This window comes from Streptomyces sp. NPDC057253 (genome assembly GCF_042669125.1).
In the GTDB taxonomy this organism is placed as follows: Bacteria; Actinomycetota; Actinomycetes; order Streptomycetales; family Streptomycetaceae; genus Streptomyces.
The window spans coordinates 1-52,754 of sequence record NZ_JBHUXV010000070.1; the positions used below are offsets into that span (position 1 = coordinate 1).

The following is a 52,754-nucleotide window of genomic DNA, read 5'->3' on the forward strand; positions in this document are numbered from 1 at the left end:
CGTCAGCGCATGGGGCGGGAGGCGGCGACGGTGTGTGCCGTCAACGACACCCCGACGCGGGTCAGCCCCACCACGGCTGCCCTGAAGTCCTTGATGTGCGGGGTGGTGAAGTGCTCGTCGAGGGCCTGTTGCGAGATCCAGTGCTCGTACACCCGGATCCGCCGTTCGTCGTCGGGGTCGGCGGTCATGGCGTAGTCCAGGCAGCCGGGCTCGGCCGCACGGGTCTGCCGGCCCAGCTCGGCGAGGGCCTTGAGCATCGTGTCGCGGTCGCCGGGCTCGTAGTCCATCCAGCCGGCGACGACTAGCGTCTCAGCCATGTCAGTCACACGTTTCCTCTCGCGGTCATGACCGCGGACCCGCCACCGATGGGGAGACGATGACGGGCCCGCGGCGTACTCAACTGCCGAGCGGTACCGGGACGCTGTCCACGGTGACCGTGCCCCGCTCGCCGTCGACCGTGATCACCATGCCGTCCCGCAGCCGCCGCGTCCCGCCCTCGACGGAGATCACCGCCGGGATGCCCAGTTCACGGCAGACCACCACGGCGTGGCTGTTGAGCGCGCCCACGTCCACGACGGCCGCCCCGGCGACCAGGAACAGCGGGGTCCAGGCCGCGTCGGTGATCGGTGCGACCAGCACCTCGCCCGGCTCCAGCGCCTCGCAGGAGGCCGGGTCGGTGACCACCCGCACGGTGCCGGTGTAGGTGCCATGGCTGCCGGCCACCCCGGAGAGCACATCGCCCTCGACGGCGGCCGGGGTGCGCTCCTCGGCGCGTCGCGGCCAGCCGTCGATCTCGGTCTGCGCGTCGGCGGCCACGAAGAACGGCGGCTCCAACTCGTGCAGGCCCGCGTACTCCGCCAGCCGCTGGGCGATCACCGGCCCGAAGGACTCCGGGGCGGCGACATAGTCGTCGAGCTCGGTGTCCAGCAGCATCATCACGTCCTCGGGCCGGGCGAACAGCCCCGCCCCCACGCCGCGACGGCCCAGTTCCCGTACCGCCATGCGGATCTCGTTGACGACGGTGACGCAGTTCGCCTTGGTGCGCTCGCGGGCCGGGATCCACACCTGGGCGGCGTGCAGGCCCGCGTCGAACAGGGGCTGGGTCTCCTCGGGCAGCAGGGCCCGGATCTCCCGCGCTGTCCGCTCGCGCCCCTCGGTCAGGCGGGTGCGGCGGGCGGCGGGGGAGTCGTCGGCGGGGCTGTGCCGGATCCGGTCGACCAGGGCCAGCGCCTGGACGGGTGCCGCCTCCCAGGACAGCGCGTGGATGTCCCACTCGTTGGGGCCGCGGTCGCCGGACTCGGCGAGGAACTCCTCGAAGGAGTCCCGGAACGCCTTCACATCGCCGGTCGCGGTGGCGAGCGCCTCCTCCACCGCGGCCGGACCCTGCTCGAAGAGCGCGCTGAGCTCGGCCGAGGCCGCCACCTGACGGGACAGCGTCCACAGCCCGGTCGACGGCGAGGCGGAGTCGACGTCGCCCAGACCGCCGATCAGGTCCAGCATGGCGCCGGGCCGCTCCACGCTCGCGCACAGCGGGCCGAGGATCGCCGGTCCGACGGACGCGGGCAGGGAGGACTCGACGTGCCGCTGGAACGTCGTCTCCACCTCGTCCAGCAACGACCGTGCGTGCGCCACGAGTTCGGCGTCGGACAGGGTGCTCAGGTCGGGGCGGGAGCGGCGCAGGGCGCGCAGCCGTTCGCGGTCGGCGTCGGCCTCCGGGAAGCCGGTCTGGCCGAGCATCCGCTGGAGGGTCGCGCCCGCCTTGGCGGTCAGCTCCTCGTCCTGGTCGTCCGGGTGCGCCACGTACACCGGTGTGTCGGAGCGCTGGCCGACGAAGGCCGCGTCGATCTGGTCCGCGGTCTGGCCCATGCGGATGCCGAACAACCGCATGTGGGACAGGTTCAGATAGAAGTGCCCGCCGAACATCCCGACGAACGGCGGCCGGGGACCGGCCACTTCCTCCTCGCGGTAGATGCCGAAGCCGACGAAGCCCTTGCGCCAGCCTTGCAGGCCCCGCCCCCAGACCAGGGTCCAGCCCAGCGGGCTGGCCGGGTCCGGGAGGGTCTCGCCCGCGTTGGCCCGGGTGTAGTGCGGCAGCCGCTCACTGCGCTGCCAGTCCGTGATCCAGCTCTTCATGACGGAGTTCTCCCGCTGTCCGTACCCGCCCGTGCCCGTCCCGCGCCTACCACTGTGCCGTTCCGCCGTCGACGCTGATCAGCGTGCCCGTGATACCCGCCCCCGCGTCGCTCGCGAGCAGGGAGGCGACCGCCGCGATCTGCTCCACGGTGGTGATCTGCTTGGTGGCGGCGTGCTCGGCGAACCGGCCCAGCCACTCCTCGTACGAGATGCCCTCGGCCTCCGCCGCGGCGGGACCCGCGGCCCGCATGAGGTCGGTGTCGACGGCGCCGGGGCAGATGGCGTTGCAGGTGATGCCCTGGGTGCCGTACTCGAAGGCGGTCGCCTTGGTCAGTCCGTGGATGGCGTGCTTGTTGGTGATGTAGTGGCTGATCGCGGGCTTGTTGGCCTGCTTGCCCTCCACCGAGGAGATGTTGATGATGCGTCCCCAGCCGCCGTCCAGCATCTTCGGCAGCGCCCGGCGGGTGCCGTAGAAGTAGTTGTTTATGTTCAGGTCGAGGGCCGCGTGCCAGGCCTCGTCGCTGAGCTGGTGGATCGGTGCGAAGCCGGAGCTGCCGCCGGCGTTGTTGACCCAGATGTCGAGCCGGCCGAAGCGCTCGGCGGCGAAGTCGGCGAGGGCCTCGATGTCCTCCTGCCGGCTCGCGTCGCAGGGCTGGAAGACGGCCCGGTCCCCGGCGTCCATCTCCTCCAGGGCCTGCTTGCCCTTGACCTCGCTGCGGCCGCTGACGACGACCGTGGCGCCGTCGGCCAGGAAGGCCTCGGCGATGGCGCGGCCGATGCTGCGTGTGCTGCCCGTGATCACCGCGACACGTCCGTCGAGGCTGCCCGTAGCCACCATGGTGTTCTCCGAGTGTGGTTGGTAGGTCACCTGGCGGCTCTGGGGGCTGTGTCCAGGTGCTGGTGAATGGTGCGGTGGAAGTGCTGGAGTCCGGGCTCGTTGCGTCCGAAGACGAAGTCGGTGCCGTCGAGGGCCTCAAGGCCCTGCTGGACTCCGTAGGTGGTCGCGTAGTCCTCGTCGCGGACCACCTCGTGGAACCACTCGCCGAACCGGTCGGCGGCCTGGCGCTCCTCGTCGGTGACCGCCGGTTCGCGCAGCAGGATGATCTGCTGGGTCACCGACTCGGTCGCCGTGCGGGGCAGTACCAGGGAGACCGCGATCTTCTGGCGCCAGCCGCCGGCGATCGCGAGGCCCGGGAAGAGCCAGTAGATGGGCCCCACGCAGTCCCCGGGATCGCGCTGCTCCGGCGGCAGGTCGACCGCCCGCGCGATGGGGCGCAGCGCCGGTGCGATGCGCTGGTGGGGGCCCCAGGTGTCGTGGGCCATCATGTTCGACAGGTTCGTCTCGAACACCGTCTTGGGGTGCAGCGAGGCGAAGTGGTAGGTCTCCAGGTACCCGTCGAGGGTGACCTTCCAGTTGGGGCTGGTCAGTTCGCTGGTGGAGTAGTGGTGGCACTCCGCGAGGCGCATCCCCTCCAGGAGGGGCGCCAGGTCCCCGAGCCAGGCGTCCAGGTCGGGTTCGGCGGCCGGGTCGAGGGAGACGAAGACGATTCCGGCGCGCTCCCCGGCCGGGAGGGTGACGAGGCTGCGGCCCTCGCGGGGCACCTCGCCGAAGGTCTTCTCGGCGTACACCCCGCGCAACTGCCCGGCCAGGTCGTACGACCAGGAGTGGTACGGGCAGGTGAGCCGCTTCTGCACGCCGCAGCCGGGTTCGAGGAGCTTGGCCCCGCGGTGCCGGCACGCGTTGATCATCGCGTGTATCGCGCCCTGCCGGTCACGGGTGATCAGCACCGGGATGCCGAGCACGTCGATCGCCTTGTAGGTGTTCGGGCCGGGAAGCTCGCTGGACATGGCGAGCGGCAGCGGGACGCTGCGGTGGACCGCGTCCGTCTCGCGCCGCCAGCGGTCGGCGTCGAGGTAGTGGGCGACGGGTTCCGTCCACTGTCCCTCGGCCTCGTGCGTGGTGTTGTCGCGGTAGTGCGCCATCACCCGCTCGACGAGTTCGGCCGCCTCCCGCCGCATCGTCACGGCCGCCGGGTCGGTGGACCGGTCCTGGCTGATCCACGACGAGTAGTCGGGCGTCGGGGGAGCCGGCGGGGCCGAGGCCGGTGAGCCGCGCCCGGCGGTGGTGTCCCGGATCTCCGGCGAACTGGTCTGGACCACGATGTCCTCACAATCCTCCCAGCCGCGAGCCGGTGACCGGCTTCGTGACGCAACAGCTGGGCTGTGTCCGAAACTGCAACAGGACTTAGTGTGGTCTGTCAATAGAAAGTGTCGAAGTTGCCGCTCGGCGTCCCGTGGGGGTGGGTGCGATGGTCATGACCCTGCCGTTCGAGGTGGGAGTGGTGGTGCGCGACCTGGCGCTGATGGAGCGCTTCTACTGCGAGGTGATCGGCTGCCGCGTCGAGCACCGCTCCCGTGTGCCGGAGTCCGTGGGCGGCCCCGCGGGGCTCGGCGGCGAGCTGGAGGTGGTCTGGCTCGGGGTGCCCTCCGGAGGGTGCGTCAAGTTGATCCTGCCCCGGTCGGCGCCGGTGCCGGTACCTGCGGCGCCCTGGTCGGCCGGGCGTCCGGGGCTGTCGTATCTCACCTTCCACGTCGACGACATGGACCCGGTGGTGGCGGAGCTGGCGGCCGCGGGCGCCCGGCCCCTGTCGGACCCCGTCGTGGTCCCCGCGCACGGCCGCCGGATCAGCTTCTGGACCGATCCGGAGGGCAACGTCGTCGAGCTGGTCGACGGGCGGGGCCACCGACCGTGACCGGGCCATAGTAATTAGAGACGCTCTTCAGTAAGGTGCCCCCAGCCGGTTACTGTAGACCGGCACAAGTAACTCCGCTTGCTTGGCAACCTCCCTCGGACGAAGGGGCGGACGATGGCTCAACGAGCGTCGACGGCATCGAAGAAATCCGCGCAGGTCAGCACACAGGTCGTCAAGGACCTGCACGAACGCATGGTGCGCATCCGGCTGTTCGAGACCGAGGCGGGAAAGCTCATGGAGGCGGGCAAGCTGCCCGGCTTCCTGCACCTGTACGTCGGCCAGGAAGCCGTCGCCGCCGGCGTGATGGCCGCCCTGCGCGACGACGACCAGATCACCTCCACCCACCGGGGCCACGGACACGCCGTGGCCAAGGGCGTCGGCTTCCGCGAGATGTACGCCGAGCTGTACGGCAGGGTCACCGGCGCCTGCCTCGGCCGCGGCGGCAGCATGCACATCAACGACCTCAGCCGCGGGATGCTCGGCGCCAACGGCATCGTCGGGGCCGGGGTCCCGATCGCCGTGGGCGCCGCCTTCGCCGCCCGTTACAAGGGCGAGGACAGCGTCGCCGTCACCTTCTTCGGCGACGGCGCCACCAACATCGGCGCCTTCCACGAGGGCGCCAACATGGCCGCGATCCTCGGCCTGCCGGTCGTCTTCGTCTGCGAGAACAACGGCTACGCCGAGTTCACCCCGCAGTCCGCGCACATGCTGCTCACCGACGTCGCCGACCGGGCCGCCGCCTACGGCATGCCCAGCGTGATCGTCGACGGCATGGACGCGGTCGCCGTCCACCGCGCCGCCGCCGAGGCCGTCGCCCGGGCCCGCGCCGGCGCGGGCCCCATGATGATCGAGGCCAAGACCTACCGCTTCTTCGACCACCAGGGCGTCAAGGGCCTGCGCCACCCCTACCGCTCGGACGAGGAGGTCGCCGAGTGGAAGTCCCGCGACCCCATCGACCTCATCGAGGCCCGGGCCCTCGCCGACGGCACCGCGACCCGCGCCGACCTGGACGACGTATGGCAGCGCACCCGCGAGGAGATCGCCGACGCCATCGCCCACGCCGAGGCGAGCCCGCTCCCCGACCCCGCCGACCTGCTGCTGAACGTCTACTCGGGATGAGCGCCATGACCACCACCACCGAAGCGGCCCTCGCCACCCGCAAGCTCACCTACGTCAAGGCCTTCAACGAAGGACTCGCCCAGGCCATGCGCGAGGACGAGAACGTCTTCGTCGCCGGCGAGGACGTGGCCGGGTACGGCGGCGTGTTCCGCATGTTCGACAACCTCCTCGACGAGTTCGGGCCCCGCCGCATGATCGACACCCCGATCTCCGAGGCCGCCCTGGTCGGCCTCGGCGTGGGAGCCGCAGCCCAGGGACTGCGCCCGGTCGTCGACCTGATGTTCATGGACTTCATCGGCGTCTGCCTCGACCAGATCGTCAACCAGGCCGCGAAGATGAAGTACATGTTCGGCGGCGCGCTGTCGGTGCCGCTCACCATCACCACCGCCTCAGGCGCGGGCCTCGGCGCCGCCGCCCAGCACAGCCAGAGCCTGGAGGCCTGGCTCGCCCACGTGCCCGGCCTCAAGGTGGTGATGCCGTGTGACGCCTACACCGCCAAGGGCCTGACCGTCTCGGCCATCCGGGACGACAACCCGGTCGTCGTCATGCTCAACAAGGTCCTGCTCGGCAGCACCGGCGAGGTGCCCGAGGAGATCTACGGCATCCCCCTGGGCCAGGCGCACACCGCCCGCCAAGGCTCCGACGTCACCGTGATCGCCCTGGGCCGCATGGTGGGCGAGGCCCTCGCGGCGGCCGACGAACTCGCCGCCGAGGGCGTGGAGATCGAGGTCATCGACCCGCGCACCGTCCAGCCGCTGGACACCGAGACCATGTTCGCCTCCGTCCGCCGCACCAACCGGGTCCTCGTGGTGCACGAGGCCGTCACCTTCGGCGGGCTCGGGGCCGAGATCGCCGCCCAGATCCAGGACGTGGTCTTCGACTACCTGGACGCCCCGGTCCTGCGCATCGGCGCCCCCTTCTCACCCGTGCCCTTCTCACCGGTCCTGGAGAAGGCGTACGTGCCCGATCGCGCCCGCATCGCCCAGGGCTGCCGGCGCCTGCTCGAAAGGTCGTGACCGACGTGGCGGTCGAGGTTCTGCTGCCGAAGATCGGCCTGACCATGCAGGAAGGCACGATCGACGAATGGCTCGTGCCCACCGGCGCACCCGTCGCGGAGGGCGAGGCGCTGCTGCGGCTGGCCACCGACAAGGTGGACGTGGACGTCGAGGCGGAGGCCGGGGGACTCTTCCACCCGGTGGTCCCGGCGGGCACCACCGTGCCTGCGGGGGCGCTCATCGGGTGGCTGCTGGCGGAGGGGGAGCAGCCACCGGGGGACGCGGGCGCGCCCGCGCAGGCTACGGCAGCCGTGACCGGCACGAGCGCCGCTGTCCCCTCCGTCGAGCGCCTGCGGTCCTCCCCGAACGCCCGGCGGGTCGCCGCGGCAGCCGACGTCGACCTCACCGTCGTACGCGGCACCGGGCCCGGCGGCCGGATCGTCTCCGAGGACGTGGAAGAGCACCTGGCGGCGCTCGCCGTGCCCCTGCCTCCGGGCGGCAGCGCCTCCTCGCCACTGGTGCGCAAGCTGGCCAAGGAGCGGGGCATCGACCTCTCCGGGGTGAACGGCACCGGGCCGGGCGGCCGTATCCGCAGGGCGGACCTGGAGGCGGTCGCCCCGGTGTCCGAACCCGCCTCCGCCCCTGCGCGCTCCGGCCAGGTCATCCCGCTCACCGGGATGCGCGGCACCATCGCCCGCCGGATGCACGCCAGCCTCCAGGAGATGGCCCAGCTGACGCACGGCTACGAGGTGCGGATGGATGCCGTGGTCTCGCTGCGGGACCGGCTCAAGGAGGAGTGGGCCGACAGCGACCTGCCGGTGCCCAGCATCAACGACTTCCTCCTGAAGGCCGCCGCCCTGGCCCTGCGCGAGCACCCACTGCTCAACGCGACGGTCCGGGAGGACGGCATCCATCTGCTCGACGAAATCCACCTGGGTTTCGCGGTGGCCGTACCGGGTGGCCTGATGGTCCCCGTGATCGAGGACGCGGCGGAGCTGCCGCTGACCGGGATCGCCGGCCGGACGAGGGCTTTGGCCGAGGCCGCGCGGGCCGGGCGGATCTCTCCGGCGCAGCTGGAGGGAGCCACGTTCACGGTGACCTCACTCGGCGGGTACGGCGTCGACTTCTTCACCCCCGTGATCAACCCCGGCAATGTCGCGATCCTCGGGGTGGGCAGGCTCAGGGACGGCGTCGAGTGGGCGGACGACCGACCGCTGCGGACGAGGGTGCTCACCCTGAGCCTCACCTTCGACCACCGCGCGGTCGACGGGGCCCCGGCCGCCGAATACCTGCGCACGCTGGGGGAGTTGCTGAGCAGGCCGCTGCGTCTGCTGGTGTGAGCCGCGGCTCAGATGGCGGGGTCGGCGATCCGTTCCGCGAGCTCGCCGACCTCGCGGACGAACGCGCGGTGGCCCAGTGAGCGGTACACGTCGTCGCCCCGGACCTGTGAGATCGCCGCCGTCTCCAGCAGCGCCAGCAGGCCGAGGCCGATCACCGCCGCCTCGGCGTCGGAGACGGACACGCGTGCCTTGCGGATCAGCCGCACCATCTCCTCCAGCAGCCCGGTACGGCTCTCCTGGCGCAGCGCCTCCGCGTCCTGGCTCATGCCGGCCGACGACACGAAGAACACGGTGGCCGCGGAGCGGTGCTCACCCATCCAGGCCAGCAGGGCGGTGACCGACGCGCCGAGGTCCGAGCCGGGATCATGGGCCTCGGTGATCTCCCGCAACTGCTCGCGCAGCGCGGCGGCGAACGCCCGCATGGTCTCCGCCAGGACCTGGTCCTTGGAGGAGAAGTGGTAGTACACCGCAGCCGAGGTCATCTCGGCCCGGGCGGCGATGTCGGCGACCGTCACCTCGTCCGGGGGCTGCGTGGCGAACAGCTCCGTCGCCGCTTCGATCACCCACTGCTTGCGCGAGGGACGGTGAGCGGCGCGGGTTCCGGATGTCGTCATGATGTCAAGTATGCCGGGCGGCGGGTGTCCCGGAGGCCAACGCGCAGCAGGAATTGTGACGACGAGGCGTCGGAGTTACTGGATACACTGGTCAGTACGGAAGGGCCCCAGGACGCGGGTTCACGGCGGCGGGCAGGGAGCATGATGGCGACCACGACGAAGAACGGCAAGCAGCCCGCCCACCGACCCTCCCGGCGCCAGCACATCATCACCGCCGCCGTGCGGGTGTTCGGGCGCAACGGCTTCGCGGAGACCAGCGTCCAGGACATCGCCGACGAGGCCCAGGTGGTCCCCACCGCCGTCTACTACCACTTCGACGGCAAGGAAGAGCTGCTCGAACTCTCCATGCGCAGGGTCTTCGACCAGCTCAACGCCGTCGTGGAGGCGGCCCGGCCGGAGTCCGAGCCGGGTGACGCGGAGGGGCTGGTGCGGGTCATCGACGCCGTGTGGGAGTGGGTGGAGAAGAACCCGGACGAGGCCCGCCTCTACCAGGTCCAGGTCGCCTCGGCCAACGGCAGCGTCAAGGTGCTGCGGGACGAGTTCGAGCAGCGGCACATCCAGCGTGGCTACGACTACCTCCCCGAGGGCACCACCCGCAGCCCCCGCGCCGCGAAGGCCCGGCACGCGGCCCAGGCCCTCGCCGTCCGCACCCTGATCAGCACGACCATGCTCGTCACCGCGCTCCGAGCGGAGGGCGGACCACTGTCCCAGCTCCCCTCCCGGTCCGTGCTGGAGGCGGTGCGGGCGCTGGCACTGCGCATCGTCGCGGCCGAGCAGAAGGCGGAGTGACCGGCGCACCGGGCCACTGACCCGAGGCCGTTCACCAGGGCAGCGGCCTGCGGTCGGCGAACAGGCCGCCCGTCGTCCCGTCGCCCTCGGGAAGCGTCGCCAGCCAGACCGGTGTGTCCGCGCCCTCCGCCGGGCCGCGCGGGGCTGACGGGCCCCCCATGCCGCTGCGGGTCCAGCCGGGGTCGGCGGCGTTGACCAGGACCCCCGTCCCCGCCAGTTCGGCCGCGAGCATACGGGTCAGGGCGTTGAGCGCCGTTTTGGAGACGCGGTAGGCAGGGTGCCGGCCGGAGTCCATCAGCGACAGGGAGCCGTACGAACTGGTGAGGTTCACGACCCGTCCGTAACCGGCCTCCACCATCCCCGGAACGACAGCCTCCGCCACCCGCCAGGCGCCGGTGAGGTTCGTGTCCAGCGTCGCCCGCAGAACGTCCTCGTCGACGTACGGCGGCCGCAGTGGCCCGTCCAGGGACACCCCCGCGTTGTTCACCAGGACGTCGATCCCGCCCGTCAGCTCGCGCGCCGACCCGACCGCTTCGCGGACACTCACCGCCGAGGTCACATCCAGAGCCAGCGGCAGTGCCGCCGGGCCGAGGGCACGGCACCCTTCCTCTGCTGCGGCCGCTCCGCGCGCCCCGACCAGGACCCGCAGCCCCCGGTCCGCGAGCTGTCGGGCGATCTCCAGGCCGATGCCGCGGGCCCCTCCGGTCACCAGCGCGGTTCTGTCACCGTCGCGCACGGCTGCCTCCTCTCACACCGTCAGGACCGAGCAAGCGCTGATCCCAGGCGCCCCGTACACGTGAGTGAATCCCACCCGCGGCGTCCCCGGCACCTGCATGCCGGGCGCGCGGCCCTGCAACTGTCGTACGACCTCATGGAACTGGCGGAGCCCGGACGCGCCCACCGGCTCGCCGCCGGCCAGACAGCCACCGTCGGTGTTGACCGGGATCCGGCCCGTGGGGTCGGTGGCGCCGCCGGCCAGCAGTTCCTCCTGCTCGCCATGGCCGCACAGACCCGTCTCGGCCAGGTGGATCAGCTCGGAGCCGCTGTCGGTGTCCTGGAGCTGGGCCACCTGTACGTCCGCGGCCCGCACCCCCGCCGTACGGAAGGCCGCCTCCGCGGCGTCGATGCTGGGGCTGCGGTGCGGTCCCGGCGGCAGCCAGGGCGAGAACACCTCGAAGGAACCGAAGCGCCGGGTCCTGAAGGCCAATGAGGCCAGCCTGACGGGTCGTTCGCACAGGTCGAAGGCGCGGTCGCCGCGTGCCAGGACCAGCGCGGCCGCACCCTGGCCCGGCGAACAGAACATGTACTGGGTGAGCGGGGGACTGACCTCGGCCGAGTCGAGGATCTCCCGCTCCGTCAGCGGCTTGCGCCGCCAGGCCAGGGGGTGGTGCGAGCCGTTGCGGAAGGCCCGCTCGGCGACCAGCGCCAGCGCCCGCTCCGGGATCCCGTGCTCGTACAGGTACCGCTGCGTCTTCAGCGCGAAGAACTGGGTGGTGAGCATCAGGCCGGTCTCGGCGTACCAGTCGCCCAGGCCGTAGCGGGCGGGGGAGACATGGAACGCGCCGCGTTCGTGCTTGTCGAAGCCCACCGCCAGTCCCAGCGTGGCCTCGCCCGCGCGCAGCGCATCGGCCACCGTCAGCACGGTGGAGGCGCCGGTCGCGCAGCCGTTCTGCACGTTGACGAACGGCACTCCGGTCAGGCCCAGCCTGCCCACCAGCGTGTCGGGCTTGCCGGACACGTCGGAGCCGCCGGCCGCGAAGCCGATGTCGTGCCAGGCGACCCCGGCGTCGGCGAGCGCCTCGCGCACTGCCCGCCCGGCCATGTCCATGCCGCTGACGCTTTCGTCGCGACCGAAGGGGGTCCTCCCGCATCCGACCACGTAGACGTCCTCGCGCCGGGTCATCGCTCCTCGTCCCGCTCCGGACGGAACGCGAAGGTCATGACCTCGGTGCCGTCGTCGTCCCGGTACGCGCTCACGGTGGTGAGCCGGACCGGCAGACCGATCCGGATCTCCTCGCGGGGTACCGCCAGGCGTGCCTCGACCAGGACCTCACCGAGGTCCACATAGCCCAGGTGGTACGGACGATGGCCACCGGCCGGCGGCCGGTAGGGCGGCTTGGGCGGGAACGCCTGAAGCGTCCACGACCAGACCCGCCCGCTCACCGGAAGCACGTGCGCGGCCATCGTCCCGTCCGCACAGCGGGGGCACGAGTCCTGCCGTGGGAAGACGACGGTGGTGCACCCGGAGCAGCGGGCGCCCACGAGACGCCGTGGGCCCCCGTCGTCGTCCTTCCGGTCCTCCGGCCTCTCGAACAACGACTCGTCGATGAGTCTGGTGGTCATGCCGTCCCGCCTTCCGTGTCACCAGCCCAGCAGACCGGCCAGCCGTTCCCGATGGTGTGCGGCGCCGCCCAGCAGGACCGCGTCGGACTGGGCGCGCCGGAAGTACAGGTGCGCGTCGTGCTCCCAGGTGAAGCCCATCCCGCCGTGCAACTGCACGCACTGGGCGGCGACCGCGACGAACGCCTCGCCGCACCAGGACTGGGCCACCGCCGCCGCCTCGGCCAGCGCCTCGGGCGTGCCGTCCGACCGGACCGCGCGCACCACCGCCGACCGGGCGGCCTCGACCTGGAGCAGCATGTCGGCGCAGGCGTGCTTGACCGCCTGGAAGCCGCCGATCGCCCGCCCGAACTGCGTACGGTCCCGCACGTGGGCCACCGTCGTCTCCAACGCGGCCTGCGCTCCGCCGAGTTGCTCGGCGGCCAGGGCCACCAGACCCACGTCCAGGGCGCGGGAGACGACCTCCGCCCCCTCGCCACCGGCGGTCAGCGCCCGCGCCCGGCAGCCGCTGAAGGTGACCACGGCCTGGCCCCGGCTGAGGTCCAGGGTGGGCACCCGGCGCACCGAGACCCCCGGCTCGCGCGGGTCGACCAGGAAGAGGTCCACGCCGTCGGCGCCGGCCGCGGCCACCACCAGCGCCTCGGCGTCGGCACCGTCCAGGACGAACGGCGCGGTGCCGTCCAGCAGCGGCACACTGCCCTGCCAGGAGACGGCCACCGGCACGGCGTCCGCCCGCCAGGCCCCGTCGGGCGCGGCCACCGCCAGGGCGTGTACGGCGCCCTCGGCCAGCTCCGCCAGCGCCCTGTCGGCCGTGCCGCAGCCGGCCAGCACCTGTCCGGCCAGCACGGTCGAGGACAGCAGCGGCACCGGCGCCAGGGTCCGGCCCAACTCCTCGCAGACGGCGGTGATCTCGGCGAGACCGCCGATGCCCCCCGCCGACTCGGGCAGCCCGAGGGCGGCGAGGCCGACCTGCCGGCCGAGGACCTCCCACAGCCCGGCGTCGATACCGGGGGCCTCCTCGGAGAGCGCGCGGACCGTGGCGGTGCCGCCGGCGTCCGCGCACACGGACCGCACGGTCTCGCGCAGGTCCTCCAGCTCGGCCTCCGACAGGGCCGAGCCGTCGGTCACGGTGCTCGTCGTCATCGTGCGCTCCCGCTGTTCCCGCCCGGTTCCCGCAGGGCGCTGTGCGCGGCGGCCATCCGGGCCACCGGGACGCGATGCGCGGAACAGGAGACGTAGTCGAGGCCGAGGCCGTCGCAGAACGCGATCGACTCGGGGTCACCGCCGTGCTCACCGCACACGCCCAGCTTGATGCCGGGCCGCACCGCCCGGGCCCGCTCGGCCGCGAGGGCGACCAGGGCGCCGACCCCGTGCGGGTCGAGCCGGGCGAACGGACTGGCGGTGAGGAAGCCGCGTTCCCGGTAGGCGGCGAGGACCTGGCGCTCGACGTCGTCGCGGGAGAAGCCGTAGGTGAGCTGGGTGAGGTCGTTGGTGCCGAAGGAGAAGAACTCGGCGTGCTCGGCGAGTTCACCGGCCAGCAGCGCGGCCCGCGGGGTCTCGATCATCGTGCCGAGCCGGTAGGGGACCTCCACCCCGGTGCGGGCGGCGACCGCGTCGGCGGCACCGCGCACATAGGCGGCCGCGGCGGCCAGTTCCACGGGCAGGCTGACGAGCGGGATCATCACCTCCAGCCGGGGCCGCACTCCGGTGGCGGCGACGTCGGCCCAGGCGGTGAAGAGCGCCTCGGCCTGTGCCGGGTAGAGCCGCTCGTGCAGCAGCGCGAGGCGCACCCCGCGCAGCCCGAGCATCGGGTTCGCCTCCCGCAGGGCGGCGGCCCGCTGCTCCTCGGCCGCGTCCGGGGCCTCTCCGGGTGCGGGCAGGAACTCGTGCAGCGGGGCGTCCAGCAGGCGCACGGTCACCGGACGGTTCCCCACGGCGGCCAGCAGCGCGCGGAAGTCCTCGTGCTGGGCGCGTTCCAGCGCCACCAGCGCCTCGTCGCGGGCGGTCCGGTCGGCGGCCAGGAGCACCCGGCGGATCAGCGGCAGCCGCTCGCCGAGGAACTGGTGCTCCGTACGGCACAGCCCGACCCCCTCCGCGCCCAGCGCGAGGGCGGTGTCCACCTCGGCGGCCGTGTCGGCGTTGACCCGCACACCCAGCCGGCGTGCGTCGTCCGCCCACTCCAGCAGGGTGGTCAGCTCGGGCGGCGGCCCGGCGACACTGAGGCTCAGTGCCCCCGCGTAGACGGCGCCGGTACGGCCGTCCAGCGACACCGGGTCGCCCTCGCGCAGCACGCGCTCGCCGAAGCGCACCGTCCCGGCGGCCCGGTCCACCCGCAGTCCCTCCGCGCCGCACACCGCGGGCTTGCCGGCGCCCCGGGCCACCACGGCGGCGTGGGAGGCGATGCCCCCGGTGGCGGTCAGCACCGCGGCGGAGGCCAGCATCCCGGGGACGTCGGCCGGGTTCGTCTCGGCGGCCACGAGGACGACGGGCGTGCCGTCCGCGGCCAGTTCGAGGGCGCGTCCGCTGGACAGCACGACCGCTCCGGTCGCCGCGCCCGGGGACGCGGGCAGTCCCCTCACGAGGAGTTCCTCCCCGCCGGTCAGCCGCAGCTGGGGGTGGAGCAGCTCCTGCACCTGCGCGGGGCTGATCCGGCGTACGGCCTCCTCGTGGCCGAGGGCCCCGTCCCGGGCCAGGTCCGCGGCCAGACAGACCGAGGCTCGCAGCGGCGGGCGCGGTTGCGGGGCGGCGGCGAGCAGGGAGATCTCGTCGTCGCGCACCTCGAAGTCGACCGTCACCGGGGTGCGCAGATGGCGTTCCAGGGTCAGCAGGGAGTGTTCGAGCAGCGCGGTGCCGCCCGCGAGGCGCTCCAGCGGTTCACCGGTGTGCGGCGGCGGGGCGCTGCGCCGTACCCCGCGGAAGAATGCGCCCTGGGGTGAGAAGCGCCCGGTCGCGGGATCGCGGCTGACCGCCGTGCCGTAGCCCGAGTGGTCCGCGGGGCCGATGCGCAGGGCCTGTACGTGCAGGGCGACGGCCAGGTCGGCGGGGAGCTTCTGGGCGCGGCGGGACCTGCGGGCGCGGGGGGAGTCCCAGCGGCCGAGGAGGGCCCGGGCGGCCAGCGCGAGCTGCTGTGCCGGATCGTCCGGGAAGGGACGCGAGCCGTGCTCCGCCGTCAGGGACAGCAGCAGCTCCACCCGTGCCTTTGGCCCGGGGGTGTCCAGGAGGGCGTCGTCGAGCACGGCGGCGGGCACGTCCAGGGCGAACTCGGCGATCATGCGCACCGTGCCGGCCCACACCTCGTACAGGGCGTCGGCACTTCCGATGACGGCGGACAGGTCGTCCGCACGGGTGGGGGAGAAGCCGAGACAGGCCAGGTCCGGGGGCAGCCCGGCGACCTCGGTGGGCGCACTGGCCGACAGACGCAGCAGCAGCGGCCGGGCCGGGTCGGCCACGCGCCGCCCCGAGAGCTGTTCGACCAGTTCTACGGCGGCCTCGGCGGTGTCCGTCTCGCACAGCGACGCGGCGGCGCCCGCAGGCACGGTGAGCCCCGGGACGACCGGCAGGCCGAGGGCCAGCAGCCGGTCCATGGCGGCGCCGTGGGAGCCCAGCCGGTCGGCGTCGAGGCCGCGGATCCGCCCCTGCCCGTAGGGCACCAGGACCCGGCCGGGGCTGTCCGTCGCGGAGGGGGTGAGCGGGCCCGCCTCGCGGTCGGTGACGCTCACGCCCGGCCCCTGGTGACCAGTTCCTCTTCACGGGCCTCGTCCTCGGCCCGGCTGATCCCGAGTACGAGCAGCAGTTCCTGGTGCAGCCGCATCCACACGGTGTGGTACGAGTCGCACAGCGGCGAGGCCAGCCACTCGGGCGCGCCGTCGTCGAAGCGGTCGAGGGCGTCCTCCAGCTCCGTCAGATACCGTCCGCTGCCCGCGAGCGTCTGCTCCAGCCTGCGCAGCACGGGCTGGATGGCCTCGTGCACGTCCTCCAGCGACTCGCGCACCCCGGCGTCGTAGACGTCGTCCGAGTGGTCGTTGGGGGTGCCGTCGGGGCGGCACTGCCAGGCGGTGCACACATCGCGGATCTTCCGGTTGACCGGCAGGAACGCCTCGTAGGCCGCGGTGATGCGCTGTTCCCGCTCGGAACCGGCGGGGACCCGCAGGGTCTGTGCGGCGGTGGCCTTGGCGCGCTCGGTCGGCAGCACCACCGGCCCCTTGACCATGGCCAGCCCGGCCTCGACCAGCGGACGGTGCTCGGACTCCGGCCGACCGCGCCACATACCGCGCAGGACGAGATCGACGACTGCCTCGGCGAGGGGGTCGTCGGACGCGTCCGGAAGGTCCACGGCAGCAGATTGCATCGCCACACCATTTCCCCGGTTCTGTGGTGACCGGTTCCTCGGTTCTGTGTTGCCCGGAGGTTACGCCTCGACGGGCTGGTTAGTGAAGAGTGACTCAAGAAACACTTTCCGGTGCGAGGGCTCCGGAGCGGCCGCCGGCGGCCTTCGGGCGCCCCCGGGCGGCGAGGAACGCGGCCATGAGCTCCTGCGCCCGCGGACCGTCCGCGAGAGCCGCGATCGACCGCGCCTCCTCGGCCAGGTGGTGCCGCAGCCCGTCGCCGTCACCGCGGCGCAGCAGCGCCTTCGCGGCACGCAGCGCGTCGCCCGCGCCGGCGGCCAGGGCAGACGCGGTCCTGTGCGCCTCGTCGTCCAGGTGCCCGTCGTCCACGGACCGCGAGACCAGACCCCATCCTTCGGCGTCGTCGCCGGTCAGGACCCGATCGGTCAGGATCAGCTCCGCCGCCCTGCGGGGGCCCACCAGACGCGGCAGGAACCACGAGGCCCCGCAGTCCGGGGTGAGCCCGATCGCCGTGTACGCCAGCCGGAACCGCGCCGACCGGGCCGCCAGGACGACGTCTCCCGCGAGGGCGAGACCGACCCCGCCGCCCGCGGCCGCACCGCGCACCGCCGTCACCAGCGGCACCGGCAGGTCGTACAGGGCCTGTATCGCGGTGTGCGCGGCATCCGCCACGGCACGTACATAGGCGCCGGTCTCCGCGCCCCGGCCGGCGAATGCGCGCAGGTCGCCCCCCACGCAGAAGCTGCCGCCCGCCGATCGCAGCAGCACCGCGCCGCCCGGGTCCGCGGCCACCTCGCGGGACGCGTCCCGCAGCGCCTCGGCGGTCCTCAGGTCCAGGGCGTTGCCCCGCGCGGGATCGTCCAGCCTCAGTTCGACGACCCGGTCGGGGTGACGGACGATCCGGACCGGCTGGGTGCTCACGGGCAGGGTCATGGGCGGTGCTCCTCGCGTCTTCCCGTCGACGGGTGCTTCCCGGCAAGATACTGAAGACGCTATACAGTTTCTAGGACGCGACGGGTCGGACGCCCGTACGCCCGTCGGCGGGAGGACCCGTGCCCATCCAGTTCGATGTCGATCCGGCAGTCGCCCAACTCGTCGCGTCCACCGCGGAGTTCGTGCGCGAGGTGGTCGTCCCGGCCGAGCGCGAGTGCGGCGGGTCCGTGCACGACGCCCCCGAGGCCCTGCGCGAGACCCTGCAGAAGGCCGCCCGTGCGGCGGGCGTCTTCGCCCCCCACGTGCCCGAGCGCTGGGGCGGGCACGGGCTCGACCTGCGCGGACAGGCGGCCGTCTTCGAAGCCGCGGGCTACTCCCTGCTCGGTCCGCTGGCGCTTAACTGCGCGGCTCCTGACGAGGGCAACATGCACCTGTTGGAGAAGGTGGCCACCGAGGAACAGAAACAGACCTATCTGCGCCCCCTCGCCGCGGGGGAGACCCGGTCCTGCTTCGCCATGACCGAACCGGCGCCGGGCGCCGGGGCCGATCCCCGCTCCCTGCGCACCACCGCGACCCGGGTCCCCGGCGGCTGGCGCCTGGACGGACACAAGTGGTTCATCACCGGCGCCCACGGAGCCGGCTTCGCCATCGTCATGGCCCGGACCTCGGGCAGCCCCGGCGACCCGGGCGGCGCCACCATGTTCCTGGTCGACGCCGGCACGCCCGGCATGCGCCTGGTCCGCAGCATCGACACCCTCGACGAGTCGCTCTTCGCCGGACACGCCGAGATCGTCTTCGAGGACTGCGTGGTGGGGGAGGGGCAGGTCCTCGGCGAGGTGGACCGCGGCTTCGAGGGCGCCCAGGTCCGGCTCGGCCCCGCCCGGCTCACCCACTGCATGCGCTGGCTGGGAGCGGCTCGCCGCGCCCAGGACGTCGCGCTGGAACGGGCCGGAAGCCGGATGGCGTTCGGCTCGACGCTCGGCGACCTCGGCATGGTCCAGCAGATGCTGGCCGACTCGGAGATCGACATCGAGGCGAGCCGTGCCCTGATCCTGCGCACCGCCTGGGAGCTGGACACCGCGTCGGCGGCCGCCTCCCAGCTGACCTCGGTGTCCAAGACCTTCGTGGCCGAGGCGGTCAACCGCGTGGTCGACCGGGCGGTGCAGATCTGCGGAGCCCTCGGCATCTCGGCCGCGGACGCGCCGCTGGCCCGGCTGTACCGGGAGGTACGGCCGTTCCGGATCTACGACGGCCCCTCGGAGACGCACCGCTTCGCCATCGCGCGGCGGGCGGTGCGGCCGTATCGGCAGCCGCGGGCGGAAGCGGCCGAGAGCCGCTGACAGTCTGGGTCTGTCGTCTGGAGCTGGGCCGGAGCCGGGTCTGGAGCCTCGCCCGCGCACCGGAGTCTGCGTGAGCCGATCGATGCATACGCCGTTCAGGCGCCGGCCCCGGCAGTCCCCGTGCCGTCGGCCCGGGGGCCGTGCCAGTCCAGGCACAGGACGGTGGCGTCGTCGCGCACATAACCGTCGCAGGCGTCGGTGACCGCCTCGACCAGGGTGCGCACGACCTCGCGCGGGTGATCGGCGGCGGTGTCGGAGATGAGTCCCGGCAGATCCACCTTCTCCGCCTGCCGCTCCACCATGCCGTCGGTGAAGAGGACGAGGCGGTCGCCCGGACGCAGGTCGATGTCCTGCACCCGGTACGCGCCCTGGCCGACGACGCCGAAGGGCAGGTTCACGGCCAGGGACAGCTCGCTCACCCTGCCCTCACGCAGCCGCAGCGGCCAGGGATGGCCGGCGTTGACGAGCTGGGCCGAGGTGCCGTCCAGGGCGATACGCAACAGCTGGCCGGTGGCGAAGGTGCGTCGGCCGTGGTCGAGGAGGGCCTGGTGGGTGCAGCGGGCCTGCTCGGCGAGGTCGGCCCCGGCGCGCCGGGCGCCGCGTGAGGCGTTGATCAGGAGGGTGGCCATGAGTGACGCGTCGACGTCGTGCCCCATGGCGTCGGTGATGGACAGGTGCAGGGTGTCACGGTCGAGCGAGTAGTCGTAGGTGTCACCGGCGATGTCCGCGGCGGGGACGAGAGCACCCGCCAGAGCGAACTGGGGAGCCTCGCAGGACGCGGCCGAGGGCAGCAGCTGGCGCTGGATCTCGGCGGCGAGACTGACCGGGGTGGTGCGATTGCCCCAGTGGTAGAGGTCGGTGAAACGGCGGTCGGTGACGATGATGTAGGCCAGCGCGTGCGCGGCCTCCTGCACCTGCTCCAGGACGTCCTCGTCGGCGTGGGTGAGGACGAGCTCCAGGATGCCGATGGTGTCGCCCCGGTTCGAGACGGGCGCGAGGACGGACTGACCCTCCCCGTCCTCGGGAATCCGCATCAGCTTCTGGGTGCGCAGGACCTCGCCGTACGTACTGTCGCCGATGAGGGGGACCTGTTCGGCGTGGCGCTCCTGAGGCTCGTCGGCCTCTTCGCTGACCCGCAGCAGCCGCTGCCCCACCATGTCGACGAACAGGAAGGACACATACCGGGCACCGAACCGGTCACGCAGATTGCGCGCCACGACATCGAGGGAGCGCACGGGCGCGGCATCCTCAGCCGCTGCCAGTACCTCCGCCAGTCCGATCCGATCGCGCGCCATGTCATCCTCCCTGGGTCACCATTTCGCTTTCCCAGCGAGACGGCAGACACATCATTCCTGTGATGTGTGCCTCCCGGGCGCTTCACACGGCCCGCGGCTCATACGGTCGCGCCACCGCTGCCCGGAGGCCGCCGGAGCAGGTGCAGACAGACGACCGCGGCGACGACGGTCCGCCGTTCCGAGCCGTCCAGCCCGGGGCCGGTCTCCACCACGTACTGCTGCAACCCGATCCACATGTCGATGCTGCTCACCGTGACCCGACCGAGCACCTCCGGCGCCGGACCGCTGTACGGATCGGTCTGGGTGAGCTGCCACTCGATGGACAGCTGACCCCGACGGGTGAGGAAGAGAGACCGTCCTCCTTCCGTCCGAAGACGCAGCTGCGCGGTTTTGACGAACCGTCCGGTACTGACGGTGCCGACCTCCCGGCCGGTCGCGTCGTCGAAGCGGAACTCCGCCGGCCCGAACTGCTCGATGTGCAGGAGGCGTTCGCCGGCTGCCATGGTGAGCAGGTGGTGCGTGTCGTCGGTCTCCGTGACGTGAGCGAGCGGGGTCCCTTCCACGGTGGACACGGCGAGAAGCGGCCCCAGGTACCTCCGCCACCGAGAACGCTTCGGCTGCGCCACGACAACGGCTTGCAGCGCGAACAGCCTGGCATCCGCCGACGCTCTTCCATCCTCCACGCTTCCCCCTGCCCGAGCACGTCCCCTGTGACCGACACCCTGTCCCCTACCCACCGCGGGGGCGCACGCGGCCGCACGGCACGGTCCGCCTTTCTACGACCCCTCCGTCAACCGTGACTGGGACCGGAACTGCCGTACGAACGTCCTCGGGTCCCGTACGACCTGCCACAGCCCGGTCGACAGCAGGGTCAGACTGACGGTGAAGCAGAGCCAGAAGACGAACTGGGCGCCGGGCGCGAGGTCGTGGGTGCTGCCGTCGTCGTACAGGCAGTACGCCTGCGGGGGAAAGGGCTTCGAGACGCCGACCCCTCCGTAGTACATCGAGCACGGATCCTCGCCGGGATCCTTGAGCGTGTCGTCCGCCGTGACGATCAGCAGCCAGGCCACCGCCGTCACCGGAACCGTGCCAAACACGGTCACCTTCGTCCAGATCGGCAGACGAGGGTGGCCGAGGAGTCCGGTCAGCGCGACCAGTACCACCACGAACACCGCGACGACGACCGCCGCGGTGAACCGCCGCTCGAACACCTCGACCAGGAGCCATGCGACCCCGGCCACCGGAGGAGCGGTGAAGGCCACGACCTTGATCCCGGGCGCGATCCGAGGGTGCACGAGCAGACACAGGACGAGCGCGCACACGATCACGGCGAACAGGGTGGTCATGGACGTGCGGCGGGCGAGGTGGGGGAGTCCCGGTGCGTCTCGTCCCTGCGCCACGCTCCGACACCGAGCTGTCCGGTCGTCCCGAGATCGAGTTCCGGTACGACCGTCACCGGATCGGCCGCGGGTCTGGCCCGCACGCGTACGTAGGGCGCGTTCACCGCTTCGCCGAACTGGGTGGTGTTGCGCCAGGCCAGGTCGGCCACCGCGGCCTCACCCGGCCCCAGCACCACGGGGCGCGGGCGGCCGTTCCCTCCGAGCCCGGTGCTGATGCGGTCGGTCCCCTCCAGGATCCGTACGCCGTTCACGGTCTTGTGGTCCGCGTCCTGGAGTTCGAGTGCGGGGTAGCCGTCGAGCCGGTACGGGCGCGTGCCGCAGTTGACCAGGTGCAGACCGAGGACGCGCAGGCCCATGGCCGCGTCCCCCTGGTCGGCGTAGAGATGCACGCCCGATGTGGGACACGGCCCGGAGGCGGACGACACCTCGGCGGTCGGGACGCTGCGTACCTTGGTCACCTGCACGCCCGTCACCGCGGGTGCGCTCCCGACCGTCTGCCGCATGACCACGGTTCCCTTGACGGTCCGCCCCGGCGCGATCGCCTCGACGGTCCGCTCCCCGTTGTCGACCGCGCCACCGGACGCCGAGAGGAACCCGAAGGTGAGGGTGTAAGTGGCCTTCTCCTTCTGTCGGTTGGTGAGTTCGAAGTCCGCGCTGTAGTCGACCCCCGCACAGCCGCTCGCCGGCCCCCAGGCGTACAACGCGGTGATGCGGACGCCGCCCTCGGGCGTACCCCCGGCGGAGGGCAGGGGTAACGCGGAGGGCGTGCCGGAGGTGCGTGGGGACGGTTCGGAGCGCTCGGTGCTGCCGTACGGCGCCGCGTCCGAGGGGCACAACGCCTCGGCGCGGACCGGGGCTTGGCCGTCCCCACCGCCCGGCGAGGCGCTCTGGGTACCGCAGGCGGCGAGCAGCGCGGCCGCGGCGAGGACGGACGGTGCCGTACGGGAGGGAGATGGCATCCGCCCACCTCACCAGGGGCCCCGCCCAAGGGCTGTGGCGGAACCCACACCTCCGGTCACAGCGGTGTCACAGACCACACGGGAACCACCGGCAAGCCGACTGGAGGGCTTCACGCCTTCCTGCTGGACACGGTGGTCGCCGCCCGCCCCACGGGTCGGCTCACGTGTGGCTCACACCGTGCCCAGCCGAGCCGGCACCTCCCGATGGCCGTTGGATATGAAGGACTCCAGCGGGCGCAGTTCAGTCATGGGTACGGCCGCGTCGAGGTCCGGGTAACGGGCGAAGAGGGCCGACAGGGCGATGGACGCCTCCAGGCGGGCCAGCTGAGCTCCCAGGCAGTAATGGACGCCGTGGCCGAAGGACAGATGCTCGCCCCGTGTGGCGCGGGTGACGTCGAAACGGTCGGCGTCGGTTCCGTGCAGCGCGGGGTCACGGCCCGCGGCCGCGTACGAGATCGTGATGGCCTCGCCCCGGGCGATCGTGACCCCGCCGATCTCCAGGTCCTCCACGGCGTATCGCAGAATCGAGTGCGCGCCGGGTGCGTCCAGACGCAGTGACTCGTCGATGACGTCGTCCCAGGACGCCCGGCCGGCACGCACCAGCCGGAGCTGCTCGGGGTCGGCGAGCAACCGGGTGATCGCGTTGTCGAGGAGGTTCACCGTCGTCTCGTAGCCGGCGGTGAGCAGCAGGATCAGGTTGTCCGCCAGCTCCTTGTCGGTCATCGCCATGCCCTCGTCGTCGCGGGCGGCGACCAGATCCGTCGTCAGGTCGTCGCCGGGCTCGCGCCGTTTGAGGGCGATGAGGTCGCTCATGGTCCGGTAGAGGTGGAGAACATTGCTCTGTGCTTCTTCCTTGGACGCCGTGGTCGCGAAGAAGCCCTTGATGATCCGGTGCAGTTCGCCGCGCGCCGACTCGGGCACGCCGAAGAGTTCGGAGATGACGCTGCTGGGCAGGGGGTGGGCGTAGTGCTCCCGGAGGTCGACGACCGAGTCCGGGGTGCGGGCCGCGTGCTGCGCGAGTCCGTCCAGCAGATCTTCGACGATCCTTTCGATGCCGGGTCGCAGCGCGTTGACGCGCCGGATGCCGAACGCTCCGGCCACCGGGCGGCGCAGCCGGGTGTGCTCGGCGCCGTACGTGGTGACCATGTTCTGTACGGAGACCCATATGGACAGCGGCCAGTCCGCTGTCACCTCGCCGTCGATCCAGGCCTGCCAGTGCCGGTAGGCGTCCTTGGAGACCCGCGGATCGAGCAGGAGTCGCCTGATCAGGTCGGCGCTGGTCACCGACCAGGCCGGTACGCCGCCCGGTAGCTCGACCCGGGTCACGGGCCCGTGTGCGCGGATGCGTTCGATCTCGCCCTGGATGTCGCTTCCGGTGGGGTCGATCGCGAAGGGGCAGGCCGAGGGCTGCCGCGTGGACGACGTGGTCTGCATCGTTGGTTCCGCCTTCTGCGTTCGGTGGTGCGGAGGGTTGGTGGAGCGTCGTTCGTGGCGTGCGCGGGCGGTTCAGCCGGCCGACGGCACGGGTGGGGCCATCACGTCGTCGAGGTGCCCGCGGTACCAAGGCGCGCAGGCGGCGAAGCCCTCGGCGATACCGGGGCCGGGTTCCAGACCGGTCAGGGACCACAACGGGGCGGAGTCGAACCAGTGGTCCTCGCCCAGCTGAGCGAGCCGTTGCAGCAGAGCCGGATCGGCCCGGTTGCCGAGACGTGTCCCCAGGTCTCTCGTGTGCACGTCCCCGCGCGGCAGCGGCAGGTCCAGGTGCCGGCACAGCGTCGTGACGACCTCGCGCACGGTGACCGGGTCCGGGTGCGCCGCGTGCAGCACGAGGGACGGGGGCAGCGGCTCCGGCCGGGTCGCGAGCGCGGCGGCGGTCCGGGCCAGATCCTCCACGGAGATCCACGACAGCTTGGCCCGCCCGCCGTTGATCCAGTGCGGGAACCCGCTGATCATGCGGGCGAGGGCGGGTACGGCCCACACGTCACCGACGCCGTGGACCAGCCCGGGGCGAAGGACGGTTCCGCCGGCGGCGAGGACGCTTCTGTCACCCGCCAGCCGCGAGGCGCTGGTCACCGACGGCGGCCGATCGGACGACCCGGGCTCGCCCCGGTGCGGGCCAGGACCGTGGACCGCGGTGGTGCTGAGCCGCACGAAGCGCCGGACACCCGACCGTTGAGCCTCGGCCAACAGGGCTTGCGTACCTGCGGTGTTGACGGCGTGGGCGGTGACCGGGTCGTCGGTGATCGCCGAGGCGAAGTGCAGCACCGTGTCCACGCCGTCGCACACCTCGCTCAGGGACCCGGGGTCGGTGAGGCCGGCTGTGACCACGTCGGCTGTCTCCGCGCAGCAGTTCGGGAGGCCTCTTCTGTGCGTGAGCAACCGCAGCCGTGGCCGGGCCGGGTGGACGCGCAGCCGATGGACGACCTGATGGCCCACGAAGCCGGTCGCACCGGTGATGAGAACCATCGGTGTGCGTTCCTTCACGCGAGCTTCAACCGGCGTCACGAATGCGTCTGTTTGCGAAAGAGACAAGCCGGATCCGTGAACACGCTGCGGTGATGCTCCTCCCGCCCGATACGATGAAAGCGCTGTACCGGCTCCTGACGTGCGTGTTGTACGGGACGCGGCCCATGAGGGAGCGATGTCCGACGAGGGCGGGGTGAGGGTGTACGGGGGTGGTCGGCCGATGTTCTCGGCCAGGAACTCGGATGCCATGAGGGTTCGTTCCCTTTGCGGGTCGGGGATCGCTGACGCACATGCCTCGACATGACCCGTGGGCCACGTGGCTGTGAAGCGTTCGGCACGCCCGGCGGCACGCCCGTGCACAGGGCATGCGGGGTGGCCGCCGGACGCGAGTGGCGGTCGATCACCGAGATATGAGGTGTGCCGGAGAGGCGAGAGGCGTCGGCTGCGGCGGCGACGCGTCGGGTGAATCGCTGTTCGATCGACGGTGGCGCGGGCCGTGTCCGATGACGCGTCCGCGGACGGAGGAGCGATCAGCCGTGCATGGATGTGCCCGCGAGCAGAACCCTGAACACCGGCTGCTCGTTCTGGTGACCGGTGACTTCGAGTTCCGTGCGGTGCGGCAGGCCGGTGGGCACCGTGCGGACCTCGATCCAGCACGGCGGTCCGAACTCGACGTAGCCGTGGAAGGCCACCTGTACCGAGGACCAGTGGTGGCGGACCGGTGTGGTGGCCGCGTTCGCGGCCTGGAACGCCGCTTCGACGAGGACCATGCCCGGGAAGTGGTCGTTGCGGTGGTCGAAGACGGTCGGGTGGGCGCTGTCCGCGCGCAGTTGCCAGCGCCTCTTCGATCCGGCGCCCGTGGGCCCGGGAGCCGGGGCGAGCAACACGTCCATCGGCCGGGCGCGGCCGACGAGGACCGGCGCCACGGGTTCGCGCTGTACGGGGGGTGCGGTCGATTCGATCTGCTCACCGCGCAGTCTGCGGTAGACGGCGGAGCTGATGATGTCGAAGCGACCGCCGCCCTGTGCCAGAACCTCCCCCTGCTCCGTGCGCAGCGTCATGTCACAGGTCATGGCCGCCAGTCGCCGGCCGCGGAAGCGAAGATCCGAGCAGGCAGTCTCCACCTCGATACGACGGCGCCCGGGCGCCGGAACCGGGCGGGTCCACTCCCGGGTGTACGCCAGGTCCCACATGACGAAGTGGTGATCCAGGGGTACGTCGTAGGCGGCGTGAGCCAGTAGGAGTCCGCACTGACGAATGGTTTCTGCGATCAGGTTGGCCCCGTGATTACCCTTCACGGTTGTATAGAAAGGGTGGTCGTGGGGCCAGGCGACGTTGATGAGATAGCGGTTCTCCGCCTGCGGCCGCCATCCAACTGGTAGAACATCCAGCAAGGTTGAGCGATGTACCAGTTCTTTGAAGACCGGATGGAATGCTGCGTCGGGCGATATGTCGGATTCTGTGTGCCAGGAGGGCTGTCTGCTCTCCTGTTGCACATCGGTAGCCTGCACGCCTTCCCCCTAGGTATGCCATAGCCGAGCTCGAGGTGAGCTCGAGCGGGACGTAACATACGTGTGAGTCGGTATGTGGCTCAATGGGTTGTCTCACATGTTGAGATTAATGATGAGTAACATGCGTTCTACCTGCAGAAACAGGCGAAACGCCTTGGAGGTAAGTCGATGGTGACGCAAGAACGGGCTCTCGCGACCCGCCGCATGATCCTGGAGGCAGCGGGGTCCGTCTTCGCTGAACGGGGCTACAGCGCCACGACGGTCGCCGACGTCCTCAAGAAGCTCACCCTCACGCGCGGAGCCGTGTACTTCCACTTCTCCTCCAAGGAGGAACTCGCCCGAGCCGTGCTGGCGAGCCAGGCGGACGTCCCGACGGTCGTCCGGGACCTGAAGCTTCAGGAACTCATCGACCTGGGCCTGGTGTTCGCCTGCCAGCTGGCCAGGGATCCGGTGCTCCAGGGCAGTGTCCGGCTGTCGTTGGAGCTGGACTCGGTGGGACTGGACCGGAAGCTTCCCTTCCAGGGGTGGGTCGACCGCAACCTCAGCATCCTGAAGGAGGCCGGCGCGCGGGGTGAACTGCGTCCGCACGTGGACCTGGTGGAGACGGCCGAGCTGCTGTGCTCCTGCTTCACAGGAGTGCAGCTGTTCTCCCAGGTCATGACCGGTTGGACCGATCTGGACGCCCGGGTCAGGGTGCTGCTGAAGCATGTCCTGGCGAACATCGCGGAGCCGATGGTGCTCCTCCAGCTCGACCTGAGCCCGGACCGGGGCATCACGGTCGGGGCGGAGTTGGGTGCCCTGGCGGCCGAACGGGCGGCCAATGGTGAGGATGAGCCCATGGAGGGCTGATCCTGCCCGTTCCGTGTGCGTCCGTCGCTTCGGGCGAGCCGCGATGCGCGCGGGCCCGCCGGGATATCGGGCGGGCCCGTCCTTCAGGGGCCCCACGCTTCCAGGACCCGGCTCGGCGGAGGAACTCCGCCCCTCGCCTCACTCCATGCGGCCCACCGACGGCGGCAGGAGATTCCATACACCTGTGACGGTTGACTCGGCGAGCCACTGCTCGCCCTCTTGCCACAGGTACGCCATTCCCACGGTCATGGCGACGACCGCGTTGGCGGTGTGCCCCGCCGGGGCGGAGCGGGCGAACGGATACCGGCGCTCCGCGAGCGCCACGGCCTCCCGTACGTACTCCTCCCACTGCCGGATGACGTTCACCGTGGGCTTGCGGTCCTTCTCGCAGCTCAACAGGACTCCCGCGCGGAAGGTGACCTCGCCCCGGTACAGCGCGGCGAACGTCTGTACCGCCCATGCCAGGCCCGGCACGCCGTTGTCCCGTCCGCCGCTCGTCACTCTCGCGAACTGCTCGGCGGCTGCCGCTTCCACCGCGTCCGCCAGCGCCTCCTTGCTGGGGAAGTGGAAGTAGAGGGCTCCCCGGCTCACTCCCGCGGCCATGGCGATCGTGGACAACTTCGCCCGCGCATAGCCGTGTTCGGCGAAGACCGTCGCGGCGGAACGAATCAACTGGGAACGGGTCCGGGTCGCTTTGGCGCTCAATGCCGACTCCTCACGTCCGTGCAGGTGGCCTTGCAGGTGCCGGCACGGTCCGGATCGAGCCATGAGGCCCTGCAACAGGCCACGAACATAACATTCATGACTGTATCTTTAACCCCCTCGCGTCGGCATATACGGGTAAGCGGAATGGTTGATCAGACAACAAAGATGTCCGATGTGGGCGTTAAGTCCGCATCCCGTGAGGCTGTTCGAGACACCGGAGGCGTGATTCACGCCACTCAAAGCGCGTTGACATGCATGCGTGTCGGTTTGTAATCTCGGGGTGCCCGATCGGTTTTCGGCGTGGGCTTCCACGCAGGAACGGGGGAAACGACGACATGAGTCAGCCGGGCATGGTTCTGCACCGAAAGCACGGTACGCAGCACCGTCATCGCGGTTCTGAGGCGCAGCGCGGCGCCTCGCAGGGGGTGGAGGGTCACATACCGGGGGTGGACATGGCTGTCGAGAGATGGCGTGTGCTCGTGGTCGAGGACGACCCGCATGCCCAGAGGGGAATCACACACAGCCTCCGGCGGCAGGGCTGTGAGGTGATCGCCGTCGACAAGGGCGGCAAGGCGCTGGAGATGTACGAGCACGCGGACCTGGTCCTGCTGGACCTGGAACTGCCGGACCTGCACGGCCTGGACGTGTGCGCCGCGATCCGCGCCGCGGGGGACACCCCCATCATCGCCTTCACCTGCCGCAGCAGTGAGTGGGACCAGGTGCTGGTGCTCGAGGCCGGGGCGGACGACTGTCTCCTCAAGCCCTTCGAGTTACGGGAGTTGACCGCGCGGATCGGCGCGGTGATGCGGCGCAGTGCGCGACAGGCGCACGCGCCGGACGTCATGGAATGGGGCCCGCTGCGCATAGACATGAAGCTGCGTCAGGTCACGCTGCGCGGCGAGCGCGTCGAGTGCACCCGCAAGGAGTTCGACCTGCTGTGCCTGCTGGCCTCACAGCCGGGAGCCGTCGTGTCGCGGCGCCGGCTCATGAGCCAGGTGTGGGGAGACCACTGGTCGCCCCCCAGCCGCACCATCGACACGCATGTCGCCAGTCTGCGACGAAAACTCGGACCCGACGAGTGGATAACGACCATTCGCGGAGTCGGACTGTGCTTCCAGCCGGCCATCGCCGGCTGAATCCCGAATTCTTTTTTCGCCCTCCTGAGCAGGAGGGCGACCGCACCGCACACCTCAAAGGAACCCATATCCATGTCTGATCTCACTCCTGAGCGCGTCGGCGCGGCCTGGGCCTCCCTGGCCACAGGGGACCGCGCGCGCATCACGGAATTCTGGGACGAGAAGGTGCGCTTCGAGGTTCCCGGACTGCACGCGTATTCCGGCTGGTACGAAGGTCTCGACGCGTTCCTCGAGTTCTTCGGGAACATGTTCCGGCTGTCCGGCGGCACGATGCACGGCGAGAACGTCACGGTTCTGGTGAACCCCGAGGCCGGCTACTCGGTCGACGTCAACCACATCTCGGCGGTGCGTGCGGGGGCGGAGGCCGACAGCACCTCGCCGTACGACACCTTCGAGATAGAGGCGCTGCACCTGCTGCGCTGGAGCAACGGCCGCATCGTCGAGGGCCGTTGGACCGTGCTCGGGGCCGGTGCCGAGACCACCGCGCTGTGGTGGTCCCCGCGGGACGCCGCCGGCGCCCGCCGCCAGGTCGTCTGACGTCCCGCCACACAGACGCCGGTACGGCCGCGGCGGCAGCGGAGGCCAGGGCCGTACCGGCTGCGGGTGCCGGCGCGGTGCGGCGGTGACGTGGGGACGGCCCGCCGCACCGCACCGCACTCCAACGGGCCGAGCAGGCCCACAAGTTCAGCAGAGCGCACAGCACACCTTCGACCGTGAGGATCCCCATGTCCGAGGAACGACTTCGAGTAGCACTGGTGATCGGAAGCACCCGTGCCACACGCTTCGGCCCCACCATCGCGCAGTGGTTCGCCGAAGAGGTGCGGCAGAACGACGCCGTCGAACTGGACGTCGTGGACCTCGCCGCCTACCCGCTGCCGGTGGCGGTGACCGAAACCCCCGAGCCCGCGGACGCGGCGACAGCGGAGGCCCTCAGCGCACGTCTGGAGCGGGCCGAGGCCTTCGTCGTCCTGACGCCCGAGTACAACCACAGCTTCCCCGCCCCGCTCAAGGTCGCGATCGACTGGAACTACACGCAGTGGCAGGCCAAGCCGATCGGCTTCGTCTCCTACGGCGGTCTCGCCGGAGGCCTGCGCGCGGTCGAGCAACTGCGTCAGGTCTACGCCGAGATGCATGCCGTCACCCTGCGGGACACGGTCAGTTTCCACGGCGCCCGCGCCACCTTCGACGCGGACGGAAACCCCAAGGAGCCGGAGGGCTGCGCCGCCGCGGCCAAGACCATGCTCGACCAGCTCGTGTGGTGGGGCGTCGCACTGCGCGAGGCCCGCGCCAGGCGCCCCTACCGCGCGTGATCCGCCCCGCCGCTCGCCGCTGCGACGTCGACGAAATGAGACAGCCATGACCGGGATGCTCCTCGCTCCCCGCACCACCTCGGACGCCTTCCTGTCCGCCGCACGGGCGGCGGGCGGGCCGGCCGGCCACGACGCGGCCCGTGCCGACCGTGAACGACGGCTGTCCGCCGACGTGGTGGCGGCACTGGTCGAGGCCGGCTTCAGCAGGGCGCTGGTCCCGGCACGCCACGGTGGAGCCGGCACCGACTTCGCCACGCTCACCGAGGCGGTCGCCACGGTCGGCGAGGGCTGTGCCTCCGCCGCCTGGATCGGCTCGCTGCTCGCCTACACCGCGCGCTTCGCCGCCTGTCTTCCCGCCGAGGGACAGGCGGAGATCTGGGCGGACGGGCCCGACAGCCGCCTGGTGAGCTCCCTGGTCTCCACCGGCGCCACCGCGGTGCCGGCCGACGGCGGCTGGCGGCTGACCGGGACCTGGACGTACGCGAGCGGTGTCGACTTCTCCGACTGGGCCCTCGTCATGGCGATGGCACCGGGCGTGGAAGGACAGGATCAGGCGCGCTTCTTCGCCCTACCCCGCTCCGCCTACCGGATCGAGGAGACCTGGGACACCGTCGGCATGCGGGCGACCGGCAGCCACACCGTCGTGGTGGACGAGGTGACCGTGCCGGCCCACCGGACCTTCCTCATGGACGACATGTTCACGGGGCAGGGCGCCGTGTCGGACGAACTGCGCCACACGCAACCGCTGTTCGCCGTCAACGGCCTCACCTTCGCCGCACCCGTCCTGGGCGCGGCCCGGGCGGCACTGAAGCTCTCGGCCGGTGCCCTCACCGACAAGGTGGTCCGCGGCACCGAGCCCGCCGAGGCACTCCAGATCGCCCACGCCCGGGCGGCCGGGGAGATCGACGCGGCCGCGCTGCTGCTGACCCGTGCCGCGCAGAGCGTGGACCGGGCCCGGGCCACCGATGACGTCCTGGTGCGCAACCGGCGGGACTGCGCGCTCGCCACCCGGCTGCTCGTCTCCGCCGTCGACGCCCTGTTCCACGCCGGCGGCACGCGCAGCCAGTCGATGTCCGACCCGCTCCAGCGCATCTGGCGGGACGTCAACTCCGCCGCCAGCCACATGGTGCTGCAGTTCGACGCCGCCGCGCTGGCCTTCACCCGTGGCTTTCTCGACGCCGCCCGAGCAGGGAAGAGCTCCTGACCATGACAACGGACGCGATCGGCAGCCGGCTGCTCTTCCACGAGGACTTCCGCGACGGCTTCACCACCAACGCACCGGACGCCGGCTGGCACACCCAGGACACCGCCGGCGTGGCGGGCGGCGACGGAATCGCCCACGTCTCGCAGCTCGGGCTCGCCGTGGTCCCCACCGGGGTCAACCCGCGCACCGGCGCCCCCGCCTTCGTCTCCACGACCGGCCAGCAGGCCGACGGCGGCGAGGGCACCCGCGACCACGTCAAGTGGACGGCCCTGCCGAACCGTTCGGCGGAGACCGGCCTGCCGGGCTTCGACGTCCCCGCGGCCGGCAGGCTCGTGTGCACCACCACCCTCGCCGTGTCCACGTACGCGACGGAGGACCACCCGTTCGGCGCGGCGGTCGACGACCCGCAGGCCGACCCCCGGCTGGCCTGCGGCTCGATGATCACCGCGGACGTGGAGACGGCGTCCATCTTCGGCTTCTTCGTCACCAACACCCGCGTCTACGCGAACTACGAGCGGCTGCGCATACCCGGCACCACGTACGCGGCGTACACCTATGCCGTCCCGGTCGCCGAGCGGGCGCCCGGGGACCTCGACACCCTGCGGATCACCCTGGACTCCGCGCGCTCCACCGTGACGTGGGCGGTGAACGGCACGGAGGTCCTCGCCGTGGACCGGATCGGACACCCGGTCCTGGACCGCGCACACCAGCTGCTCGACCACGCGGGCGAGCCCGAGGACGTCATACCGCGCCAACTGACAACCGGCGTCGGCATGTTCACCCTGCTCGACGGGGCCCTGGGCGCCGACTCCACCGGTCTGGTGCGGATCGACTCGGCGCCCTCCCAGTATGTCGACCCGCGCCGCGGTGCGCCCTGGCCGCAGAAGTTCCTCGACCAACAGAGCGTCTCCGCAAGCCGCCTGTGGGGGCAGGGCGTCGCGCTGAACGTGCGCGACGTCTCCGTCACCACCGCCTGAGTGCGGGCCGTCGTACTCGACGGCCCGTGCGACTCCGCCATCCCCGATGAATTGCAAAGGACAGTGTTGTGACCGCAGTAACGCCCGTGAAGGCGGGCCGTCGTGAGTGGTTCGGCCTGGCAGTCCTGTGCCTGCCGGCCCTTCTCACGACGATGGACCTGACGCTTCTGTTCATGGCCGTCCCCAAACTGACGGCCGATCTGAACCCCTCCAGCACCCAGCTGCTGTGGGCCAGCGACATCTACGGCTTCCTCATCGCCGGCTTCCTGATCACCATGGGCACGCTCGGCGAGCGCATCGGACGCCGCCGCCTGCTGATGATCGGAGCCGTGTTCTTCGGGGTCGCCTCCGTGCTCACGGCCGAGGCGAACAGCCCCGAGATGCTCATCGCGGCCCGAGCCCTGCTCGGTGTCTCGGCCGCCACCCTCGCACCCTCGACACTGTCGCTGCTGCGCGTCATGTTCCGGGACGAGAAGGAGAGCACAACCGCGGTCACCGTCTGGACGACGTCCTTCATGGTCGGGGGTGTCGTCGGCCCGATCGCCGGTGGCCTGCTGCTCGACCACTTCTGGTGGGGCGCGCCCTTCCTGCTGGCCGTGCCGGTCATGGTCCTGCTGCTGATCGCGGGCCCGATCCTGCTGCCCGAGTACAAGGACCCGGCCGGCGGCCGTCTCGACCTGCTGAGCGTCGGCATGTCGCTGGCGGCGATCCTGCCGGCGGTGTACGGCATCAAGGAGCTGGCCCGCGACGGGTTCGAGACCTGGCCGGCCGTGGCCCTCGTCGTCGGCCTGGTCTTCGGCGTGGTCTTCGTACTGCGCCAGCGAGGCCTGTCCGTGCCGCTGCTGGACGTCACCCTGTTCTCCCGTGCCGCGTTCTCGGTCTCCGTCGGCACCCTGCTGCTGACCACCGGCCTGATGATGGGCATTCAGTACCTGCTCGCCACCTACCTGCAGATCGTCCTCGGCATGTCGCCGGCCGAGGCGGGTCTGTGGCAGCTGCCGGTCATCATCCCGGGCATGGTCGCCGCCGTGGTCGGCACCGGCATCTCCCAGAAGATCGGCACCCCGCCCGTCCTGATCGTCGGCCTGCTGATCGGTTCCGTCGGCTTCGGAGTGCTGACCCAGATCGACGGCAACTCCGGTACGGCGCTGGTCATCACCTCGTCCGCGATCATGTTCGTCGGTCTCGCCCCCGTGATGGCACTCGGGATCGGCACCATCGTCCAGGCGGCTCCCGTCGAGCGGGCCGGCGCCGCCTCCGCGCTGGCGTCCACCACCAACGAACTCGGCGGCGCCGTCGGTATCGCCCTCATCGGCAGCCTCGCGACGGCGGTCTACGGCTCCACCCTCGACGACCACCTGCCCTCCGGTGTCACCGGCGGGGCGCACGACGCCGCGCGCAACAGCGTCGCCGAGGCGGCCGCCGTGGCCCAGGACCTCCCCGGCAAGGTCGGCGGCGAGCTGGCCTCGGCGGCCCACGACGCCTTCGCCCACGGTATGGAGGTCGCCTCCTACGTCTCCATCGGCGTCCTTCTCGCGATGGCCGCGCTGGTCGCCGTACTGCTGCGCCGGGCGCTTCCCGCCCCGGCCGCGCAGCCCGCGGCCCAGCAGCCGGTCGCCGCCGAGGAGACGCTGCCTTCCGGCGCGTAGGACCCCCGGATCCGCCCGTTCGTCTGCGAACCGCCCACCGGTGCCGACCAGGCACCGGTGGGCCACCACAAGGAGGTTCCTCGGATGACGAGGATCAGTGTCAAGGACCAGTACTACACGCTGGTCAACATCTTCGAGACGTCCCCGGAGCACCAGAACCGGCTCATCGAGATCTGGCAGAGCCTCGGTGCCGCGGACGAGCGCAGCGGGCTCGTGTCCGTCAACGCCCACCTCAGCCACGACGGCAACTCCGTGATCAGCTACATACAGTGGCGCGACAAGGCCGCCTGGGAGGGCATACTCAGCGACCCCAGCAGGCAGGAGCGCTTCAAGGAGGTCCTGACCTTCGCGACCTTCGACAGCATCCACTGCGAGGTCGTCCACACCCAGCGCAACCCGCGCCTGGGCGACTCGGCCATCGAGATATCCGAGCAGCAGGACGTCTTCACGGTCATCGAGGTGGCCCGCACCCGGTCGAAGTCCCAGCAGGACGAACTGCTCGCCGTGGTGACGCAGCCCAACCCGGCCCTCGACGCGACGCCCGGCTACATATCGCACAGCGTGCACCGCGACTTCGAGGGCGAGGCCGTCGTCAGCTACTCGCAGTGGGAGAGCCAGGAGGCCTACGACGCCTTCCGCGCCGGCCGCGACGCGAGCGGCGCCCGCCCCGCCGCCCTGGATGGAGTGGACCTGCGCGAGTACACCCTGCGCATCGCCTACATCACCGAGGCGACCACCGTCTGACGGTCGGGTGGCACACAGACCCTCCCGTACGCCCCTTGCGCGCCGTCCGTCACGGACGGCGCGCGGGATGTGGCCGGGAGTTCCCCAGCCCACTCACGACACCGAAGGGAGGAGGTGACAGCCATGACCGAAGCCGCGCTGAGCGCAGCTCTGGAGGAGGTCCTTGCCACGTTCTCGACCGAGAACGAGCTGACCGAGAGCGAATTCGAGCTCGCCCTGGGCAACGAGACCTGGTAGCCCAGGGTCCTCTTGTCACCGGCCCTCGCTGCCTCGGCAGCGGGGGCCGGTCTCTTCCCCCGGACACAACACTTCGTCGACCGACAGGAGCCCGCCGTGAGCTCGTCCGCCGTGGCAGCCCGTCCCGCCTGGCTGCAGGATCCGACCCTCGCATGGCGCCCCGCCGTACGCGGCGTGGTGCTCTGCGCCCACCCCCATGACCTCGCCGGCTGCCTGGGCCCGAACGCCGTACGGGCGGCCGTGGCCATCGGCCCGCCCCCGACCGGCTACGACCATCTGTGCGGCGTCCAGGAGCTGTTGGCCGTCCTGCTGCCCGCGGCACGCGGCGCGCTGCCGGAGGTGCTGCAACGGCACGCCGAGGTGCTCTCCCTGCTCACCCGCGCGAACGAGCCCGACGGACCGGACGGACCGGACAGCTCGGACGGACTTGACGGACCGGACAGCCCGGACGGCCAAGGGCACGCACCGCGGGGCCGGTTCGTCCCCGTGTCCGAGACCGCGTCGCTCGGCACCACCCGGCGCATCAGCCGGGAGTCCCACACCACCGCCGGCTGGATCGACCGCGCGGCCCGCTTCCTCGTCGACGCCCTGCCGGTGCTCGGCGAGCGGCCCGTCCTCGTCATCGAGGCCTTCGACCACTGGGACCGTATCTCGGTCCGCATCCTGTACCGGGCCGTCCTGATCGCCGACCAGCAGGGCCGGCCCCTCACCGTCCGCGGACTGCTGCGGGACGGCGGCACCCAGTTCCTGGAGCGGCTCTCCCGGCAGCGGGCCGTGCGGGTGTGCGGGACGCTGTCGGTACCGGACGCGCCGCGCGCCGCTCCCGCTCCGGCGGTCGAACCGTGGCGCTCCGCCGAACCCGTCGGCCCGCTGCGTGCCATCGGTGACGCGATCGCCCTGCAGAACTTCGAGCGGGCCGACCTGCTGATCGCCGCGCACCTGGCGGCGGTCGGCGCCGCGGGCGGGCGGGTGGACGACCTGGCTGACCTGATCAGGCTCCAGGCCATCTCCCAGGCGCAGACCGGGCGGATCGACAGTGCCGTGGCCAAGCTGGAGGAATCCCTGCGGCTCGCGGAGAGGCCCGAGTTGAGGGCCCATCTGAACTACCTCGTCGCGCTGCTCGTCACCAAGCGCAAGGACGACACGGACACGGCGCGCACCTACTACCTGCGCGGACTGGACTGCCTCGACGCACTCGCCGAGCCGGGAGTGGAGGCACAGGTGGAGAAGGCGTGGATCCTCAACGGCCTGGCGCTCGCCGCGGCCATCGACGCCCGGGAGGCCGAGGAGAGCGGGGGCCGGGACCAGCTGTTCCAGGCCGCTTTCGAACTGGAGTTTGACGCGTTTCGGCTGGTCCGCGAGATGCCCGGGGACAGTGCCTTCTATCTGCGCTACAACCTGAGCCACAACCTGGCCTTCCTGCTCCAGATCACCGGCTGGCACCGCCAGGCGGAGGACTTCCTGCGCTCGGTCTCGGTGACGATGCTCGGCACCGGCAGGCCGGAGTTCTACGTGCCGCACCACTACGCGATCGCCGTGCTGCAGTTGCGCCGGGGCAGTCACGAGGAGGCGGCGGAGTCCTTCGGGGCGGCCGTCCGTGTCGCCGGCACGCTGCGTGACCCCTTCCACCTGGAGAAGCTGCTCGCCGCCGCCGGGTACACCGACATGCGGCGCGGCGACCACACGGGTGCCGCCCGGCACTACCGGGACGCGGCCCGCACGGCCCGCCGGCTCTGCGACGAGAAGGCGTTCGCACAGGACCTGGCGGGCCTCTTGTGGGCACTGACCCTCGGGCGCTCCCCGTGGGACCGGCACACCCTGGCGGCCGCCCGCATCTGGTACCCGGAGGCGGCCGGCGCGTACGACCGTGGCGCCGGGCAGGAGAGTCTCGCCGAGGCGCTCACCACGGCCGGCGCGGAGGTCGCACCCCCGTCCTCCAAACTCCCCTCCTATCTCCCCGCCGTGGACCTCGAGGGACTGCCCGAACGCGACCTCAACCGCTTCCTGGCAGGCATCACGTCACGCGAGAACCCTGGACAGCTCTCGGGGCGGAGCGTGGGGGAGCGGGAAGCGGTCGCGGTGGACGCGGTGGGTGTCCCTGAGCCGGAGCGGGCGCAGGCGTCCGGGCACTCCGTGACCGGCGGTGTCGGGCGATGAGTTCGTTGCCGCGGCTGACCGTCGCTCAGGCCGACGCGCTGGCTGACCGGTTCCTCGAGCACTGCCGGGCGGCCGGGGTCCTGGAGGCCGGGGCGCCCGCCGTGTCCTGGCCGGAATTCCATGCCTTCCGTGCTCGGCTGACCGCCTCCTTCGAGGTGCCGACCACCACGCTCACCCCGCTCGCCGCCCGTGTGCTGTACGGCCTCGCGGCGGCCCGCCGGCCCCTCACGGTCGCCACCCTCGGCTGCTTCGCCGGGAACCTGATGGCCTGGGTGTCCGGGCCGGGCTTCGGTCCCGACTCCCGCTATCCCGGCCGCCGGTCCCTCGGCCTCGACGTGGCCGCCGAGCCGGTGGCGCTCGCCGCGGCGAACCTGCGCAGAGCCGGCTTCACACCCGGTGCCGAGGCCGTCGTGGGCGATGCCTTCGATGCCGCGGCGCACAGTGCGGACGACACCTGGGACCTGCTGCTCATCGACATCGACGTGCCCGGCGCGCGCAAGTCCGGATACGCCCGGCTGCTGGAGCGCTGGCTGCCCCGTCTGGCGCCGGAAGCGCTGGTGATCGCCCACGACGTCTGCCACCCGGTCTTCGCGTGGGATCTGCGCGACTACGCGGCCTTCGTCAAGGACCGAGGGGCCCTCGCCACCACGACCCTCCCGGTGGACGACTGCGGCCTCGAAGTCAGCCGCTGGCCGGGCTGAATCTCCACGGAATTCAATTAAGCGGAAACACGACTGTCATGTGCCCACGTCACTTCACGAAAACATGACGCAACTTCGCACAGCCCTGACGAGGTTCCGTCCGGATCTCCTTGATCCGGCCGGTCGTTTCGAAGGAGTATTTAGTCGGCTTCCCGAGGCGGCGCAAGTGTCCGGCGGATGCCATATCCGATGACCTTTCACGGTCCATCGATGCTGAAATCAATTTCCCCAGGACGACCGAGGAGAGTGGCATGGACGCCGAAGTCATAGTCGTGGGAGCCGGTCCGGCAGGATTGATGCTCGCCGGTGAATTGCGCCTGGCCGGAGTCGACGTCGTCCTTCTGGAACGGCTCGCCGAGCGCACCGGTGAGTCGCGCGGTCTCGGATTCACGGCACGCACGATGGAGGTGTTCGCACAACGCGGTCTGCTCCCCAGGTTCGGGGAGATCGAGGTCAGCGATTTCGGTCACTTCGGTGGCCTGCCCGTCGACTTCGGTGTCCTGGACGGCGCCCATCAGGCGGCGAAGACCGTTCCGCAGTCCCACACCGAGGCGGTGCTGGAACAGTGGGTCGCCGACCTCGGCACGGACATCCGCCGCAGTCACGAGGTGCTCTCCGTCAAGGACGACGGCGACAGCACCCTCGTGGAGGTGCGCGGCCCGGACGGCGTGCACGAACTGCGTGCCCAGTACCTCGTCGGCTGCGACGGCGGCCGTAGCAAGATCCGCAAGGAGGCCGGCTTCGACTTCCCCGGCACCGCCGCCACGCTGGAGATGTACCTGGCCGACGTGCGGGGACTCGACCTCGAACCGCGCATGATCGGCGAGACCCTGCCGGGCGGCATGGTGATGGTCGGTCACCTGCCCGGTGGCATCACCCGGCTGATCGTCTGTGAGCGCGGCACGCCCCCGCAGCGCCGCACCGAAGCTCCCGCGTACGAGGAGGTCGCGGCCGCCTGGAAGCGCCTGACCGGCGTCGACATCGCCCACGGTGAGCCGGTGTGGGTGAGCGCGTTCGGCGACGCCACCCGACAGGTGACCCAGTACCGCAAGGGGCGCATCCTGCTCGCCGGCGACGCCGCGCACATCCACCTGCCCGCCGGCGGCCAGGGCATGAACACGAGCATCCAGGACGCGGTCAACCTGGGCTGGAAGCTCGCCGCGGTGGTCCGGGGCCGTGCGCCCCAAGCGCTGCTCGACACGTACCACGACGAGCGCCACCCGGTCGGCCGGCGCCTGCTGATGAACACCAGGGCCCAGGGTCTGCTCTTCCTGAGCGGGGCCGAGGTGCAGCCGGTCCGTGACGTGCTCTCCGAGCTCATCGCCTACCCGGACGTCTCCCGGCACCTGGCCGCCATGGTGAGCGGACTGGAGATCCGCTACGACACCGGCACCGGCAGGCACCCGCTGCTCGGCCGGCGCATGCCACGGCTGGAGCTGACGACCGCCGCGACCTCGCGGTCCACCACCAGCCTCGACCTGCTCGCCGCCGGCCGCGGGGTGCTGCTCGACCTGGAGGACACCGCCGCCCTGCGGGCGCGGGCGCTGCCGTGGGCCGACCGGGTGGACATCGTCACCGCCGCGCCGGTCGGCGTGCCCGCCGACAGCCCGCTGGCGGACACGGCCGCGATCCTCGTCCGCCCGGACGGTTACGTCGCCTGGGCCGCCCCCGGCAGCCACCACGACCTGCCGATGGCGCTGGAGCGCTGGTTCGGCCCCGCCCGGGCCGGACTGCCGCGCTGACCCCCTTTCGATCCGCACGCCGAGGCCGCTCGGCTTTCCGGCGCCTTCCTGCCGCGAAGGAGAAGAAAAAGACCATGCACAGCACACTGATCGTCGCCCGAATGGAACCCGGAGCACGTTATGACGTCGCCCGGCTCTTCCGGGAGTTCGACGGCACGGAAATGCCGCACATCATGGGCACCAAACGCCGCCAGCTCTTTGTCTACAAGGGTCTCTACTTCCACCTCCAGGAATTCGAGACGGACAACGGCGGGGAGATCATCGAAGAGGCGAAGACGGATCCGCGCTTCGTGCAGATCAGCCAGGACCTCAAGCCCTACATTCAGGCCTACGACCCGGCCACCTGGCGTTCGCCCGCCGATGCCATGGCCAAGTCGTTCTACCACTGGGAAGCGTCCTCGTGAGCGGTCGTCGTGTCGCCATCACCGGAATCGGAGTGCTCGCTCCGGGCGGAACGGGCGCCAAGAATTTCTGGAATCTGCTGAGCGAGGGCCGGACGTCGACGAGGGGCATCACCTTCTTCGATCCCTCCTCCTTCAGGTCACGGGTCGCCGCGGAGATCGACTTCGATCCCGAGGAACACGGGCTGAGCCCGCAGGAGATCCGCCGCATGGACCGCGCCGCCCAACTCGCCGTCGTGGCGACCCGGGAGGCCGTCGCCGACAGCGGCATCGTCCTGGCGGACCTCGATCCGTACCGCACCGGGGTCACCATCGGCAGCGCGGTCGGCGCCACCACCGGGCTGGACCAGGAGTACCGCGTCGTCAGCGACGGCGGGCGGCTGGACCTGGTCGACCACCGCTACGCGGTACCCCACCTCTACAACCACTTCGTGCCGAGTTCCTTCGCCGCCGAGGTCGCCTGGGCGGTGGGCGCCGAGGGCCCTTCGACCGTCGTCTCCACCGGCTGCACCTCCGGCCTCGACTCCGTCGGCCACGCCGTGGACATCATCCGGGAGGGCACCGCGGACGTCATGATCGCGGGCAGCTCGGACGCCCCGATCTCCCCGATCACCGTCGCCTGCTTCGACGCGATCAAGGCGACGACCCCGCGCAACGACGACCCCGAGCACGCGTCCCGTCCCTTCGACGGAACCCGCAACGGCTTCGTGCTGGGCGAGGGTTCGGCGGTGTTCGTCCTGGAGGAGCTGGAGAGCGCGCGGCGCCGCGGGGCGCACATCTACGCGGAGATCGCCGGCTACGCCTCCCGCTGCAACGCCTTCCACATGACGGGTCTGCGCCCCGACGGCGCCGAGATGGCCGAGGCCATCGGTGTCGCCCTGGACGAGGCGCGGGTGAACCCGGACGCGATCGATTACATCAACGCGCACGGCTCCGGCACCAAGCAGAACGACCGTCACGAGACCGCCGCGTTCAAGCGCAGCCTCGGTGACCACGCCTACCGGACACCGGTGAGCTCGATCAAGTCGATGGTGGGCCACTCGCTCGGCGCGATCGGTTCCATCGAGATCGCGGCCTCCGCACTCGCCATGGAGAACCACGTCGTTCCGCCGACGGCCAACCTGCACACCCCGGATCCCGAGTGCGACCTGGACTACGTGCCGGTCACGGCGCGGGAGTGGCGCACGGACACCGTCCTGACCGTCGGCAGCGGCTTCGGCGGCTTCCAGAGCGCCATGGTGCTCGCGCGACCCGACAGGAGCATCGCATGACGACCCCGGTAGTGGTCACGGGCCTGGGCATCGCCGCTCCCAACGGTCTGGGCACCAAGGACTTCTGGGCGGCCACGCTCAAGGGCGAGAGCGGCATCGGACCCGTCACCCGCTTCGTCCCGGACCAGTATCCGGCGCGGCTGGCCGGCGAGGTGCCCGGCTTCGTCGCCGAGGACCATCTGCCGGGCCGGCTGCTCCCGCAGACCGACCGGATGACCCGGCTCGCGCTGGTCGCCACGGACTGGGCCCTCGAGGACGCCGAGGTCGACCCGAAGGAGCTCAACGCCTACGACATGGGCGTGATCACCGCCAGTTCCTCCGGCGGCTTCGAGTTCGGTCAGAACGAGCTGCAGAAGCTGTGGAGCAAGGGCGGTCAGCACGTCAGCGCGTACCAGTCCTTCGCCTGGTTCTACGCCGTCAACACCGGCCAGATCTCGATCCGCAACGGCATGAAGGGCCCCAGCGGTGTCGTGGTCAGCGACCAGGCCGGCGGCCTCGACGCCCTGGCGCAGGCGCGGCGGCAGATCCGCAAGGGCACCCGGCTCATCGTCTCCGGTGCGGTGGACGCCTCGATCTGCCCCTGGGGCTGGGTCGCCCAGCTCGCCGGCGAACGGCTGAGCCAGGAGGACGACCCGGACCGCGCGTACCTGCCCTTCGACGCGCTCGCCGGCGGCCACGTGCCCGGCGAGGGCGGCGCGATCCTCGTCCTGGAGGACCTCGCGGCGGCCCGCGCCCGGGGCGCGCGCGTTTACGGCGAGATCGCCGGCTACGGGGCCACCTTCGACCCCCGGCCCGACAGCGGCCGGCCGCCCGGCCTCGGCCAGGCGATCCGCGCCGCCCTCGCCGACGCCGAGGTCGCACCCGGCGACATCGACGTGGTCTTCGCCGACGCGGCGGGCCTGCCCGCGCTCGACCGCGTCGAGGCCGACGCCATCACGGAGGTCTTCGGACCGCGCGCAGTGCCCGTGACGGCACCCAAGACGATGACCGGACGGCTCTACTCGGGCGCCGCGCCGCTGGACGTGGCGACCGCTCTGCTGGCGATCGAGGACGGCGTCGTCCCGCCCACCACCAACGTGGAGGTCGCCCCGGAGTACGACCTCGACCTGGTCACCGGCGACCCGCGCACCGCCTCCGTCCGCACCGCGCTGGTGATCGCCCGCGGCTACGGCGGCTTCAACTCCGCGGTGGTCGTGCGCGCCGCGGGCTGACCCGCCGTCCCGCGACACCACGGCACGCACAGCACACAGACCCTCGGCACGACCCTCAGCATGGAGGAAACCCCTATGTCCGACCGGATATTCACCCTGGACGACCTGCGCCGCATCCTGCTGGAGAGCGCGGGCTCGGAAGAGGGCATCGACCTCTACGGCAACATCGAGGACAGCGACTTCGAGGAGCTGGGCTACGAGTCCCTGGCGCTCCTGGAGACCGGCGGCCGCATCGAGCGCGAGTTCAACGTCAGCCTCGACGACGTCAACCTGTCCGACATCACCACCCCGCGGGCCCTCGTCGCAGCCGTCAACGCCCTCCTCACGGCTGACATCGCCGCCTGATCCGGACTCGGTCCGACGGCCTCGATCGGACCGGCGAAGCGGGCCGGGCGTTCCCCCGACCGCCCGGCCCGCCTTCACCCCTCAGGACTTCGTCCGTCCACTTCCCGCGCGGCCGCCGCGCAAGGAGACGCAACATGACACAGCACAACGGCCGGGTCGCTCTGATCTCCGGCGCCACCAGCGGAATCGGCCTCGCCGTCGCCCGCCTTCTGGGTACCGCGGGACACAAGGTGTTCATCGGCGCCCGCACCGCCGAGAAGGTGACGGAGACGGTGAAGCAGCTGCAGAGCGAGGGCATCGACGCCGACGGCGCCACCCTCGACGTGCGCTCCACGGAATCGGCGCAGGCCTTCGTCCAGGGGGCGGTCGACCGCTTCGGCAGCGTCGACATCCTGGTGAACAACGCGGGCCGCAGCGGCGGCGGTGTCACGGCCGACATCGCCGAGGAGCTGTGGGACGACGTCATTGACACCAATCTCAACAGCGTCTTCCGGCTCACCAACGCGGTCCTCAACACCGGGGGCCTGCGTCACAAGGAGTGGGGCCGGATCATCAACATCGCCTCCACCGCGGGCAAGCAGGGCGTCGTCCTCGGCGCCCCCTACTCGGCCTCGAAGCACGGCGTGGTCGGCTTCACCAAGGCCCTCGGCAACGAGCTCGCCCCCACCGGCATCACCGTCAACGCGGTCTGCCCCGGATACGTCGAGACACCGATGGCGCAGCGGGTGCGGGCCGGATACGCCGCCGCGTACGACGTCAGCGAGGACGCCATCCGGGAGAAGTTCCAGGCCAAGATCCCGCTCGGGCGGTACTCCACGCCGGACGAGGTGGCCGGCCTGGTCGGTTACCTGGCCTCCGACACGGCCGCCTCCATCACCTCCCAGGCCCTGAACGTCTGCGGCGGCCTGGGCAACTTCTGAGCCGCCCCGCCCGCCGCCCACGCACTCATCCCAAGGAGCCCGACCATGTCGCAGCCCGGCCTGCGCGAGGTGGAGCACGAGATCACCGTCTCGGCTCCGGCCGCCGCCGTCTACCGTCTGATCGCCGAGGTCGAGAACTGGCCGCGCATCTTCCCGCCCACCATCTACGTCGACCATCTGGAGAGCACGGGCAACGCCGAGCGCATCCGGATCTGGGCCACGGCCAACGGCGAGGCGAAGAACTGGACCTCCCGCCGCGTCCTGGACCCCGACCGCCTGCGGATCGAGTTCCGCCAGGAGGTCTCCGCACCTCCCGTGGCCGCCATGGGCGGCACCTGGATCATCGAGCCCCTCGACGAGGCGACGTCCCGCATCCGCCTGCTGCACGACTACCGTGCCGTCGACGACGACCCGGACGGCCTGCGCTGGATCGACGAGGCCGTCGACCGCAACTCGCGGTCCGAACTGGCCGCCCTGAAGACCAACGTCGAACTCGCCCACGCGGCCGAGGAGGTGACGTTCTCCTTCGAGGACTCCGTCCGGGTCGCCGGCTCCGCGAAGGACCTGTACGACTTCGTCAACGAGGCCCACCTGTGGCAGGAGCGCCTGCCCCATGTCGCCTCGGTCCGGCTCGACGAGGACGTACCGGGGTTGCAGACCCTGGAGATGGAGACCCGCGCCAAGGACGGGTCCACCCATCTGACCAAGTCCTACCGGGTCTGCTTCGAGGGCCGGAAGATCGCCTACAAGCAGGTGACCCTGCCGGCGCTGATGACCCTGCACACGGGTTACTGGACCTTCACCCAGGACGCGGACGGCACGACCGCCTCCTCCCAGCACACCGTCGTCCTCAACACCGAGAACATCACCAGGATCCTCGGTCCGGACGCCGGTGTCGCCGAGGCCCGCGAGTACGTCCGCACCGCGCTGAGCACCAACAGCCGGGCCACGCTGGGGTATGCCAAGACCTACGCCGAGGCGCGCTGACCATGGCCGGCACCCTGCGCACCCAGGTACTCGTCGTCGGCGCCGGCCCCGCGGGCCTCATGCTCGCCGGGGAACTGCGGCTCGGCGGCGCCGAGGTACTGGTCGCGGAGCGCCTCAAGGCCCCCACGACGGAGTCCCGGGCCTCCACGCTGCACGCCAGGACGATGGAGACCTTCGACGCGCGGGGCCTGCTGGAACGGTTCGGCACTCCACCGAACGAGCCGATGGGCCACTTCGGCGGCATCCCGCTCGACCTGACCCTCCCCGGCTCCCATCCGGGGCAGTGGAAGATCCTTCAGGCCGAGGTCGAGCGGGTGCTTCAGGAGTGGGGCACCGGCCTGGGCGCGAAGGTGCTGCGCGGCCATGAACTGCGCGGACTGACCGCCGCCGCCGATCACGTCACGGCCGAACTGTCGGGTCCCGACGGGCCGGTCACGGTCCGCGCCGAGTACGTCGTGGGGTGCGACGGCGAGCAGAGCGCCGTACGACGCCTCGCGGGCTTCGACTTCGCCGGGACGGACGCCGAACGGGAGCTGGTGCGGGCCGACGTGGCCGGCGTCGACATCCCCAACCGGCGTTTCGAGCGGCTGCCGCGCGGGCTGGCGATCGCGGCCCGCCGCCCCGACGGCGTCACCCGCGTCATGGTGCACGAGTTCGGCGGCGTCGCCCGGCCGCGCACCACGGACCCCGACTTCACCGAGGTCGCCGCCGTCTGGCGCCGCGTCACCGGCGAGGACATCGGCCACGGCACCCCGCTGTGGGTCAACGCCTTCGGGGACGCCTCCCGTCAGGTGACCGCCTACCGCAAGGGACGCGTCCTGCTGGCCGGGGACGCGGCGCACCGGCAGATGCCGATCGGCGGCCAGGCCCTCAACCTGGCCCTCCAGGACGCCGTCAACCTCGGCTGGAAGCTGGCCGCCCGGGTGACCGGCCGGGCGGGCGACGCGCTGCTGGACTCGTACCACGGCGAACGCCACCCGGTCGGCCGCAGGGTCCTGGGCAACATCAAGGCCCAGGCCAGGCTGCTTTTGGGCGGCGACGAGGTGGAGGCCGTACGCGAGGTGTTCGGCGAACTGGCCTCGCTGCCGCCCGCCCGCGCCCACCTCGCCTCGATGATCGCGGGGCTCGACATCGCGTACGACATCGACGGCACCGCCACCGGGCATCCGCTGCTGGGCCGCCGCTTCCCCCCACTGCCCCTGACCACACCGGACGGTGACGCCACGCCGGCCGCGCTGCTGCGGGCCGGGCGCGGGGTCCTGCTCGACCTGTCCGGGCACCCCGGGCACGCGGCGGAGCGCTCCGCCGTGACGGAGCCGTGGGGCGAGCGGCTGTCGCTCGTCACGGCCCGGCTCCGGGACGCGGGGGACCTCGCGGACACCGACGCGGTCCTGCTGCGGCCCGACGGCTACGTCGCCTGGGCCGCGTCGGGCGGCACCACCGGTCTCACGGCGGCCCTGCACCGCTGGTTCGGCACCCCGCCGGGCGCTCCCACGCCCGGGATTTCCACCACCGCACCCCACACACCGGCCCAGGCATCCACCGCCGGCCACGGCAACCACAGGAGGACCACGATGGGAACGCTCACCGGGAAGACGGCACTGGTCACGGGATCCAGCCGAGGCATCGGCCGGGCGACGGCCCTGCGCCTGGCCGACGAGGGAGCACTCGTCGCCGTCCACTACACCAGCAACCAGGAGGCGGCCGACGACGTCGTCCGCACCATCGAGAAGGAGGGCGGCCGGGCCTTCGCCGTCCAGGCCGAACTCGGCGTCCCCGGCGACGTCCACGACCTGTTCCTCGGCGTGGAGCAGGGCCTCAAGGAGCGCACCGGCACCACCGACCTGAACATCCTGGTCAACAACGCCGGAGTGATGGGCGGTGTGGCTCCGGAGGACACCACCCCCGAGCTGTTCGACCGGATCGTCGCGGTGAACGCCAAGGCGCCGTTCTTCATCATCCAGCGCGCGCTGGCGATCATGCCCGACGGAGGTCGCATCATCAACATCTCGACGGGTCTCACCCGCACGGCCAACCCGCAGGAGATCGCCTACGCGATGAGCAAGGGCGCCGTCGAGATGCTCGCGCTCCATTTCGCCAAGCACCTCGGCCCGCGCGGCATCACCGTCAACAGCGTCGCGCCGGGCATCACCCGCAACGACAACCCGGTCTTCGGGATCCCCGAGGTCGTCGAGCAGATGGCCCAGCTGTCGGTCTTCAACCGCGTCGGCGAACCGCGCGACGTCGGCGACATCGTGGCGCTGCTGGCGTCCGACGACGCCCGCTGGATCACCGGCGCCTTCGTCGACGCCAGCGGGGGCACCCTCGTCGGCTGACCGGAAGGCGGCGAAGGAACCAGGACGAGACGGGGGACAGGACGATGAGAGCGACGAACACGGCCCCGGCCGCCGGCGGCACGGGGACCGGACAGTGGAGCCCGCGCCAGTGGGCGCTGCTGACGGTGCTGGCGGGCAACATGCTCATCGACGCCCTGGAGGTGTCGGTGGCCGTGGTCGCCCTGCCGGCCATCGGTGGCGACCTGGGCGCGGACCCGACCTCCCTCCAGTGGGTCATGAGCGGCTTCGCCGCCGGGTTCGGGGCGACGATCCTGTTCGGCACCCGGCTGGTGGAACGCCTCGGAAGGCGCCGGGTGTATCTCGCGGCCGTCTCCGTCTTCGCCGTCGCCTCCCTGGCCGGGGCCCTCGCCGGCGCCGCCTGGTTCCTGATCGCCACCCGGGTGGTCAAGGGGGTGTGCGCGGCGCTCACCGCCCCCACCGGCCTGGCCATCATCACCAGCACGTTCCCGGAGGGTCCCGCCCGCAACCGGGCCGTCTCGGTCTACAGCCTCTTCGGGGCGAGCGGCTTCTCCCTCGGCCTGGTCCTCTCCGGGCTGCTCACCGAGGTGAGCTGGCGCTGGACGTTCGCCTTCCCGGCGCCCGTCGCCGCCGTACTGCTCGTGGCCGGGCTGCGGCTCGTGCCGGAACAGCCCGGCAAGGGGGGCGCGGACGGCGGCCGCCCCTACGAACTGCCCACCGCCCTGAGCCTGTCCGCCGCACTGCTGGCCCTCGTGTACGGCATCGGGCACGTGCCCGGAGACGGCTGGACCGCCCCCGGCACCGTCGGCGCCTTCACGCTCGCCGCCGTCCTGACCGCCGTGGTCGTGGCCAGGGAACGGCGGGCCACCCATCCACTGCTGCCGCCGCGGGTGCTCCGGCATCCGGCCCTGCGGCGCTCCGCCTTCGCCGCCGCCGCGCTCAACGGTTCCTATCTGGGCCTGCTGTTCGTCGTCACCTTCCACCTCCAGACGCTCCTCGGCTGGTCGCCCGCCAGGACCGGGCTGGCCCTGCTGCCCGCCGCCCTGCCGCTGGCCCTCACTGCCGCGTACTCCGGGCGGATGGTGCAGCGGTTCGGCGCGGCCCGGCTGATCGCGGTCGGGTACCTGGCGCCCCCGCTCGGCTACGCCCTCTACCTCGAAGCGACGGTGCCCACGCGGTACGCGACCGACGTCCTGCCCACGCTGCTTCTGCTGGGCGCGGCCTTCGTGCTGTGCTTCGCCGCCCTGCACCTCCAGGCCCTCGCGGCTGCCACGGAGGCGGAGCCCGGCGTCGCGAGCGGCGTCTACCAGACGGCCGTCCAGTTCGGTGCCGTACTGATGCCGGCCCTGGTGGCGGCGCTGATGTCGGCCCACCGGACGGCACCCGGCGCGTCCCCAGCGGCCGCCCTGGCCGGCTACCACCCGGCCCTTGTGCTCGTCACCGCCGTCGGTACCGCGGGCCTCGCCGTCTCGCTCACCGGCCTCCTGACCCGACGCACCACCGGAGCGACCACGCCATGACGAACCGTCACGCCGCCAGGGACCGAAGGGAGGACCGAGCCGTGCCGCTGCCCACCGACTCCACCGCGCACGACACCGGTTCCGCCCCGCGGTCGGCGGATGACGGCCGGGTCGCCGTCGACCTCTGGCTGGTGCGGTACCCGGCGAGGCACGGCACGGGCCGGCTGGCCGTGGCCGAACTCGACGCCCAGGAGCGCACCCGCGCCGACGCCTTCCTGCGCCCCCGGGACGCCCTGCTGTACACCGCCGCCCACCTCGCCCTGCGCCGGCTGCTCGCCGCCGCACTGGGCCTGACGCCCCAGGACGTGTCGTACGTCCGTGAGTCCTGCCCGGGATGCGGCCGGCCGCACGGCAGGCCCGCCCTGCGACCCGGCCTCTCACCCGCGCTCCACTTCTCCCTGTCCCACAGCAGCGGACGGGCCCTGGTCGCCCTCGCCACCGCGCCGGTCGGCGTGGACATCCAGCGCACGCCCTCGGCGGCGGCCACGGAGGCCTGTGTCCGCCTGCTGCACCCCGGTGAGCGCGCCGAACTCGAAGAGACGCCGCAGGACCGGCGCGGCACGGCCTTCGGACAGCTGTGGGCCCGCAAGGAGGCCTACCTCAAGGGCATCGGCACCGGCCTCGAGCGCCCGGCGCACGCCGACTACCTCGGCACGCCGGGCCCCGGACCGTGGCGCAGACCCCCGCACTGGACGGTCCTCGACCTGTTCGCCGGCCCCGCCCACGCGGCAGCGGTCGCCGTCCTCGGCACTCCCGCAGAGCCCTTGCCGGTGCGCCCGCTCCCGGCGGAGTGGCTGTACGAGGGCGCCGCCGCCCGTGTCGTGGCCCCGATGCCCGGGCGCACCGAAGGCCGTTGCACCAGCCGGGCCACCGGCGTGCGGCAGACCATGAAGGAGACACCGACATGACCACCACAGCCTTCGTCTTCCCGGGCCAGGGCTCACAACGCCCAGGCATGGGCCGGGACCTGGCCGACCGATGGCCACACCTCCTCGACGCCTACTACCGGCCCGCGGACGAACTCCTCGGCCTCCCGCTCACCGACCTGTGCTGGAACGGCCCGGCCGACGCCCTCGCCGACACCGCAATCACCCAGCCCGCCATCCTGCTCACCAGCGTCGCCGTCCTCGACGTACTGCGGAGCCACGGCGTGCGTCCCTCCCTGGTGGCGGGACACAGCCTGGGGGAGTACGCGGCGCTGGTCGCCGCCGACGCCCTCGACTGGCGTGACGCCCTGCGCCTGGTCCGACTGCGCGGCCGGCTCATGGCCGCCGTCAACGACCGCGTGCCCGGCCGGATGGCCGCGGTCATGGGCCTCGACCTGCGCACCGTGGAGGACCTCTGCGCCGCCGTGCGCGAGAGGACCGGGCAGGTCGTCGAGGTCGCCAACGACAACGAGTTCGCGCAGACCGTCGTGTCGGGACAGGCGGCGGCGGTCGACGAACTGATCACGGCGGCGCGGGCCGCCGGGGCCGGGCGCGCTGTCGCGCTGAAGGTCGGCGCGCCCTTCCACAGCAGTCTCATGGCGCCCGTGGAGGAGGAGTTCACCCGGGCCCTGCTGGACACGGAGTTCCGGGACCCGGCCGTCCCCGTGATCTCGGCGGTGACGGCGGCACCGCTGACCGGCGCGAGCCAGGTCGTCGACACCCTCCGGCGTCAGTTGACGGGACGCGTGCGCTGGACGGAGTCGGTGACCCGGATCGCCGCCGAGGGGACGGACCGGATCCTCGAAGTGGGCCCCGGCAAGGTGCTCGGCGGCCTGTGCCGCCGCATCGCACCGGACGTGCCCGTCCACACCACTCACGACGCGCCCCATGTCGCCACGGCCCTCGACCTGCTCGCCCCGGCCGGGCACCCGGCCACCGCCGGATGACCGCGACGCCGCCGCCACGCCACACCGCACACCACGCCACATCAGGGAGGGGAACCATGCCAGCCAGCGGGGACATCGTCCAGGAACGCCTGGACGAACTGGCCGCGATCAAGGAATCGGTCCTGGCGGGACCGGACCCCGCGGCCACCGAACGCCAGCACGACAAGGGCAAGCTGACCGCCCGCGAACGCATCGAACTGCTCCTGGACAAGGGCTCGTTCAACGAGGTCGAGCCGTTGCGCCGGCACCGGGCGACCAGCTTCGGACTCGAGGCCAGGAAGCCCTACACGGACGGAGTCGTCACCGGCTGGGGGACGGTCGACGGCCGTACCGTGTTCGTCTACGCCCACGACTTCCGTATCTTCGGCGGTGCGCTCGGCGAGGCGCACGCCCAGAAGATCCACAAGATCATGGACATGGCCGAGGCGGCCGGCGCACCCGTCGTGAGCCTCAACGACGGTGCCGGCGCCCGTATCCAGGAGGGTGTCACCGCGCTCGCCGGCTACGGCGGCATCTTCCAGCGCAACACCCGCGCCTCCGGGGTCATCCCGCAGATCAGCGTGATGCTCGGCCCGTGCGCGGGCGGCGCGGCGTACTCGCCGGCGCTGACCGACTTCGTGTTCATGGTCCGCGGCACCTCGCAGATGTTCATCACCGGACCGGACGTCGTGAAAGCCGTGACCGGCGAGGAGATCACCCAGAACGGCCTCGGCGGCGCGGACGTGCACGCCGCGACGAGCGGTGTGGCGCACTTCGCCTACGACGACGAGGAGAGCTGCCTGGAGGACGTGCGCTTCCTCCTCGGGCTGCTGCCGTCCAACAACCGGGAGACCGCGCCGGTCGTCGCCACGGAGGACCCGGCGGACCGGCCCACGGACGCCCTGCTTGACCTCGTCCCGGCCGACGCCAACCGCTCCTACGACGTCCGGGCCGTCATCGAGGAGATCGTCGACGACGGCGAGTACTTCGAGGTGCACGCCGTCTGGGCGCCCAACATCGTCGTCGCGTTCGCCCGCCTCGACGGGCACGTCGTCGGCATCGTCGCCAACCAGCCCGCCGCCACGGCCGGCGTGCTCGACATCGAGTCCTCGGAGAAGGCGGCCCGATTCGTCCAGCTGTGCGACGCCTTCAACATTCCGCTGGTCACCCTGGTCGACGTCCCCGGCTTCCTGCCCGGTGTCGACCAGGAGCACAACGGCATCATCCGGCGCGGTGCCAAGCTGCTCTACGCGTACTGCAACGCCACCGTGCCGCGTATCTCCCTGATCATGCGCAAGGCGTACGGCGGCGCGTACATCGTCATGGACTCCCGTTCCATCGGAGCCGACCTCGCCCTCGCGTGGCCCACCAACGAGATCGCGGTGATGGGCGCGGAGGGTGCCGCGGGCGTCATCTTCCGTCGGGAGATCAACGCCTCCGACGACCCGGAGGCGGTCCGGCAGCAGAAGATCGACGAGTACAAGTCCGAGCTTATGCACCCCTATTACGCCGCCGAACGCGGCCTGATCGACGACGTCATCGACCCACGGCAGACGCGTGCGGTGCTGACCAGGTCGCTGGCGATGCTCCGTGCCAAGCACGCCGAACTCCCTTCCCGCAAGCACGGCAACCCGCCGCAGTGACCCCAGGAGCGCCGCAATGACCATCGCACCCTTCGCCGCCCCCTCACTCACCGGTCCCAGCACCTCCGGCGAACCGCTGATCCGCGTCGAGAGGGGCTCCGCGGGCCCCGCCGAACTGGCGGCGCTCACCGCCGTACTGCTGCACCGCGTCGCGTACGGCGCCTGCGCGGACGACGCACGACTGCCACCTGCTCCGCGCTGGAGCCGGGCCGGGACGCGCCACACGGACAGCAGCCCCGTCAGCTGGCGATCGGCACACCTGCGGGATTCCCCGCGACGGCCCTTGCAGAGCTGACCCCCCTCTCCACCGCCCCCCGAGCAAGGATGGATCATCGTGCGCAAGGTGCTCATCGCCAACCGTGGCGAAATCGCTGTCCGCGTGGCCCGGGCCTGCCGGGATGCCGGTATCGCGAGCGTGGCCGTGTATGCCGACCCGGACCGGGACGCGTCGCATGTCCGCGCCGCGGATGAGGCGTTCGCCCTGGGCGGTGACACCCCGGCCACCAGCTATCTGGACATCGAGAAGGTCCTGGGTGCGGCGCGGG

General features: G+C 71.6%; 51 protein-coding genes. 31 read left to right on the forward strand and 20 right to left on the reverse strand.

Annotation, left to right across the window (positions count from 1 at the left end):
• Nucleotides 1–2 precede the first annotated feature (2 nt).
• From ACFULQ_RS30950 to ACFULQ_RS30965, 4 genes are all read right to left on the reverse strand, one after another.
• A complete protein-coding gene (locus tag ACFULQ_RS30950) occupies nt 3–317 on the reverse strand; it encodes a putative quinol monooxygenase (RefSeq protein WP_383550287.1) in 315 nt (104 codons plus the stop codon).
• Nucleotides 318–396: 79 nt separating this feature from the next.
• Nucleotides 397–2,133, reverse strand: coding sequence for a PEP-utilizing enzyme (locus ACFULQ_RS30955; RefSeq protein ID WP_383550289.1), 1,737 nt, complete (start codon nt 2,131–2,133; stop codon nt 397–399).
• A 46-nt stretch (nt 2,134–2,179) separates the two neighbouring features.
• Nucleotides 2,180–3,001 (reverse strand): SDR family NAD(P)-dependent oxidoreductase, encoded by an 822-nt coding sequence (locus ACFULQ_RS30960; protein ID WP_383550291.1) that lies wholly within the window; start codon nt 2,999–3,001, stop codon nt 2,180–2,182.
• Nucleotides 2,998–4,293 carry an aromatic ring-hydroxylating dioxygenase subunit alpha gene (locus tag ACFULQ_RS30965; RefSeq protein WP_383550293.1) on the reverse strand — a complete coding sequence of 432 codons (1,296 nt, stop codon included), beginning with the start codon at nt 4,291–4,293 and terminating at the stop codon, nt 2,998–3,000. Before ACFULQ_RS30965 ends, ACFULQ_RS30960 begins: the two co-directional genes overlap by 4 nt.
• A gap of 155 nt (nt 4,294–4,448) precedes the next feature.
• Between ACFULQ_RS30965 and ACFULQ_RS30970 the strand changes: the two genes are divergently transcribed.
• The 4 genes from ACFULQ_RS30970 to ACFULQ_RS30985 all read left to right on the forward strand — a co-directional run bounded on the left by ACFULQ_RS30970 (nt 4,449) and on the right by ACFULQ_RS30985 (nt 8,340).
• On the forward strand, nt 4,449–4,886 hold the full coding sequence (locus ACFULQ_RS30970; RefSeq protein ID WP_383550294.1) for a VOC family protein: 438 nt from the start codon (nt 4,449–4,451) through the stop codon (nt 4,884–4,886).
• 114 nt (nt 4,887–5,000) lie between these two features.
• Entirely contained in the window at nt 5,001–6,005 is a 1,005-nt protein-coding gene (locus ACFULQ_RS30975) for a thiamine pyrophosphate-dependent dehydrogenase E1 component subunit alpha (protein ID WP_383550296.1), read from the forward strand.
• A gap of 5 nt (nt 6,006–6,010) precedes the next feature.
• A complete protein-coding gene (locus tag ACFULQ_RS30980) occupies nt 6,011–7,021 on the forward strand; it encodes an alpha-ketoacid dehydrogenase subunit beta (RefSeq protein WP_383550298.1) in 1,011 nt (336 codons plus the stop codon).
• A gap of 5 nt (nt 7,022–7,026) precedes the next feature.
• Nucleotides 7,027–8,340 (forward strand): dihydrolipoamide acetyltransferase family protein, encoded by a 1,314-nt coding sequence (locus ACFULQ_RS30985; protein ID WP_383550300.1) that lies wholly within the window; start codon nt 7,027–7,029, stop codon nt 8,338–8,340.
• 8 nt (nt 8,341–8,348) lie between these two features.
• Here the strand turns inward: ACFULQ_RS30985 and ACFULQ_RS30990 are convergent, their stop codons facing one another.
• Nucleotides 8,349–8,954 carry a TetR/AcrR family transcriptional regulator gene (locus ACFULQ_RS30990; RefSeq protein ID WP_383550302.1) on the reverse strand — a complete coding sequence of 202 codons (606 nt, stop codon included), beginning with the start codon at nt 8,952–8,954 and terminating at the stop codon, nt 8,349–8,351.
• Nucleotides 8,955–9,095: 141 nt separating this feature from the next.
• On the opposite strand from ACFULQ_RS30990, the gene ACFULQ_RS30995 reads away from it, so the two are divergent.
• Nucleotides 9,096–9,743, forward strand: a complete 648-nt coding sequence (locus ACFULQ_RS30995) for a TetR/AcrR family transcriptional regulator (RefSeq protein ID WP_383550304.1) — start codon at nt 9,096–9,098, stop codon at nt 9,741–9,743.
• A 31-nt stretch (nt 9,744–9,774) separates the two neighbouring features.
• Here ACFULQ_RS30995 and ACFULQ_RS31000 read toward each other — a convergent pair whose 3' ends face one another.
• The 7 genes from ACFULQ_RS31000 to ACFULQ_RS31030 all read right to left on the reverse strand — a co-directional run bounded on the left by ACFULQ_RS31000 (nt 9,775) and on the right by ACFULQ_RS31030 (nt 17,362).
• Nucleotides 9,775–10,479 carry an SDR family NAD(P)-dependent oxidoreductase gene (locus tag ACFULQ_RS31000; RefSeq protein ID WP_383550306.1) on the reverse strand — a complete coding sequence of 235 codons (705 nt, stop codon included), beginning with the start codon at nt 10,477–10,479 and terminating at the stop codon, nt 9,775–9,777.
• A 12-nt stretch (nt 10,480–10,491) separates the two neighbouring features.
• Nucleotides 10,492–11,646 carry a thiolase family protein gene (locus ACFULQ_RS31005; RefSeq protein ID WP_383550308.1) on the reverse strand — a complete coding sequence of 385 codons (1,155 nt, stop codon included), beginning with the start codon at nt 11,644–11,646 and terminating at the stop codon, nt 10,492–10,494.
• Complete coding sequence (locus ACFULQ_RS31010) at nt 11,643–12,086, reverse strand: Zn-ribbon domain-containing OB-fold protein (protein WP_383550310.1); 444 nt, start codon at nt 12,084–12,086, stop codon at nt 11,643–11,645. The genes ACFULQ_RS31005 and ACFULQ_RS31010 overlap by 4 nt, the downstream gene beginning before the upstream one ends.
• A gap of 18 nt (nt 12,087–12,104) precedes the next feature.
• Nucleotides 12,105–13,226, reverse strand: a complete 1,122-nt coding sequence (locus tag ACFULQ_RS31015; RefSeq protein WP_383550312.1) for an acyl-CoA dehydrogenase family protein — start codon at nt 13,224–13,226, stop codon at nt 12,105–12,107.
• On the reverse strand, nt 13,223–15,802 hold the full coding sequence (locus ACFULQ_RS31020) for a putative PEP-binding protein (RefSeq protein WP_383550314.1): 2,580 nt from the start codon (nt 15,800–15,802) through the stop codon (nt 13,223–13,225). Before ACFULQ_RS31020 ends, ACFULQ_RS31015 begins: the two co-directional genes overlap by 4 nt.
• Entirely contained in the window at nt 15,799–16,431 is a 633-nt protein-coding gene (locus ACFULQ_RS31025) for a hypothetical protein (RefSeq protein ID WP_383550316.1), read from the reverse strand. The genes ACFULQ_RS31020 and ACFULQ_RS31025 overlap by 4 nt, the downstream gene beginning before the upstream one ends.
• 94 nt (nt 16,432–16,525) lie before the next feature.
• The gene (locus tag ACFULQ_RS31030) at nt 16,526–17,362 is read right to left on the reverse strand and encodes an enoyl-CoA hydratase/isomerase family protein (RefSeq protein ID WP_383550318.1); all 837 of its coding nucleotides are present in this window, start codon (nt 17,360–17,362) and stop codon (nt 16,526–16,528) included.
• Between the two features lie 119 nt (nt 17,363–17,481).
• Here ACFULQ_RS31030 and ACFULQ_RS31035 point away from each other — a divergent pair, with 119 nt between their 5' ends.
• Entirely contained in the window at nt 17,482–18,702 is a 1,221-nt protein-coding gene (locus ACFULQ_RS31035) for an acyl-CoA dehydrogenase family protein (RefSeq protein ID WP_383550320.1), read from the forward strand.
• A 95-nt stretch (nt 18,703–18,797) separates the two neighbouring features.
• Here the strand turns inward: ACFULQ_RS31035 and ACFULQ_RS31040 are convergent, their stop codons facing one another.
• The 7 genes from ACFULQ_RS31040 to ACFULQ_RS31070 form a co-directional block, all read right to left on the reverse strand.
• Nucleotides 18,798–19,997 carry a PP2C family protein-serine/threonine phosphatase gene (locus tag ACFULQ_RS31040; protein WP_383550322.1) on the reverse strand — a complete coding sequence of 400 codons (1,200 nt, stop codon included), beginning with the start codon at nt 19,995–19,997 and terminating at the stop codon, nt 18,798–18,800.
• 98 nt (nt 19,998–20,095) lie between these two features.
• Entirely contained in the window at nt 20,096–20,569 is a 474-nt protein-coding gene (locus tag ACFULQ_RS31045; protein ID WP_383550324.1) for a hypothetical protein, read from the reverse strand.
• Nucleotides 20,570–20,773: 204 nt separating this feature from the next.
• Nucleotides 20,774–21,343 carry a hypothetical protein gene (locus tag ACFULQ_RS31050; RefSeq protein WP_383550326.1) on the reverse strand — a complete coding sequence of 190 codons (570 nt, stop codon included), beginning with the start codon at nt 21,341–21,343 and terminating at the stop codon, nt 20,774–20,776.
• A complete protein-coding gene (locus ACFULQ_RS31055) occupies nt 21,340–22,356 on the reverse strand; it encodes a DUF4232 domain-containing protein (RefSeq protein WP_383550327.1) in 1,017 nt (338 codons plus the stop codon). The genes ACFULQ_RS31050 and ACFULQ_RS31055 overlap by 4 nt, the downstream gene beginning before the upstream one ends.
• Before the next feature lie 171 nt (nt 22,357–22,527).
• On the reverse strand, nt 22,528–23,790 hold the full coding sequence (locus ACFULQ_RS31060; RefSeq protein WP_383550329.1) for a cytochrome P450: 1,263 nt from the start codon (nt 23,788–23,790) through the stop codon (nt 22,528–22,530).
• A 72-nt stretch (nt 23,791–23,862) separates the two neighbouring features.
• Nucleotides 23,863–24,822, reverse strand: coding sequence for an NAD-dependent epimerase/dehydratase family protein (locus ACFULQ_RS31065; RefSeq protein WP_383550331.1), 960 nt, complete (start codon nt 24,820–24,822; stop codon nt 23,863–23,865).
• A 530-nt stretch (nt 24,823–25,352) separates the two neighbouring features.
• Nucleotides 25,353–26,333: a ScbA/BarX family gamma-butyrolactone biosynthesis protein gene (locus ACFULQ_RS31070; RefSeq protein WP_383550333.1), complete on the reverse strand. Its 981-nt coding sequence runs from the start codon at nt 26,331–26,333 to the stop codon at nt 25,353–25,355.
• A 168-nt stretch (nt 26,334–26,501) separates the two neighbouring features.
• Here ACFULQ_RS31070 and ACFULQ_RS31075 point away from each other — a divergent pair, with 168 nt between their 5' ends.
• Complete coding sequence (locus ACFULQ_RS31075; RefSeq protein WP_383550335.1) at nt 26,502–27,182, forward strand: ScbR family autoregulator-binding transcription factor; 681 nt, start codon at nt 26,502–26,504, stop codon at nt 27,180–27,182.
• A 138-nt stretch (nt 27,183–27,320) separates the two neighbouring features.
• Here the strand turns inward: ACFULQ_RS31075 and ACFULQ_RS31080 are convergent, their stop codons facing one another.
• Nucleotides 27,321–27,887 carry a TetR family transcriptional regulator gene (locus ACFULQ_RS31080; protein ID WP_383550337.1) on the reverse strand — a complete coding sequence of 189 codons (567 nt, stop codon included), beginning with the start codon at nt 27,885–27,887 and terminating at the stop codon, nt 27,321–27,323.
• A 452-nt stretch (nt 27,888–28,339) separates the two neighbouring features.
• On the opposite strand from ACFULQ_RS31080, the gene ACFULQ_RS31085 reads away from it, so the two are divergent.
• From ACFULQ_RS31085 to ACFULQ_RS31200, 24 genes are all read left to right on the forward strand, one after another.
• Nucleotides 28,340–29,023 (forward strand): response regulator transcription factor, encoded by a 684-nt coding sequence (locus tag ACFULQ_RS31085; protein ID WP_383550339.1) that lies wholly within the window; start codon nt 28,340–28,342, stop codon nt 29,021–29,023.
• A 72-nt stretch (nt 29,024–29,095) separates the two neighbouring features.
• Nucleotides 29,096–29,560: a nuclear transport factor 2 family protein gene (locus ACFULQ_RS31090; protein ID WP_383550341.1), complete on the forward strand. Its 465-nt coding sequence runs from the start codon at nt 29,096–29,098 to the stop codon at nt 29,558–29,560.
• A gap of 188 nt (nt 29,561–29,748) precedes the next feature.
• Nucleotides 29,749–30,333: an NADPH-dependent FMN reductase gene (locus tag ACFULQ_RS31095; RefSeq protein WP_383550343.1), complete on the forward strand. Its 585-nt coding sequence runs from the start codon at nt 29,749–29,751 to the stop codon at nt 30,331–30,333.
• A gap of 46 nt (nt 30,334–30,379) precedes the next feature.
• Nucleotides 30,380–31,537 (forward strand): acyl-CoA dehydrogenase family protein, encoded by a 1,158-nt coding sequence (locus ACFULQ_RS31100; RefSeq protein WP_383550345.1) that lies wholly within the window; start codon nt 30,380–30,382, stop codon nt 31,535–31,537.
• Nucleotides 31,538–31,539: 2 nt separating this feature from the next.
• Nucleotides 31,540–32,514: a DUF6081 family protein gene (locus tag ACFULQ_RS31105; protein ID WP_383550347.1), complete on the forward strand. Its 975-nt coding sequence runs from the start codon at nt 31,540–31,542 to the stop codon at nt 32,512–32,514.
• Between the two features lie 68 nt (nt 32,515–32,582).
• Nucleotides 32,583–34,163: an MFS transporter gene (locus tag ACFULQ_RS31110; RefSeq protein ID WP_383550349.1), complete on the forward strand. Its 1,581-nt coding sequence runs from the start codon at nt 32,583–32,585 to the stop codon at nt 34,161–34,163.
• A gap of 84 nt (nt 34,164–34,247) precedes the next feature.
• Entirely contained in the window at nt 34,248–34,907 is a 660-nt protein-coding gene (locus tag ACFULQ_RS31115; protein WP_383550350.1) for an antibiotic biosynthesis monooxygenase family protein, read from the forward strand.
• Nucleotides 34,908–35,021: 114 nt separating this feature from the next.
• The gene (locus tag ACFULQ_RS31120; protein ID WP_383550352.1) at nt 35,022–35,144 is read left to right on the forward strand and encodes a hypothetical protein; all 123 of its coding nucleotides are present in this window, start codon (nt 35,022–35,024) and stop codon (nt 35,142–35,144) included.
• A gap of 96 nt (nt 35,145–35,240) precedes the next feature.
• The gene (locus ACFULQ_RS31125; protein ID WP_383550354.1) at nt 35,241–37,301 is read left to right on the forward strand and encodes a hypothetical protein; all 2,061 of its coding nucleotides are present in this window, start codon (nt 35,241–35,243) and stop codon (nt 37,299–37,301) included.
• Nucleotides 37,298–38,002 carry a class I SAM-dependent methyltransferase gene (locus ACFULQ_RS31130; RefSeq protein ID WP_383550355.1) on the forward strand — a complete coding sequence of 235 codons (705 nt, stop codon included), beginning with the start codon at nt 37,298–37,300 and terminating at the stop codon, nt 38,000–38,002. The genes ACFULQ_RS31125 and ACFULQ_RS31130 overlap by 4 nt, the downstream gene beginning before the upstream one ends.
• Nucleotides 38,003–38,253: 251 nt before the next feature.
• Nucleotides 38,254–39,744: an FAD-dependent monooxygenase gene (locus ACFULQ_RS31135; RefSeq protein WP_383550357.1), complete on the forward strand. Its 1,491-nt coding sequence runs from the start codon at nt 38,254–38,256 to the stop codon at nt 39,742–39,744.
• A gap of 74 nt (nt 39,745–39,818) precedes the next feature.
• Nucleotides 39,819–40,148, forward strand: coding sequence for a TcmI family type II polyketide cyclase (locus ACFULQ_RS31140; protein ID WP_383550359.1), 330 nt, complete (start codon nt 39,819–39,821; stop codon nt 40,146–40,148).
• Nucleotides 40,145–41,416 carry a beta-ketoacyl-[acyl-carrier-protein] synthase family protein gene (locus tag ACFULQ_RS31145; protein ID WP_383550361.1) on the forward strand — a complete coding sequence of 424 codons (1,272 nt, stop codon included), beginning with the start codon at nt 40,145–40,147 and terminating at the stop codon, nt 41,414–41,416. Before ACFULQ_RS31140 ends, ACFULQ_RS31145 begins: the two co-directional genes overlap by 4 nt.
• Nucleotides 41,413–42,627 (forward strand): ketosynthase chain-length factor, encoded by a 1,215-nt coding sequence (locus tag ACFULQ_RS31150; RefSeq protein WP_383550363.1) that lies wholly within the window; start codon nt 41,413–41,415, stop codon nt 42,625–42,627. The genes ACFULQ_RS31145 and ACFULQ_RS31150 overlap by 4 nt, the downstream gene beginning before the upstream one ends.
• Nucleotides 42,628–42,702: 75 nt before the next feature.
• On the forward strand, nt 42,703–42,972 hold the full coding sequence (locus tag ACFULQ_RS31155; protein WP_383550365.1) for an acyl carrier protein: 270 nt from the start codon (nt 42,703–42,705) through the stop codon (nt 42,970–42,972).
• Between the two features lie 134 nt (nt 42,973–43,106).
• Nucleotides 43,107–43,892, forward strand: a complete 786-nt coding sequence (gene fabG, locus ACFULQ_RS31160; RefSeq protein WP_383550367.1) for a 3-oxoacyl-ACP reductase FabG — start codon at nt 43,107–43,109, stop codon at nt 43,890–43,892.
• A gap of 45 nt (nt 43,893–43,937) precedes the next feature.
• Nucleotides 43,938–44,879 (forward strand): aromatase/cyclase, encoded by a 942-nt coding sequence (locus tag ACFULQ_RS31165; protein ID WP_383550369.1) that lies wholly within the window; start codon nt 43,938–43,940, stop codon nt 44,877–44,879.
• A gap of 2 nt (nt 44,880–44,881) precedes the next feature.
• A complete protein-coding gene (locus tag ACFULQ_RS31170) occupies nt 44,882–47,215 on the forward strand; it encodes an SDR family oxidoreductase (protein WP_383550371.1) in 2,334 nt (777 codons plus the stop codon).
• 44 nt (nt 47,216–47,259) lie between these two features.
• Complete coding sequence (locus tag ACFULQ_RS31175) at nt 47,260–48,714, forward strand: MFS transporter (RefSeq protein WP_383550373.1); 1,455 nt, start codon at nt 47,260–47,262, stop codon at nt 48,712–48,714.
• Between the two features lie 41 nt (nt 48,715–48,755).
• Nucleotides 48,756–49,622: a 4'-phosphopantetheinyl transferase family protein gene (locus ACFULQ_RS31180; RefSeq protein WP_383550374.1), complete on the forward strand. Its 867-nt coding sequence runs from the start codon at nt 48,756–48,758 to the stop codon at nt 49,620–49,622.
• Nucleotides 49,619–50,587 (forward strand): ACP S-malonyltransferase, encoded by a 969-nt coding sequence (gene fabD, locus ACFULQ_RS31185; RefSeq protein WP_383550376.1) that lies wholly within the window; start codon nt 49,619–49,621, stop codon nt 50,585–50,587. Before ACFULQ_RS31180 ends, fabD begins: the two co-directional genes overlap by 4 nt.
• 56 nt (nt 50,588–50,643) lie before the next feature.
• Nucleotides 50,644–52,209 (forward strand): acyl-CoA carboxylase subunit beta, encoded by a 1,566-nt coding sequence (locus tag ACFULQ_RS31190; RefSeq protein WP_383550378.1) that lies wholly within the window; start codon nt 50,644–50,646, stop codon nt 52,207–52,209.
• Between the two features lie 16 nt (nt 52,210–52,225).
• The gene (locus ACFULQ_RS31195; RefSeq protein ID WP_383550380.1) at nt 52,226–52,504 is read left to right on the forward strand and encodes an acyl-CoA carboxylase subunit epsilon; all 279 of its coding nucleotides are present in this window, start codon (nt 52,226–52,228) and stop codon (nt 52,502–52,504) included.
• A gap of 39 nt (nt 52,505–52,543) precedes the next feature.
• Nucleotides 52,544–52,754, forward strand: a 211-nt coding sequence (locus ACFULQ_RS31200) for a biotin carboxylase N-terminal domain-containing protein (RefSeq protein WP_383550382.1), incomplete at its 3' end; no start/stop codon positions are given.

Excerpts from the sequence above, each read along its gene's own strand:
- ACFULQ_RS30950 (WP_383550287.1), bottom strand. The coding sequence starts at position 317 with ATGGCTGAGACGCTAGTCGTCGCCGGCTGGATGGACTACGAGCCCGGC.
- ACFULQ_RS30955 (WP_383550289.1), bottom strand. The coding sequence starts at position 2,133 with ATGAAGAGCTGGATCACGGACTGGCAGCGCAGTGAGCGGCTGCCGCAC.
- ACFULQ_RS30970 (WP_383550294.1), top strand. The coding sequence starts at position 4,449 with ATGACCCTGCCGTTCGAGGTGGGAGTGGTGGTGCGCGACCTGGCGCTG.
- ACFULQ_RS30975 (WP_383550296.1), top strand. The coding sequence starts at position 5,001 with ATGGCTCAACGAGCGTCGACGGCATCGAAGAAATCCGCGCAGGTCAGC.
- ACFULQ_RS30980 (WP_383550298.1), top strand. The coding sequence starts at position 6,011 with ATGACCACCACCACCGAAGCGGCCCTCGCCACCCGCAAGCTCACCTAC.
- ACFULQ_RS30990 (WP_383550302.1), bottom strand. The coding sequence starts at position 8,954 with ATGACGACATCCGGAACCCGCGCCGCTCACCGTCCCTCGCGCAAGCAG.
- ACFULQ_RS30995 (WP_383550304.1), top strand. The coding sequence starts at position 9,096 with ATGATGGCGACCACGACGAAGAACGGCAAGCAGCCCGCCCACCGACCC.
- ACFULQ_RS31005 (WP_383550308.1), bottom strand. The coding sequence starts at position 11,646 with ATGACCCGGCGCGAGGACGTCTACGTGGTCGGATGCGGGAGGACCCCC.
- ACFULQ_RS31010 (WP_383550310.1), bottom strand. The coding sequence starts at position 12,086 with ATGACCACCAGACTCATCGACGAGTCGTTGTTCGAGAGGCCGGAGGAC.
- ACFULQ_RS31015 (WP_383550312.1), bottom strand. The coding sequence starts at position 13,226 with ATGACGACGAGCACCGTGACCGACGGCTCGGCCCTGTCGGAGGCCGAG.
- ACFULQ_RS31025 (WP_383550316.1), bottom strand. The coding sequence starts at position 16,431 with ATGCAATCTGCTGCCGTGGACCTTCCGGACGCGTCCGACGACCCCCTC.
- ACFULQ_RS31030 (WP_383550318.1), bottom strand. The coding sequence starts at position 17,362 with ATGACCCTGCCCGTGAGCACCCAGCCGGTCCGGATCGTCCGTCACCCC.
- ACFULQ_RS31040 (WP_383550322.1), bottom strand. The coding sequence starts at position 19,997 with ATGGCGCGCGATCGGATCGGACTGGCGGAGGTACTGGCAGCGGCTGAG.
- ACFULQ_RS31050 (WP_383550326.1), bottom strand. The coding sequence starts at position 21,343 with ATGACCACCCTGTTCGCCGTGATCGTGTGCGCGCTCGTCCTGTGTCTG.
- ACFULQ_RS31055 (WP_383550327.1), bottom strand. The coding sequence starts at position 22,356 with ATGCCATCTCCCTCCCGTACGGCACCGTCCGTCCTCGCCGCGGCCGCG.
- ACFULQ_RS31060 (WP_383550329.1), bottom strand. The coding sequence starts at position 23,790 with ATGCAGACCACGTCGTCCACGCGGCAGCCCTCGGCCTGCCCCTTCGCG.
- ACFULQ_RS31065 (WP_383550331.1), bottom strand. The coding sequence starts at position 24,822 with ATGGTTCTCATCACCGGTGCGACCGGCTTCGTGGGCCATCAGGTCGTC.
- ACFULQ_RS31075 (WP_383550335.1), top strand. The coding sequence starts at position 26,502 with ATGGTGACGCAAGAACGGGCTCTCGCGACCCGCCGCATGATCCTGGAG.
- ACFULQ_RS31085 (WP_383550339.1), top strand. The coding sequence starts at position 28,340 with ATGGCTGTCGAGAGATGGCGTGTGCTCGTGGTCGAGGACGACCCGCAT.
- ACFULQ_RS31090 (WP_383550341.1), top strand. The coding sequence starts at position 29,096 with ATGTCTGATCTCACTCCTGAGCGCGTCGGCGCGGCCTGGGCCTCCCTG.
- ACFULQ_RS31095 (WP_383550343.1), top strand. The coding sequence starts at position 29,749 with ATGTCCGAGGAACGACTTCGAGTAGCACTGGTGATCGGAAGCACCCGT.
- ACFULQ_RS31100 (WP_383550345.1), top strand. The coding sequence starts at position 30,380 with ATGACCGGGATGCTCCTCGCTCCCCGCACCACCTCGGACGCCTTCCTG.
- ACFULQ_RS31105 (WP_383550347.1), top strand. The coding sequence starts at position 31,540 with ATGACAACGGACGCGATCGGCAGCCGGCTGCTCTTCCACGAGGACTTC.
- ACFULQ_RS31115 (WP_383550350.1), top strand. The coding sequence starts at position 34,248 with ATGACGAGGATCAGTGTCAAGGACCAGTACTACACGCTGGTCAACATC.
- ACFULQ_RS31130 (WP_383550355.1), top strand. The coding sequence starts at position 37,298 with ATGAGTTCGTTGCCGCGGCTGACCGTCGCTCAGGCCGACGCGCTGGCT.
- ACFULQ_RS31135 (WP_383550357.1), top strand. The coding sequence starts at position 38,254 with ATGGACGCCGAAGTCATAGTCGTGGGAGCCGGTCCGGCAGGATTGATG.
- ACFULQ_RS31140 (WP_383550359.1), top strand. The coding sequence starts at position 39,819 with ATGCACAGCACACTGATCGTCGCCCGAATGGAACCCGGAGCACGTTAT.
- ACFULQ_RS31150 (WP_383550363.1), top strand. The coding sequence starts at position 41,413 with ATGACGACCCCGGTAGTGGTCACGGGCCTGGGCATCGCCGCTCCCAAC.
- ACFULQ_RS31155 (WP_383550365.1), top strand. The coding sequence starts at position 42,703 with ATGTCCGACCGGATATTCACCCTGGACGACCTGCGCCGCATCCTGCTG.
- fabG (WP_383550367.1), top strand. The coding sequence starts at position 43,107 with ATGACACAGCACAACGGCCGGGTCGCTCTGATCTCCGGCGCCACCAGC.
- ACFULQ_RS31165 (WP_383550369.1), top strand. The coding sequence starts at position 43,938 with ATGTCGCAGCCCGGCCTGCGCGAGGTGGAGCACGAGATCACCGTCTCG.
- ACFULQ_RS31170 (WP_383550371.1), top strand. The coding sequence starts at position 44,882 with ATGGCCGGCACCCTGCGCACCCAGGTACTCGTCGTCGGCGCCGGCCCC.
- ACFULQ_RS31175 (WP_383550373.1), top strand. The coding sequence starts at position 47,260 with ATGAGAGCGACGAACACGGCCCCGGCCGCCGGCGGCACGGGGACCGGA.
- fabD (WP_383550376.1), top strand. The coding sequence starts at position 49,619 with ATGACCACCACAGCCTTCGTCTTCCCGGGCCAGGGCTCACAACGCCCA.
- ACFULQ_RS31190 (WP_383550378.1), top strand. The coding sequence starts at position 50,644 with ATGCCAGCCAGCGGGGACATCGTCCAGGAACGCCTGGACGAACTGGCC.
- ACFULQ_RS31195 (WP_383550380.1), top strand. The coding sequence starts at position 52,226 with ATGACCATCGCACCCTTCGCCGCCCCCTCACTCACCGGTCCCAGCACC.